We start from the raw sequence: 57,671 nt of genomic DNA, 5'->3' as shown, positions 1-57,671 counted from the left end.
GTTTTTATATTAACGTTACATCGAAACATTAACTGTAACGTTTGTAACATTAATGTAACATAACTGTTTTATTTAAGCAATAGCTCTATGAATTTATTACAAATTTTTTTAGGAATCTTTAATACTATTATTACTTTCTAATATATGTGTAATAGTTTCGACATATAAGTCGCTACTATGCAGAATACTACATGATTGCTACTCGCTTTCTCCTTTTGTTTTAAACATTGCACAAGCATTGATCGTTTCTATGCGCGGCCAAATGCTCTCGTCCCCACCCTCTTAAAAAGAAAGAAGGTTTTTATGTCGGTGTTTTAACTTGTATATATATAGTATGATGGAAACAAAGAGGTGATCATTTTGAAATTAATCGCACTTGATATGGATGGCACACTATTATCATCCAATCTAGAAATTTCCAATGAAAATTTAAAAGCAATCCGAGATGCTGAAGAAGCAGGACACATCGTTATGATTTGTTCCGGCAGAGCTAAAGAAGATATTTTAAAACTACTTGAGCAATATCAATTATCCCTTCCACTAGGAGCTAGTAACGGGGCAATAGTATACGCTGATGGAAAGGTCATTCACTCACGTACTTTGAAAAAAGAAAAAGTATATGAAATTGCCAAGCAGCTCGAAGCGGAGGAGTTTCCGTATAAACTCTATACAAACAAAGGTGTGTATGCACCATATAATTGGAAAGAGCAAGTTACGAAATCTTTTCAACTAAACAAAGAGTCTCTTGACATTACAATTGAAGAAATTGAACGAATTACCGAAAAACAACTAAAGGCTAACTTAATTACAACATTCCAAAGTATCGAAGATGTAATATCCGATTCAACTATTGAAATTTCAAAATTCTTCATCCTTACATTCAATAAAACGAATCGTACACAATTGCTACAATTATTAAAAAAAGATAAAGCAGTAATGGTGACTGCATCTGCTCCAACAAACTTAGAAATCATGGACGAACATGGGCATAAAGGCAACGGATTGCAGGAAATGGCAAAATACTTTCATATCCCTTTACAAGATACAATTGCCATTGGAGATAATTTTAATGATGTACCAATGTTAGAAGTAGCAGGTTTGTCGATTGCAATGGGAAATGCAGAGGATGATGTCAAACAACTATGTGATATCGTAACAGCGACAAATGATAAGAATGGTGTAGCTTATGCCATCGAACAACATATTTTACCTAAAACAATACAAGGTTGATAAAAATAGAAAAGAAGATAACCACCGACTATGTATAGTGTGGTTATCTTCTTTTTCATTTTCTGTACATCGATGAAATTTCGGGTACTTCTTCCTTACAAGTATATAAGTTTTATTTTTCAACATATAACTCGCTTCTATGCACAGCTAGATGCTCTGGTCTCTCCTCTTAAAAGGTAATTTTAAAATATTAGAAAATCTATTCTACTTTTTGTAAACCGAGCATACGATAATAGCAGAGATTCCTAATAAAGGGGAAAAAACATGGACAAGTTATTCCTATATGTCTTGAACTATATTTGTTTAATGCTCGTCATATTAGGAGCATTACTCTTATTCCCATTCTTCCCGACGTTCGTCCTCTTTTCAGTGTGCATCTTCATGTTCGGGATTGCAATTATCATTTCACTTAGGCCAACAGAAGTACAAGAAAAAGAAAGCAGAATTCAGCGTGCAAAGCTGTAAATTCTGCTTTCTTTTTTTCAATCATAACGTATTCTTGTTAAACCGATGGCAAAGAAGATACCGGCAAATAGAAGTAACACTCCAATATATCCTGTTATATCTGCCAGTCCTCCTCCTCCCGCAATCAATTCTGTAAAACCACGCATTGCCCACGTTTGCGGGACAAAGTTTGCAATCTTTTGCATAAACTCCGGTTCTATTTCAATTGGCCAATACAGTCCGCTAATCATACAGGTCGAAATAATGATGATATTTCCTAATGCCGATTGTTGCTCTGTCGTTTTCACAACACTCGCTAACAATAAAGCTAGCCCAATAACAGCAAGTAATAGCACCGAAACAAGTACAATAATTCCTAACGCATTTCCCCACTGTACATCAAATAATAGATTCGTTAATATCATAAGTGCTCCAAATTGAAACCAACCAATTAAAAAGAATGAGAGAATATAACCAGCTAATACTTGCGCTCTTGTAACAGGTGTTTCCAACAAACGATGCCATACTCCCATTTGCTTTGCTTTTAAAATCGTTCCTGTGCTACTGAGCATAACAATCATTACAAATAAAATTGAAAATCCTGCCGCTCTAGCTGATACACCATTAATCGTTTTCTTTCCTGTTACGATAGATTCTTTTTGAATTTGAACAGGCTCTGCTTTCGTATGAATGGTTTCGTACATTGTCTCCCAAGACTTTCCGCTATTTTGACTCCATACATTTGCTCCTTTTACTTCTACTTCCATTTTTTTTAGTGTATTTTGTAGCACGTGTTCTACAGAAGCACCGCCTGTAAAATCAGCACTAGATTGAAATAGAACTTTATCACTTTTTCCATCTAACATTTGCTTTTGAAAGTCTTTCCCAATTGTTACAATACCAGAGGCTTTTTTATTTTTAATTTTCTTCTTTGCTTCTTCATATGATCCTTTTTCCACACTCACAAGATCGCTATGCGTTAATGATTCATAATAAGAAGCTGACAATTTTGATTGATCTTCATCAACCAAAATAATTTTCACCTTATCATTACTACTTCCACCTAGAAGTCCGCCAAAAATTAACGTAAAAATAATTGGCATACCTAACATCAGAAGATAATTTTGCGGCTTCATCAATATTTGCTTTAGCTCTAGTGAACAAATCGCCCAAATTTTTTTCACTGCTCTCTCCTCCTATCTAGTACGTAACTGTAATGTTCCAATGATAACGGAAAGTATGCCAGCACTAGATAAACTTAAAATAATTGGTAGTAACGTATTCCAAGACGTCCCTGACATAATATCTAGGAAACTCGTAAGCGCCCATTTATTTGGTGCAATATTAGCAACCTTTTGCAGCGCATCTGGAAATGCATAAATTGGTAACATAGAACCGCCTAATATCGCTAACAGTTGAATACCAATCCCGCCTATAACATCAGCCGTTTTTTCATCTCGAATAAATGCAGCAATCAGCATTGATAATCCCGACACACAAATTGCATAGGAAACTCCCACTGCAATAAGCTGTGCAATGTCATCCCCCCAATTCACACCGAATACATAATGGGTTGCAATGACAAATACGCCAAATTGAATACATGCGAATAGTAATGTTCCGAAGAATTTACCTAACAAAACAGAATAAGAACTTGTCGGTGTCGTTAACAACCTTGCCAACGTTTCTGTTCTTTGTTCCCCTACAATTGATTTTGCACCAACAGTTACGTTATATAGAAGAAACATAACTAACATCGCTGCAGCATAATACTGCATAGCTACAACTGTTTTCTTACCAATTGTGCCTGTTTTAATTCCATTTTCACTTGAAGTTGCAATGGCTGGTAGATCGGTTCCCATATTCTTTGCTACTTCTTGCACATTTCCTTGTTGAGATTGCGCCAGGTCCGTTACTACGCTCTTTGTAGCAAAAGCTACCGTTTGCGCTCGTTCAGCAAAAGACTGAATGAATGAATCGGCAATTTTTGCTTGTATGTCTTTGGCAGGATCAGTAAGCAGTTCAACTTCTTTTAGTTTTCCTTCTTGTATATGTTCACTCCACTGCTTCGGCAGTATAATCCCTACATCAACCTTCTTCTCTTTCAACATCTTTTCTAAGTCGGCTCGCGACGAAACTTTCTCGACCTTCACATCATCTTTTATTTCTTTTGCCTCTAATACATTTGTTCGAAACATAGTAGCAACCGTATCTTCATCTTCTTGATAGTATCCAATTACCGTTTTCGGTAATCCACCTTCATCTAGGGCCGCACTTAAAGCTGACCCTAAAATAGCTGTTAATAAAAGCGGCATAAGTAACATCATTATGAAACCACGCCGATCTGTAAAACGTATCTTAAAATCTTTCCATGCGATAACAAAACTTTTCATATTCTTTCCTCCTTAATCACGAAGTGAACGACCAGTTAGTTGTAAAAAAAGTGCTTCTAAATTCGGTTCTTGTACTTCAAGCTTTGCAATTTGCACACGATTTCCAACAATCTCTGAAACGACCATACCAACTGCATCACTATGTGTTAGAGCAATATCAATCGTATTCGAATCCTCATCCGTTACAATACGCTCTACAACAGGAAGTGCTTGTAATTTCTGCAATAATTCTTGATCGTAACGATTAACCTGTAGCTTCACCATGAAACCATCTGCAAGACGAGTACATAGTTCGCTTTTCGTTCCAAGCGCAATCACTTTTCCATGATCTACAATCGCAATGCGCTCACATAAATATTCGACTTCCTCCATGTAATGACTCGTATAAATAACTGTCATTCCCTTTTCATTTAACTTTTTCACTGTTTCTAAAATATGATTCCGTGATTGCGGGTCAATTCCAACTGTCGGTTCATCCATAATTAATAGTTCAGGTTCATGCATAAGTGCTGCACCAATATTTACACGGCGCTTCATACCGCCTGAAAATGTTTCAATCTTATCTTTCGCACGGTCTTCTAAACCAACATATGCTAGCACTTCATCCGCACGTTTCTTTGCTGCCGCTCCGCTAAGTCCGTACATTTTCCCCCAGAAAATTAAATTCTCTTTCGCCGAAAGTGTCGGATATAAAGCAATATCTTGCGGAACAACACCAATTTTTTGTTTCGTCTCCAACGGATGCTCTTTCACAGACTTTCCATCAACGCGTATATCCCCGCTATCATATGGAAAGAGCCCACAAATCATTGAAATTGTTGTTGATTTCCCTGCACCATTTGGACCAAGTAATCCAAATGTTTCTCCTTTTTCAATCGAAAATGACACACCTTTTACAACTTCTTTTTTTCCAAAGGATTTTGTAATATGATCTACGACTAACATGTCGATTCAACCCCTTTAATGTAATCTCATTCTGATTGTAAAAGAATCCCCTCATCCTTCCATCGCTCTTTAGATAGAAAATACATAATAAAAAAGCAGCATCATCTGCTGCTTTTTCATACTTATCTATGCCAAAAGTCATATGTAAGCTGTCACACCGTACCTCACAGCAAAAATAGCTGCTTGCGTTCGGTCGCGAAGCTCCAATTTACTAATAATATTGGAGACATGATTTTTTACCGTTCCTTCTGTAATAAATAATTTCTCCGCGATTTCTTTATTATTTAATCCATATCCTAATTCCCGCAACACTTCCACTTCCCGTTCTGTTAACTGCTCTATTTGTTTTGGAGCATGTTGCTCGGCAATACTATCTACTTTCGCTCTCTTCAATTCTTTCACAATTTCAGCAGTCATATCTTGAGGGAGTACAACTCCTCCTGCATGTACAGTCAAGATTGCTTGCACAATTGTATCTGTCGCCATGTCTTTTAATAAATAACCGCTTGCCCCTTGTTCAAGTGCTTCAAAAATAAGTTCACTATCATTAAACGTCGTCAACATCAGTACTTTTATATGAGGAAATCGCTCCCTTATTAAACGTGTTCCTTCTACACCGTTTGCACGCGGCATACGGATATCCATTAAAATGATTTCAGGCTGAAACTGTTCGGCATTTTGTACAGCTTCTTCTCCATCACTTGCAGTTCCAACCACTTCAAGTTCTGGGCGTAAATTTAATAACATCGCTAATCCATCGCGAACTAACGACTGATCATCAACAATCATAATTCGAATCATACCGTTCCCCCTATCACCCACGTCTTTTCTCTTAGTGGGAACTCTACGTTTAATTGAAATCCCTTCTCTTTTTCACTTTCAAACAGAATCATTCCTCCGCGTTCTTCTACACGTTCTTTCATATTAATAAGTCCAAAGCCGGGATGCACCTCATTTACGCCTGCTCCATCATCAGAAATAGAGATGTGTACTTTTCCATCCAAGCATGAAAGCACGATCTCACATGTAGTTGCCTTACCATGACGCTTTGCATTTGTTAATGACTCCTGCATAATACGCAATATTGTTGGATGTAGTGACAATGGAATGATGACTGGATCACCTTGCAATTTAAATGTCGTTCTCACATTTGTTGCATTCGAAAATTCACCTAGCATCCGTCTAATATTACCGACTAAATCCCCCATATTCTCTTCTTCTTTCAAAGTTCGAACAGATGCTCTTACCTCTTGTAACGATTTCCTTGCTAACTGGTGACATGTTTGCAGAACTGCCTCAGTCTGATTTGATTTTTGTTTCCATAACTCCTCAGCAAGTTGCAGTTGAACAAGCAATGCCGTCATATTATGACCAACCGTATCATGAATTTCACGCGCAATATCATTGCGTTCTTTCACTGCCGTTAATTCTTCCACCTCTTTTGCATATAGCTGTAATTGCTCATGTGCTTCTTGAAGCGCTTCATGCGATGAAGTCAACTTTTCATACTGTTCATCTACCGTTTGGCGAGCTAGCGTTAATTTTTTAATTAGTCCTCCAGTAAGAGCACTAAATACAACGAACATAAAAGAAATAATATTGCCCCAAATTTCAAACGCTCCAAAATATTGATATGAATATATTAAAATAGCAAACCAACAGATAAAGAAAAATCCTATAAAAAAACGGGCTATCACTTTCGATTGAATGTTAATAAATAAAGTTACCGCATCTACACCGAACAAAATTAAATATAAATCTACTTTTGGAAATAAGAATCCAAATATAGCTGTTACAATCCCGTTCGATAACAATATAAAAAATATTCGCCGTTCTCCGCTATATGACGTCATAAGTAAACAATGATTTCCCAAATAAATCAAACAGGCAGCACCAACAAATAATTGCAAGGCTAGTTCTCCATGTGGAATATGCAGTGCATATACAACACAAATGAGCACAATCGTAAGTAGCCGGGCATATCCTAGCATAAAGTTTCCTCCCGTATTCAAACAAAATATACAGACTCCATATTCTTTCCCTCTTTATATCCCTCCTTTTCAGAAACGCAAAAATCCGAATTATCAAACTATCTTTTCAAAAATGGGAATGCCACACTAAAATTCCAATATACAGAAACTATAAGTATTTTATGGTAAAGTGGAGTTGTGGCTAATATGTAAAGGAGAATGATACCTTATGAGTCTAAAACTTAAAAGACCTTTAATTTTATTAATTCCCCTCTATATTATTTTTGTTTTATTTGATTATTATAATTATAATCAATTTAAATGGATCGAGAATATTATACAATCAGTATTTTTTGTAGTATTTTATGAATTTTTCATGTGGTTATTTTCTACAAAAAAAGAATCAACATCTAAAAATTAAACGGGTCACGTGTAATACAACAACAAAGCGATGACTTAAATGAATTTATATATAAGATACATACACAATTTAAAAAGCTGGTATCCACCAGCTTTTTAGTTCTACATATCTATATCATTCTCTAAATCCTCATATAATTTTGTTCTTAACAATTCTTTTTCCTCTTTTTCATGATGCAACTTCTCTAATTCTGCAACATTTTTCATTTTAGCCATTTTGCAGTCTATCTCATATATACTTTGCTCCACATTCATAAGTTGCTCTTCCAGATCGATAATCTCCTTATTTATAGGCTTCGGCACAGCTGCTACTCGTTCCTTTTTCACAAAGCTTCGTTGTTCTGTTTCTCTTTTTTCTTGCCACTTTTCACGTGCCCAAGCGTAATTTCCAACAAATCCATACGCTGTTTGATTATCAATCCAATACGTTTTAGGGAACAATTTATTTAAGAAGTAACGGTCATGAGAAACCGCTAAAATCGTTCCATTATACTGTTCAAGTGCTTCTTCTAATACTTCTCTCGATTCAATATCAAGGTGATTTGTCGGTTCATCGAGTACAAAAAAGTTAATATCTTGATGCATGAGCTGGGCCAATCGTAAACGCATTCGTTCACCCCCGCTTAATTGATTCACCTTTTTAAATACAGCTGGTCCGTAGAATAGAAAGCGAGCCAGTATATGACGGGCTTCTCCTTCAGTTACCGCTACCTGCTCCCTAAACATTTCTAATACCGTTTGTTTACTGTTCACATTCATATGTTGAGACAAATAGCCGAGCTTTACTCCGCTACCAATACGAACTTCACCTATATCTGGATTCATTTCTTGTAATAATAATTTCAATAACGTTGTCTTTCCTGTACCGTTCCGTCCCACAATCGCAACACGCTCTTGAAAACGAACATGTAATTCTACATTTTGAAATAAAACACGTTCATCAAAATTCTTTCCCACTTCTTTCATAATCACAACGTCTTTCCCGCTTCGTTCTTGTCCTTCAAATTGAAGGCCCATTTGCTTATGCTCTAAAATTGGTTTCTTCAGTTTTTCCATTCTCTCTAGAGCGCGTTCCATATTGCGGGCACGTTTATGCAATCCCTCGTTTGGCGGATTCGCTTGATTGGCCCATTCCCTAAGCCTTTTAATAGCTTCCTTCATTTTCTTTATTTTCTTTTGCTGCTCTTGATATGCTTGAAACTCTTGTAATAATCTTTCTTCTTTCTCCTTTACAAACTGTGAATAGTTTGTATGGTATACATGTACTTCCCCATCTTCTAAATCAAAAATCTTTGTTACGACTTCATCCAAGAAGTAACGATCATGTGAAATTACAACTACTGTCCCATCATATTCCTTTAAAAATTGCTCAAGCCATTCTACTGCGAATAAATCTAAATGGTTTGTCGGTTCATCTAGAAGCAATAAGTCCGGCTTTTTAAGGAGCATATATGCAAGACACACTTTCGTCTGTTCACCGCCGCTTAGCCCCCTAAAATCGCGTGAAAATAATTCCGTCACTTGCAGTCCATTGGCTACTTTCATCATATTCGCTTCCATTTCATAACCACCTAGAAACGAAAACTGCTCCTGTATTTCTCCGTACTCCGCCATCATTTTTTCCGTAACGCTTATGGCCATCTTCTGTTCAAGTTCTCTCATTTTTCTTTCTAATGCTTGCTCTTTCGCAAATGCAGAACGTAATACATCATATACAGTCATTTCTTCCGCAAACCTCGGAATTTGGGCAACATGACCAATCTGCGTACCTTTCTTCATATGAATCGCACCGCAATCCACATGTTCAATTCCCGTTAACAGTTGAAAAATTGTTGTTTTCCCGCTGCCGTTTCGGCCAACTAAACCAACGCGTTCGCCTTTCTTTATTTCAAATGATATATTCTCAAATATTCTATTTCCACCAAACGTCTTCGCTATATTGTTTACACTACAAATCATCATCTTTTCCGTACTCCTTTCAACGTAAAAAAGCCATGAGTAAAGAACCTTACCCACAGCTTTTATTTCAAAATAGAAAAGAGAACCACCATAGTTCCCTTTTCACACGTTTCTATAAAATGGGTGAAGAGACTTCTATCGTTCAATAGTTATTATGAAATTGCTAAAAAAGGGCATACGTATCCCGTTAGCAACTACACGATGAAAAATTACACGACAAATGTAGATAAAATCTAAAAATTGCGTGCGCATAACTATAGAACGATTCATCTCTTTCACCTCTTTCGTACGGAATTTTATACTTACCTTTTCATTATACTCCCCCAAAACACGTTTGGATAGTCATTTTTCTGAAAATAATGTAAATGACATATTCATACATAAAAGGCAGCTATGGTCCAAAATTAAAAGGAGGAATATCAGATGATCGATATTGTAAAAACCGTTATTCACATTTTAGTTGATGCAAAGCCAATCGTTGATGAAATTAATAATGTATGAAAAGGTGACGAAAACAATAAAGACGAGATATCCTAAATTAGGCAGGGTATCTTGTCTTTATTTTGCCCCATGGTAAATTGCTGTTGGACAATTTTTTTGTAATATGTATGGTTGTCCATCAGTTCTTCATGTGTACCTACACCTGTAACATACCCATCCTCTAATACAAGAATTTGATCTGCTTGTAAGATTGTCGATAAGCGATGTGCAACGACAAACGTTGTCTTATGTAACAATACATTCACCAAAGCTTTTTGTATTTTTTCTCCTGATTCCGAATCTAAACTAGCTGTCGATCCTTCTAATTTTTTCCTAATTCCAATATAAAGGATTTAAAATGACTTTTCACGAATATGTACTAGTTGGAATATGACAAATAGGGGGATAAATATGTTTTTAGCAATGGTAAATTATACCCAACCACTTGAAGTTGTAGAGCATTATCTAGGGGAGCACATTCAATTTTTAGATAAATACTACGACCTAAATAAATTTATATTTTCAGGCCGCCGCAATCCTCGCGTTGGTGGAATCATTTTAATAAATACCGTATCGAAACAAGAGGCAGACGCAATTATAGCGGAAGATCCATTTTATATACATAACGTCGCTCGTTACGAAATAATTGAATTTACACCAACAAAATATGCAGAACCTTTTCAAGTATTTCTTAACAACACTCCGAATACAAGATAATTTCTCATATACATACAGCTACAGGGGGGGAAAAAATGGAGACACAACAACAGCTTTACTTTGTAAATCAGATTAGTCAACAAAAACCAAACAGCATGCAAAATAAAGAATCAGCTTGCCCATTTTGCGATCACACACAACTAAGCAATATTTTAGAAACAGATGAAACAATCATTTGGCTAAAAAATAAATATCCAACATTACAAAATACTTTACAAACAGTCATTATCGAAACCGATAATTGTCATGATCATATTGCAACCTATACAAAAGAGCATATGCGAAAGCTTATCCGATTTTCAGTTGGGCACTGGTTATCGTTAGAGCAAAGCGGAAAGTTCCAATCTGTTATTTTATATAAAAACCATGGGCCTCTATCAGGAGGAACAATCCACCATGCACATATGCAAATTATCGGTATGGAACAAGTTGACTATCGACAAAACGTAAGAACCGAACACTTCAAAGGAATTGTTGTAAGCAAAGAACACGGCATTGAACTAAATATTTCTACTCATCCCATTATCGGTTTTACTGAGTTTAACATTCTAATAGAAAATACAGCTCAAATTGACCTAATGGCTGATTATATTCAAAGAACAGTATGCTACGTATTACACGATTTTCATAAACAATGTAATAGTTATAACATGTTCTTTTATAGTTTAGATGGAAACATTATGTGTAAGATTGTTCCGCGGTTTGTCGTTTCACCGCTATACGTTGGCTATAACATCCCTCAAGTTTCTACACAATTACAAGCAGTAAAAGAACAGCTAGAAACATATTTTACAGAAAAATAGAGTAGGTTATCACGTAACCTACTCTTTCATAATGCCTTTATTTTGATAATATACATTCTCTAATCCAATATTATATTTCATATTTTTATCCGTCCACTCTGTTCCGAGATTACCAGGCCAACCAGATGTGTTCGCCACATATTTAAGTAACTCAAATTCTGTTAATCCCTTTTCCATACCTCTTTTATACCCTTTTGCCAAATGAGGCATAGCAATTTCAGCATTTTTGCGCGGATCTTTCAGCTCCTCATCTGTTACATTCTCAGGAGCAAGTCCACCACCCCGGTGCAATTGAAACAACCCAAACGATGTTCCACGATCTCCAACAGCCCTTGGATTGAAACGACTCTCATGCTCGGCAATTGTAAGAGGTATCCATTCTGGGAGATTATATTTCTTAGCCTCTTCACTAATAATTTGTTTCGCCTGTTTTGCTTCTTCTGAATTAACATAACTCGTTTGGCTTACAGGTTTTCCTGCACCTTCTGATTCGCCTCGAAAAAACATATATACTCCAAAAACAACTAAGAATCCTATAAAGAATTTCTTCATGTATATTACCTCTACTTCCGCTGAAATTTGTCCCCTTTCAGCATTACGTATATACAACTGCTTCATTATCTATCATACCAAGAATATACAGCTTCAACATCCTTCTTAAGCCTGATTTTGTGATACAGAAGATACGAAACAAATATAAAAATGTAATATTTCTCTATCAATCATTGAAACTAGTTTAAACAATCTTCTATATAAGTCCGTTTTAATGTTTCGACATATAACTCGCTACTATGTAGAATACATCATAACCGCTACTGGCTTTCTCCCTTTGTTTGAAAACCTTGCATGTGGCAAGAAAAGGCCCTGGCCGCTCCTATGCACGTCCAGACGCTCTCGTCTTCCCATAAAAAAGAAAGGGGTTTTATGTCGTTTTTTAATTTATATGCATATACTTATAAATTATAAAATTGAACTGTATTTTTATAGATAACTTCCGTTGTATCTTCCAGCGATAGCCCTTTTATTTCACTCACACTTTTTAACACTTGCAAAATCATACTGGGATGCGTCATTTCATCAATAAATTTCCACGGTCCATCCGTTTCGACCATAAGATGTGATAACGGATAAAAAGCAGCAATATCTTTAATTTTTTCTTTATATACAATGTCAGGAGTGACCGAAATATAATACCCATTCTCGATCATTCTCTCCATCGTTTGTTGACTTCCCTTAAACCAATGAAAATGAGCGCGCTGTATTCGATAAGATTCAAGTACATCACAAACAACCTCCGCATCATCGTATACAGCATGTAATATAATTGGTAAATTATACTTTTGAGCCATATGTACAAATCTTTCTAGCATTTCAAGATATGGCTCTAGCAACAGCGCCTGATTTTCTTGACGTAAATAATAAGGCAAACCAACTTCTCCAATCGCCGCGATACGATGTGCTTCTTTATCAATTAATTTACAAATTTTTTCGCATTGCTTAAAATCAACCTTTTGTTCGGGATGATACCCCAGAGCAGGATATATAAATGGATAATTCTTTGATAACTCTAATGTTTGCTGACAAGAATGATAATTCATTGACACCGCAATCAGTCCTGCTATTTCCTTCGTCTTTTGTACATCTTCAATTAACTGGAATTGCTCTTCTTTTTTATATTGATCCAAATGTATATGACTATCAATCCATTTCATTTTTATCACCTTTTCTTGGCAGTGTATATAGATTCATTTTTCAACATATAAGCCTTTTCTATGCACAGCCAGTTGCTCTCGTCCACCTCAAAAGAAAAGGTTTTTATATCATCAACTTGTATTTATATAGTACAACTTTCTAAAAAATATATATAATAAAAAAACAAGAAGGCTCGCCTTCTTGTTCATCTATTTATTAAACAATTAAATTTGTAATTATATCAAAAATCCCAATACATACAATCGCAACGCCAAAGTAGCTAAAACACTCTACTAACGGAAACTTAACTACTTCTTCTTTTTGCATCTCACCTGTCTCCCTTCTATAATCTCCCTAACTTTTATATCTATTTTCATTATGAGAGAAATATGACAAAAGAGCCATTGAATTTGCTTACGTAAATCTTACATTTTTGTAAGGTAGAAAAATAGTCTCACCTCCTTTGAGATGAGACCCACATTTAGTTGGTTGTTAATCCTTTTCATCACATTATTGATTCAGACAGAAAGATGTATTTCGTTCTTTCTGCTTTTATTATAGGTCATACTCGCGACCGCAACTATCGAATTACATTACACGTACCTTACAATATTGTCATACGTCTTTCTATTGTATTGTTAAAAGCTTTCCTCTCACATTGAATGGAATATCTTCTTTATCTATTTCAACTAATCTCTCAGCATAACGGCCTTTTGCAATGATTTCTAACGGTTCATTTTGTTTTAACATTTTCTGAATCGTTTTTGTAATCTTCTGTTCCCGTCCATCTTCATCATATCCAATAAACTCATATTCATACCAGCCATCTCCAATATGTTGACCAATACCTTTTACAACTGTATAATACGCTTTCGTTTGATAAAACGGATTATATCTATCAATTACTGGACCGAGCTTTGTTGGTAATAGTAAGACAACGATAGCAATACTAGCAAGTCCCCCCCAAAATACACGTTTCCGTATTCTTTCCATTTTGGTTTCCTCCCTTGCATTTTATACGTAACCCTTCTTTCAGTTTAAAAAAGAAAGGTTACACATGCCATTGAACTGCCTTACACTTCTCTTACAAAAATGTAAGCTTTCTGTAAGCTAACTCGATGGTTCAAACGGCCCTGATTTCGTACAATGAAATCAGAAACAGGACAGCAACAAATAAAAAAACCTGTTTCTACTACATGAAACAGGTAAGGAGAGATTATAGTGGAGAACCAAATTACTTTTAACAAATTTGATTATGCTCAACTTGCCAGTAGTGCGGCTCTTCTTACAGCATTCATTTACGTTGCCACAGTAATTCTTATATAATTTTGTGTCCCCTTTACCCTTATATAGATAAATTTGAAAAGACGACCTTCTATGCCAGGTCGTCTTTTCCTGTTACCATTATGCTCTTCTATCCCGTTATTCGCGGGCAGTAATACTTCCACCTCAAAGCTAAGCGAAAGCATTGTCCAGCTCTAGCGGCTAGAGTTTCGCCCCCTCATACGAAGCAAAAAGCGCCTCTCTGTCGGGTGCGTGGGCGTCCTGCGATTCTGAGCGAGCCGCTTCCGCTTTTCTTAAGAAGTTAGGCGGGAGATAAACTGCTGGCATGCGCCCGATTGGTGAGGGCTAGTAATCAGCGGGTGATGAAGCCCCCCACTGATTAAAGTTTCACTTTATCTTCTTGCAACGTTTCCTTTAACTGTGTAAACGTCTCATTTAATTTTTCTGTCATCAATCGCATCACTTCTTTACGATCCATTTGCGCTGACTGCTCCACTTGAATCGGATCACCAAAAATTAATTGCGCCTTTTTTCCACGAAACAATTCTTTTAAACTGCTAGGTCCAACGTATGCAGCCGGAACTAACGGAACATTAGAACGAAAGGCAATTGTAACAGCACCAGCTTTCAGGGAAGTCGCTTCTGCCGATCTCGTTCCGCTCGGAAAAATCCCCACAACTTTTCCTTCTTTTAATAACCTAGATGGAATTTTCAGCGTACTCGGTCCTGGATTTGCACGATCAACCGGAAACGCATTTACCCCATTAAAAAACCAATTCCCAAATTTACTTTCAAACAATTCCTTTTTAGCCATATAGTAAATTTTCGTTGGTAACATTCCCGTCGCTAACATGACAACATCCATCCAACTTCTATGAGTACAAGCTACTACATATGCTCCGCTTTGCGGTAATTTTTCTTTTCCATATACTTCTACTTTTCCAAATGTTTTAAATATATATTTCAACACCCTTACAATGAATGTATACATTCGATCTGTTCCCCTCTACAATTTAATTTTTTATAACTGTATTATTTATCATTAATTATAACACTAAGTATTAATAGTTGGTAATAAAATTAAGTGACAATTTTCAAAATCTTTTCTTACAAAACTGTAATCCTACTGTAAGCTAATTCGATAGTTACTCCCTTTCACCTGCCATATACTAAAAACAGAAACAGGACAACAAAAACACAGCGAAAAGGCACTCACATACTAAACAAGGGTCGCAACTACGATGCGACTCGTGTTATCCCCCTTATCGATAAAAAAGTTGTTGTACTGCATTACATAAGTAAGGAGAGATTATAATGGAAAACCAAATTAGTTTTAACAAATTTGATTACATGGGACTTGTAAGCGGTGCAGCTCTTCTTACAGTAGTTATTTATGCACTTGCACATGTCCTTGTATGAAAATCCACTCCCCCCTTTATATTAAAAGTGCTGCTTGTAATTCTACAAGCAGCACTTTTTAATTTGTTTCATATATAATTTGACCCGTTTTACTTATCTCATAACCACCAATAGCACGCAGTTCATTTTGAAATTCAGGAGACAGTAATACCTCTTTTACTGTTTTAATCAACTCAATGTTTTCTTCTGTTTTTAAAATTACTAAATCATAACGTTCTTGTATAAGCGGAACAAAATCTATATTTACAATTTGCGCTACTTTTTCCGTCCCTACTCCTACATCTGCTTTTCCATTTGCAACTTGAGAAGCAACACCAATATGATTTGATTCTTCCCACTCATAGCCACAAATGTCCATTTTCGATATTCCATTTATACGCAATTGTTCATCGACAAGAACACGAATACCTGATCCTCTTTCCCTATTTACAAATTGAATGGATGTATTACATAAATCATTCCATGTCTGCACTTGTTTCGGATTTCCCTTTTGTACATAAAAACCTGATGTTCTTGATAATAAATTCATAACAACACAAGGCTGTCCGACTAAAATTCGTTTTACATACGGAATGTTGTATTCTCCCGTATCCCCATCGAACAAATGAAGACTAACAATGTCTCCTTTTCCTTGATACATCTGAACCAAACTTGTCAAACTCCCTTGATATGCCCGCAATATATTAGAAGCTTTCAAACGACTCTCTAAATGTTTCGTTAACATATCCAAAGATAAATCTTGTCCACTAATAATACAAGAATCAGATTTGCTAGGCGGCTTCATTACTTGCATAGATAAAGAAACTGCCTGTACTTTTCCTGTTTTCATCTCTGTAATATATTGCTCTAAATCACTTGCATCAACACGCATTTGCCTACCAACTCGATAAGAGGGTAATTCACCTTTTTTAATCAAATCATAAACCGTTAATTTTGATACTTTTAAACGCTTCGCTACTTCTTCTGTTGTGTAGGAATGATGATCCATAAACCGATTCCTCGCTTTCTGCCTTCATTGTAACAAAAATAGCAGTTTTGCTTCTATTTATTTTCACTATCGTGAGAAAAATCACAACATAACTAAATATAACTATTTATAATTGATTATATTTAGTTATAATTAAACTCGGGATAAAAGAAGGGAGAAATGAAGATGAACAAGTACATATTTCGTTTTATTTGCAGTATTTTATTCACACTCCTTCTCGTAATCAGTACGGGATGTACAGGCACAAATAAACAAGAAAAAACCACTGCTAAAGAAGAAAAAGTTGAACTTACCATTTCTGCAGCAGCTAGTTTACAAGATGCATTAAAAGAGATTCAAACACAATATGAAAAGAAAGAACCAAATATAAAGCTCTCATTTAACTTCGACGGTTCTGGCAAGCTTCAACAGCAAATTGAACAAGGAGCTCCCGTTGATTTATTCTTCTCTGCCGCAGAAGATAAATTTCAAACGCTCGTAACGAAAGGACTTATTGATCAGAAAGAAGGGAAAAATCTACTCGGCAATGAGCTAGTATTAGTTGTTCCTAAAGATAGTAATCTAAAAGGTTTTAAATCGTTAAAAGATGAGCAAGTAACAAAAATCGCATTAGGTACACCTGAATCTGTTCCAGCTGGAAAATACGCAAAAGAGGCGCTTACTCATTTAAATCTTTGGAACGACCTTCAAAATAAAATCGTATACACAAAAGATGTGCGCCAAGTACTAACATACGTAGAAACAGGAAACGTTAATGCAGGGATTGTTTATAAAACAGACGCCCTTATTTCAAAGAAAGTAAAAATTGCTACTACAGCACAGGCAAATTCACACGAACCAATCCGTTATCCATTAGGTATTGTAAAAGCAACGAAACATAAAAAAGAGGCAACTGCTTTTTATGAATATTTACAGTCTAAAGACGCTATAGCCACCTTTAAAAAATATGGTTTTACAGTGCTGTAATTGTAGCTATGATATTTGATATATTTTGGTCACCTATCATTCTTTCACTAAAAGTTGCTGCACTTTCTACGATCATTGTGATGGTGTTCGGAACGATAATTGGGCGTATTTTAGCTCGATCCTCGAAGCGCTATAAAATTTTATTAGAAACCATTTTTCTACTGCCGATGGTACTTCCGCCTACAGTAATTGGATTTTTCCTCATTATTATTTTTGGAAAAAACAGTCCCATCGGTCAGTGGATCGAAACCTTGTTTCAACAATCGATTATGTTTACATCTTGGGCTGCTGTGATTGCTGCAACTGTAGTTGCATTTCCGCTTATGTACCAGTCAGCAAAAACAGGGTTTATCATTGCCAATGAACAAATTGAAGACGGAGCTAGAGATCTTGGAGCAAATGAAATGCAAGTGTTCTTACACGTAACATTACCACTCGCGTTCCCTTCTCTATTAGGCGGAATGATTTTAAGTTTCGTCCGCGCTCTAGGAGAATTTGGTGCAACGCTTATGTTCGCTGGTAATATTCCCGGTAAAACACAAACGATTCCAACCGCAATTTATATGGCAATTGATGCAAGTAACATGCCGCTTGCCTGGGCACTCGTTCTTACAACTGTCGGTATGTCAATTGTCTTTTTATTACTCATTCAATTTATCAATAAAAAGGTAATTTCTTTCTAACAGTAGCTTTCGACAAAGCTACTGTTTTTTATATTATTTCCCGCGAAATGAAATGGAAATTAGACGTTTATGTAGAATTATAGAAAATAAGGGGGAATTATATGTATAACCAAACACTTTGTTTTATCCGAAACGGCGATGAAATACTAATGCTAAATCGGGAAAAAGCACCGCTACAAGGCTTGTGGAATGGTGTTGGTGGAAAAATGATAGAAACGGAAACGCCAATGGCATGCATTCTACGTGAGATTGAGGAAGAGACAGGACTACATTTAACGGAGAAAGAAGTCATGTATAAAGGAACATTATCATGGACAACTGACAATACAAATTCCAGTGGATTGTACCTTTTTACCGCTACCTTCCCAGCTCATATTTCTTATCACACTCCGAAAAAAGTAGCTGAAGGAATTTTAGACTGGAAACACATTTCTTGGATTTTATCTAAAGAAAATAGAGGAACAAACACTTTAACAAAGCACTTTTTACCCACGGTTTTACAAGAAGAAGGCGTATATGACCATACTTCTATTTTCCACAATAATCAGATTGTGCACTACGAACAAAAGGAACATGCAAATGTAAAATAGCCTCTTTAGCAGAGGCTATTTTGCTATATATTTCGGCAATACCGGTAAGCTACAGACGGTTCTTCTTCTGTACTTCCCTGACTCGGGCGTTCAGATTGTTTTACAAATCCTTTTGCTTCATAAAAGGGAATTCCTTTTTCATTCCCCTCGGCAACCGACACCCACTGCTCTACAATCCCCTTTTCTTTTTGAATTTCTGTAAAATAATCTACCAACAATGTCCCGATTCCTTCTCTTCTTCGATTCGGATCTAAATATAGGACAAAGATTTCTCCACACTTTTCACCTGTTGTGCCTCCCCCAATTGCTCCAACAACTTTCTCGTTTTCCAATGCGACGAACCATCCATACCAATTTTCCTTATTCGTCAGTACTTCTTTATGAATACGCTCATGATTATAGTATTCTTCAATGACACGATCAATATATTCCTGACTATGCAAACCTTCATATGTTGCTAGCCATCCATCTGTACAAACCTTGGCAATCCCTTCGACATGACTTATATCTGCTCTTACCACTTGAATCTTATTTGTTTTCTGTTCTTGCAATACATAACCTTCCACAGCTTACATCCCCTTTATATTCTATTTTCCCCCTACTACATCAATTTAAATGGATAAAAAATCCAAATTATTATAATGTATTATATCTTCAAATTTCCACATAAACTATTACAATTTTCATATTCATAGAAATATACATTCTATTTGAATTTACTTTCTAAAAAAGACTCTTTCCTGTTATTATATGAAGGTGCCAAAAAAGGAGATATGAAAACGCGTTTATATAATGACTGCGTTCTCCTTATAAACATCACTACTTCATCGTTTTAACGATCACTTCTTAAGTGGAAAATTACCAATCATTAGAACTACATATATTTTATTGCTATAACAAGAAGGGAGTCTTGTAATGGACATTTTATTAGCACTTCTTCCTGCATTAGCATGGGGAAACGTTTTATTAGTAAGTGTAAAAATGGGTGGCGGTGCATATAGCCAAACGGTCGGTATGACAATTGGTGCTCTATTCTTCGCAACAATTATGTATGCATTTACAACACCGGCACTATCTTTAACTATATTAATTGTTGGCTTTATTTCTGGTTTATTTTGGGCTTTAGGACAAGTCAATCAATTAAAAACTGTTCAATCAATAGGCGTCTCAACAACTGTTACCATTTCAACAGGTATGCAGCTTGTAGCTACTTCTATCTTTGGGGTTATTGCATTTCACGAGTGGACAACTACTACTACAATTATTATGGGAACGATTGCAATTCTTTTCATCGTAATCGGTGTTGTATTTACTTCTTTAGATGATAAAGAAAATGCACAACCACCAGGACAATTGAAAAAAGGGTTACTCACTTTAATTGTTTCAACTTTCGGTTATTTTGGGTATGTAATTATTATTCGTTGGTACAACATTGATGGCTGGGCGGCTATTTTACCGCAAGCAGTTGGTATGTTTGTTGGAGCAGTTATACTGACATTTAAGCATAAGCCATTTAACAAATATGCAATTCGTAATATCGTATCTGGTCTACTTTGGGGAACAGGAAACTTATTCTTACTTCTTTCCTTACCACGAGTTGGTGTTGCAACAAGCTTCTCATTATCTCAAACAGGGATTGTCATCTCAACGTTTGGTGCAATTGTCTTCTTAGGTGAAAAGAAAACAAAACGTCAAATGGTATTTATCGCGCTTGGTAGTGCTTTAATTATTGGCGGGGCTGTTCTACTTGGTTTGGCAAAAGCTTAATGATATATCCTAGTTTCGGAAATACTACTTTCTGAAACTAGGATTTTTTTGTATACAAGCCTTTTCTTTTTACAATTCTCTTTTATCAATGTTATCGTTTTAGCAATACATTTCCTACAGGAAGGATCAAAAAATATGCAAAAGAAACAAAAAGTGCTGTTTATTGGTGCAGGTCGTATGGCTGAAGCCCTTTTTGCTGGGCTTCTTCATACAAGTAAAGAGCACATTGCTGAGATTGTCGTATCCAATCAACGAAATCAAGAAAGGCTTACAGAGTTGCGTGAAAAGTATGCTGTTTCTACAACAACAGATTGGAAACAATATGCGGCAGATGTTGATGTTATCGTATTAGCAATGCCTCCAGAAGCACATGAACAACTGTTAACTGAACTCTCTCCACTTGTCAGCAATCAGTTTATTGTAACAGTTGCAGCTGGTATTGGACCTTCTTATTTAGAACCAAAGCTTCCTAAAGGTGCTGCCGTTGCTTGGATTATGCCAAATACAGCTGCTACAATCGGGAAATCCATTTCTTTATACACAGCAGGCTCTTTTGTAAGCAAAGAACATCTTGAAATTTTGCAAATGCTCGTAAAAGGTATTGGAGACGCACAATTATGTACAGAAGAAGAAATTCATCAACTAACAGCTGTCACAGGAAGTGCTCCTGCCTTTCTCTACTATTTTGCCGAGAGCTTAATTGAAGCAACAAAACGGTATGGTATCGATGAGATAACTGCAAAGCATCTCGTAATTAAAATGATTACGGGGTCTGCTTCTATGCTAGAAAGTGAAAATAATCCTGCTATGCTTCGTGAACAAGTGACAACACCCGGCGGCGCAACTGCAGCAGGTTTGAAAGTATTATATGAAAATAATTTTATGAACATGATACAAGAGGCAATTGAAGCAACAAATAAAAAAGCTAGTGGAAAAGCAATTTAATTTTAGGAATTTAAGGTCATTAAGCAGATGTTTGATGACTTTGCTTTTTATTAAACTGAAAATTTGAAATATTAATAACCTAATTGACAATGTTTTTATCTCAGTGGTAGTATTTTGAATAATCGAAGCAACACAAAATTTAAAACTTGTTTATTATGTTTACTCATTGTATCCAGAGAGGTGGAGGGACTGGCCCTGTGAAACCTCGGCAACAGGTTCGCTTGCGAATACTGTGCCACTTCCTGCAAGCAATTTGCTTGAAAGATAGAATGAGGGACTTTGTTTATAAATGTGCGCACATTTATAAACACTCAATTCCCTCTTTTTATATACGAAAAGAGGGAATTTTTATTTCCCTCATAATTGTTGGCCAACAAAAAAACAAACAATTTAGGGAGGAACAAAACATGAAAAAGAAATTTTTACCTGCTGTCGTATCTGTTTTAGGAGCAAGCTTATTATTAACAGGATGCGGTAGCTATAATAAAGATAACGCGAACGATGCAAAAGCAAAAGATAAAGCACCTGATAAACAAGTACTTAACTTAGCATCTCCTACTGAAATTCGTACGATGGATACGGCGCGTGCAACAGATACCGATTCTGGGCAAGTGATGAGAAACGTATTTGAAGGCTTATATAACCTTGGAGAAGGAAACAAACCTGTTCCTGGTGTCGCGAAATCTCATGATGTTAATGCAAATAAAACAAAATATACGTTTCATTTACGAGCTTCAAAATGGTCCAATGGAACACCTGTTACAGCGAAAGACTTCGTATTCGCTTGGCAACGTGCTGTTGATCCTGCAACAGCTTCTGAATATGCTTTCTTATTCTTTGACATAAAAAATGCGCAAAAGATTAACAATAAGGAGCTTTCGCTTGATCAACTAGGTGTAAAAGCAATTGATGATAAAACATTGGAAGTAGAGTTAGACCGCCCTGTGCCTTACTTTATTAGCTTAACAGCGTTCCCAACATTCCTGCCTGTTAACGAAGAATTCTTTAAATCACAAGGCAAGAAGTACGCTTTAGAGTCTAACGCATTAATTTATAATGGGGCCTTTACATTAGAGAATTGGAAACATGAACAAAGCTACCAATTTAAGAAAAACCAAAACTATTGGGAGAAAGATGCTGTAAAGTTGGGAGAAATTAACTTTAATATCGTGAAAGAGAAATCAACAGAGGTAAACCTATACGAATCTAAACAACTTGACCGTGTTGTTTTAACATCTGATTTAGTTGATAAATACCGTAAAGATTCTAATTTTAAAGAACGACCAGCTGTCGGTGTACAATTTTTACGCATGAACCAACAAAATAAAGTACTACAAAACATTAATGCTCGCCAAGCTATTGATAAAACAATCGATAAAAAAGCTTTTGTAAATGTTCTATTGAATGATGGCTCTCTTCCAGCCTACTCGCTTATTCCAAAAAACTTTGCAAAAGGACCGAACGGAAAAGACTTCCGCGCTGAAAATGGTGACTTAACAAAAGAAAGTCCAAAAGAGGCTCAAAAATTATGGAAACAAGCAAAACAAGAACTTGGACCAGATAAAATTACACTAGAACTTTTAACAAGCGATACGGATTTATCAAAGAAAACAGGAGCGTATTTAAAAGAGCAACTTGAGAAAAACTTAGAAGGATTAACAGTTACATTAAAACCACAGCCTCGTAAGCAACAAGTAACTTTATTATTACAAGGCAATTATGAAATTGGTATCGATGGCTGGAGTCCAGACTTTGCTGATCCAATTACATTCTTAGAATTGTTCACAACCGGTAATCCATACAACTTAGATCATTATTCTAATAAGGAATTTGATGATTTAATCAAAAAAGTAAAAACAGATCTCGCTGGTAATGAAAAAGCACGCTGGGAAGCTTTAAAACAAGCAGAAAAAATCTTATTTAAAGATGCGGTAATCTCACCTCTATATCAAAACGGAAAATCTTATTTACAGCGCTCTTATGTAAAAGGTATCGTTGAGGTTGATTTTGCAGGTCCATTAAACTTTAAATGGGCAAGAATTGAAAAGTAATATACAAAAGGTATCCCATTTAAGGATACCTTTTTCTTCTACTAACTCGATTGCCACTTGAATAATTTTCTCCGTCCTCTTTCAACGCACCATATAAGCTTTGTCTTCTAAATGAAAGGGATCACTTACATTTATTTAGAAATATTCAAGACCGGTACTCGTATAAACAACCAAGAAACTGGAATACAGTTAATATAAAGCTAAATATAAACATGACTAGCATACTCATATGTAAAGATGGCTGAAAAATAGTAATCGCTCCCCAAACACTTATACTAAACAAGAAAAATTGAACAATGACTCCCGCTGGTTTCAACCATATCCTTGTTTTTTGTTTTGTAATCTTCACTAAAAATCCGATAACTGAAAATAAGGTTAATGCAATAAATGCTAGCCACCTACCATAGCCAACATCATAAGGTTCAATTTGACCCGGGAATATGAAATGAATAATACGAAATAATAGAATACCAATACCGATACAAATAATTAATCCAAGTAAACATTCTATACTAGCCTTAAATAGAGATTTTAAAATTGGCTTATTTTCCCCTATTACTCCTAATATTTCACTTAACATGCCAACTGTAAATAGTACAAAAAACCATATAAAGAAGTAAAAAGGGGTTTCTAATTTCAATAATTCCGATATTGAGTAGAATAACATTTTCCACATGTGTTCTTTCTCACCCTTTCTTATTCTTCTATATCTTCAAACTGTAAATTCGTAGGTTCTTCAGAAAGAGTCTCATAAAAATTTTCTGCTAAGTCTGTAGAAAGTACCTTTTTATCAACTTCATCTAATCGAAAGTTATCAGCCCATATACAACCTTTTCCTGATAATAAAATACCAAATGCAATACCAAGCGCTTCTTCTTTTATATCTAAAACAACTGAATATGGTTGCCAATTTGTTGTATTTTTAATGGGGCGATTTTGCATATTATCCATTGCTAATGGCTCTGTATCTTTTCCATCCACACGCATCCACAGCCCTGCCCAATCTTTTACATTCTCACTTTTAATAAAAGCCGTTAGACGCAAACGCTTCCCCCTATATTTGTCCGCTTTAAATATCTGCATCAACGTTGTAAACCCGCCATGTGTAACACCTTCTCTCGCTTGTATATAAGCTGATGCCCTTCCTTGATGAACAGTCTCATAATCTAATCCCATTTCGTATTCTGTAGGATGACTTCCGCTTAATACCCAGCCTTTCGGTAATCCTTTTTGCATTGAAACACCCTCCCTTTCTATATAAAAAGATTGAAAATATGTCCGATACCTTTTCGGTGGTAAATGAAACATACCTTTAAACGCTCTAGTAAATGCTTCTTGTGAAGAGAACCCATACTGCACCGCAATGTCTAATATAGATTGATTTGTCATCACTAATGCCTGCGCCGCATATGTTAATCGTTTCTTCCGAATATATGCGTTGACGCTCATTCCAATATTATCTTGAAAAACCCGATGAAAATGATACATAGACATAGCACAATAAGAGGCTACTTCTTCTAAAGTCAGTTCTTTCTCAATATGCTTTTCCATATAATCAATTGCACGTTTTAATAGTTCATCATACCCTCTACACACTTACCATCCCTCCTTACATTTCCAATTTAACATAAATCTTCTATCTGATTTTTGATTTAAATTGCGATATTTGGAAAAATAATTCCTCTACCTTACATAAAAAGATAAATATTGGAAAAACTTTATTTGAAAACAACTAAGGAGGCTTTACAAAATGAGAATTTTATTTTCAATCCTTTTGGCATTCATGCTATTACCTGCAATGACAGGCTGTACACCTAAGAAACAGGATACAACTACTGATAAGAAAACGACAGAAGGTGGAAAACAAGCAGCTAACCAAGATTTAAAATTAAGCTTTAATGAATTTGATTTAAAAGCAAACTACAAAGATACAAAGAAAGACTACGAAGCTGACTATAAACATAAAACAGCAAGTGACAAGCCCGAGGTAAAATTAGACGATAGTAAAACAAATGAAAAGCTAGCTGGAGATGAAGCATTAACAAAGCTCACTCCACTATTACAACAACTAAAATTTGATAAAGACACAAAAGATGAAGATGTCATTAATCAAGTAGTAGATGTATTCCAACTGGACAAAGACTATGAAAAATTCGACTTAGAAGTTGTCTTTACAGATGGAACGAAAAAAGAATATAAAATGCCAAAGTAAAAGGTGCACTCTAAAAGTACACCTATATATATCATGAAAATTCGAACAGATAGAAATAAAGTAGCCCTTTTAACTTTCGTCTAAAGGGCTACTTTATAATTTTTTTATTTTCGTTAAAACATTTCTTATGAAATCTTTTCCCATCCATTTTGTTATAATATACTTCATACTTCTCTCGCGTAGTTGGATCAAAGTATATTTCTCCTGTAAATACATACCCATTGGGCACTTCTGTACCATGATTATCTTGTAATCTTTTATCTTTTCTCTTAGCCATTAGTAAAATAAGAAGGAAAATAATGATCTGTACACAAAAATAGATTACAATACCTTTCCACATACTATTCAACCTTTTCTACAATAACAGCTGTACCATACGCTACAATCTCACTCATATTATGACTCAAGCTTCCTGAATCAAAACGAACCATAATAATTGCATTTGCCCCCATTGCTGCGGCATTTTCAACCATGCGGTCTAACGCATATTTTCTTGCGTCCTCAAGCATCTCTGTATACTGTAAAATCTCTCCTCCAAATAACCCTTTGAATGCAGCCATAATATCTTTCCCTAATCCTCTTGCTCGCACTGTTAATCCAAATACCGTTCCTAACGTCTGTTTCACTTCATAACCTGGTAAACTCTCCGTTGTTACAACAATCATTTCATTCAACCCCTCTCATCATTATCATTATCGATAATGATAATAATATATGTGAAAAATGTCAACATTCCTCCATTCCAATTAAATATTTATAGTCCAACAAAATATCTCTCATAAAATAAAAATAACTTTGTTTAAAAACAAAGTTATTTCGCTTCCTTCTCTTCTTTTTTAAAGCGGCCATAATAATTAACTGCTGTAGATAGGTGCACCTCAATATCGCGAATTAATGAAGTGTCGCCTTCTTTCACTAATTGGTCTAATTTTTTCACCGCTTGTTCTGTTTCATTTAAAAAGCCTGTGTATAATTCATTTTCTTTTTCTTTTGATTTTGGAACCCGAATTTCTTTACGCACATTCTCAATATCTGCTAACGTATTATCCTTTAACTTTTGGACATCTTCTTTAAACTTCGGAAGTTTCATTGCCTTTCCAGACTCCTCTTCCGCTTTTTTCCAAAGCTTCATAGCTTCATTTACTTCATTGTTAATTTTGTCTTCATATTGATTATGTACAGATTGGTACACCTTCAAATCTTCAGGATTGTCTTCTTTATGGTTTGTTTGCTCTACTTTTTCTTTCGTTTCTTGTTTTGCTTCCTTATTACTAGTACATCCTGCTAATAGTAATGCACTACTAAGCAGAATCACACCCCAAGCTTTTTGCTTCATTTCAAACTGCTCCTTTTGTTCACATGTCTTCTCTCATTATTATAGCGATAACAAGTAAAAATTTACACGTATCTGCTCTCATTTATAACTACAGCAATATTCTGTTCACAATATCGTCACTTTATCCACATTGCTTATATGACAATCCCCTTTTGTAGGTAAGAAGAATAAAACCGGCAAAGCAATACAAACTAACAATAGAACATTTATGTAAATCAAAAAGGAGAGGATGTCCATGAAAAAGCTACTCTTGAAATTCACACTATTACTTATGTCTTGTACTTTCATCTTGTCGCCAGTAAAAGTAGGCGCAGAAGAAAACATACGTATAGAAAATCCTTGTCCTAGCCAATCAGCAATACAATTAAAAGATGATTTAAGAAGGCTTTGGATTGACCATACAATATGGACAAGAAACTATATTATAAGCGCCTTAGCTGGGCTGAAAGATCAAGATAAGGTACTAGCAAGGCTGTTAAAAACCAAGATGATATTGGGAATGCAATAAAGCCATATTACAGGGAAGCAGCTGGTAATAAGCTTACCAAACTATTAAGAGAACATATCCTCCTTGCTGGAAAAGTAGTAGTTGCTGCAAAAAGTGGCAATCAAGCAAATTTAAAAAAATTTAACACAGAGTGGTATAAAAATGCCGATGACATCGCTCAGTTTCTTAGCAGTGCCAATCCAAATTGGTCAAATGATGCATTAAAGGAACTCTTATATACACATTTAAAATTTGTTACAGATGAGGCTGTAGCGAGAATTAAAAAAGATTGGGACGCAGATATTCTCGCTTACGACCAAGGGGAAGACCATATTATTAAAATGGCTGACACACTTACAGAAGGTATTATAAAAAAATTTCCAAATAAATTTTAATAGTGTAAAGCTCCTTACTAAATCGGAAGGAGCTTTTCTTTTCGTCCACTACTGTAACAGTTCAATACTTAAATTTCGGTTCTGTTTGCAAGTAATAACCATTTCTAACATGTCCTACCCAGTTCGCAAAGAATTCTCTCCATGAAACACTGTTAAAAAATGCGTCTATAGATTGTGTTTCAGAATTCCAGTCTAATATTAAAAATGGAGCATTTCCTAACTGCCAAATCCCTCTATTAACATCCGTTCCAGTTTCTCGAATTAATAATAATGGTAACCCATATTGATAGCCCATCGATGGTTCAATTTGTGAAAACGGAGTCCCTTCCCAAAATGGTGTTTGCGGTTCAAATGGCCCAACATTTGTTCTTAAACCTTGAACAAAAAATCTTTGAAAATTGACCGCTACTAATCCATAACTAGATAATATCATTCTCCGTATACTTGTTAATGGCGCTTCAGGATATTGATCACTTCGAGGGATTGTACGAGGAAACAGAAGAGCTTGTTCAATTTCTAAAATAAGTCGATCTAAAAATTGTTGTTGCAGTTGATTTAAAGTATTTACTGTACTTAAAAATACAGGAATTCGAAAAGCTTGATCAATTGCCTGCTGCAGCTTTACAGAATGATAGACACCTTGTTCAGTATTTATATAAGGACTACCAGTTATGTTTTCTTCCATTAGTATCTCTCCTTCCTTTTTGTTAATTAGTATATGTAATTAACAAAAGAAAGCTTGGACACCCTCAAGTCACAAAAGTAAGGGGAATCTATTCCTTTTGATCAAAAAATTGGTTTATCACCGTAACATGGGGTTGATTTTTTGAAAGTGAATCATTTTCAATACACGGAACGGAGAGTGGCGACTCCTGCGGGAATAGCGAGGAAAGTGAGACCCCGCAGGCTTGCCGAGGAGGCTCGCTCTCGCCCGCGGAAAGCGTCCACTCGGAGTAGAGTGTACATCTATCTAAATGTCATCCCCGTCTTTTGGTGATGAACCAAAAATTGTAAAATCATACAATGAAGTATTTTCTACAATTGGGGGTATAACATTTTGTTCTTTTCAAAAGTAATCGACTTATATGCCTTATATAGTTTTCACAAGAACCGCAGCAAAGAATTGTAATTTTCTTCTCTTCCTAACAAAATGTTAGAAACAATAGACATCCAAGAATTTTATAAAACCAATTCAATCGATATTGAATTTCAAATGAAAGATGTTAATAACCCAAATTATGCTACCGGGAAATATGTTAAAGCCGACTTACAAGAACATGGAATGACTTACAATGATTTAATAAAATATTGGAGAATCACAGAACCCAACCAAACTGTTCCGGTAATGACCAAAAACAATATTCTATTAATCTCTGCCAAAAACGATCAATATGTCCATCTCGAAGATACTGATTACTTATGGAAATCATGGGGAGAACCTATGCGATATGTATATAACGGGAGACATGCTGGAATTGTCCTAAATCGCAAAAGAATTGCAACAAATACCATCAACTTTATTCAAAGAAGGATAGCTACGGAAATACACTAACAAAAAAACTATCCACCTAATGTAGTGGATAGTTCCTTCTATTTATGCATTATACAGCTTCCTTCGCCCCTGTTAACACTTTTGTACCAGCAATGGCTTCTGCATGCCTTTCTTCATCAAATTCGTTTTCACTCTTTGCGACAACGATTGTCGCAATCCCGTTTCCAATTAAGTTTACAATCGCTCTTCCTTCACTCATAAAGCGATCCACCCCAAGAAGTAACGCTAATCCTTCTAAAGGAATAACCTTTAACGCAGCTAACGTAGATGCTAATACAATAAATCCACTTCCTGTCACACCCGCAGCACCTTTAGACGTTAACATAAGTACTAAAATAATGGTAACTTGCTGTCCAATCGTTAGATCGATACCAAATACTTGTGCTAAAAAGACAACCGCCATCGATAAATAAATAGATGTACCATCAAGATTAAAGGAATAACCTGTTGGAATCACAAGACCAACAACAGATTTTGAACAGCCATATCGCTCCATCTTATTCATCATTCTTGGCAATACAGATTCAGAAGAACTTGTTCCTAATACAATTAAGATTTCATCTCGAATAAACTTTAAATAATTCCATAAACTAAATCCATAAATCTTACAAATAATATTTAAAACAACAAAAACGAATAAGAACATCGTTATATATACTGACATCATTAATTTCCCAAGTGGTACAAGCGAAGCAAGGCCAAAGTGACCGATTGTATATGCCATAGCACCAAATGCCCCGATCGGTGCAGCTTTCATTACATAGCCAATAATTTTAAAGAATACGTGTGAAAGTTTGTCTAAGAAATCAATTACTGAGTTTCCTTTCTCTCCAAGAGCCGCTAATCCTACACCAAATAAAATCGAAAAGAATAATACTTGTAAAATATCACCTTTCGCAAACGCATCAACCATATTAGACGGAACGATATGGGTTACAAACTCAATCCAGTTAAGGCCATGTCCTCCGTTTTGCGTATACTTTGATACATCTCCTTTTGCAAGCTCATTAAAGTTAAGGCCTTCTCCTGGCTTCATAACATTTACAACAATTAAACCAACAATAAGGGCAAATGTCGTTACTACCTCAAAATAAATAAGAGCTTTTCCGCCGACTTTACCAACTTTTTTCATATCTCCCATTTTGGCAATACCGAGTACAATTGTTAAGAAAATAATCGGTGCAATTACCATTTTTACTGCATTGATAAATGTGTCGCCTAACGGCTTCATTTCTTTACCAACACTTGGCCAAAGTAATCCAACTAACACCCCAAGTGCAATAGCCGCTAATACTTGAAAGGTTAAGTTTTTAAAGAGACGTTTCACCTTTCTTCTCACTCCTCTGATTTTTCTAAATTTTCTATCTGTTTATTTCTAACATAATGATAGCGTTTACACGAAAAAGTGAGAAGTTTATGGTCATAACGAATATTTTGTTCATTTTGGTCTTAACTTTTCGTTTCTCGAAACACATAACGATTAATTGGCCTTCCAACTCCGCCATACTGAACTGCCAAATGAATGACACCTCTTTTTTCTAAATAGTCTAAGTAACGACGAGCGGTTACCCTAGCTATCCCAATGGCACGTGCCACATCTTCAGCAGAACGAGGTTCTTCTTGCCGCTTTACATACGTTACAATTTCATTTAATGTAAACTCGTTCAAACCTTTTGGTAAATTACTCACCGTTCTCTCAGAGCACCCAGAATATAATAATAAATCTAGCTGCTCCTGCGAAATAGCTCCAGAATCTCTCAAACTTATTCTATATTGGCGATACTTCTCTAACGCTTGCTGGATGCGATGCAACTTAAAAGGTTTAATAATATAATCTATTGCTCCATTTTGCAGCATGAGTTTAATTGTTTCCCTATCTTTCGCAGCAGAAACAACAATTACATCTGTTTCTAATTGTTGTTTTCGAAATTCCTGTAATACTTGAATACCATCCTTTTTAGGCATAAAAATATCCAAAATAACAAGATCTGGATTCATTGTTTTTACAAAGCTAATCCCCTCCTCGCCATTGCTGGCGATAGCAATTACTTGAAACCCTTTTACACTTTTTATAAACTCTTTATTTACTTCCTGAACCATTGGATCATCTTCTATTAGCACTACTTTAAATTCCTCTTTATACGCCATACAATTCCGCCTCCATCCCCATTGGAAAAGTAATGATAAAGCTAGTTCCTTCACCTTCAAAAGATGAAATTCTAATTTCTCCTCTTCCTTTTTCAACAATTTGTTTTACTAGAAAAAGACCATAACCTGTCCCGTCACGTTTATTCACAGTAAACCCTTTTTCATATAACCTTGGTAAATGTTCTTCTTGTATCCCGCATCCATTATCTTCAATTAAGATTGCACACACGTCCTCTGACTGCTCGATACTAATATCGATTCTCTTATTCGCGGCCTCAATTTGTTCAAATGATCCAAATGCGTTTTCTATTAAATTTCCTAATAAAACAACAAAATCATGTTGATCTACTTGGTATGGAAAAGCCTCCAGATAACTATTTTGATCAATGCTCACTTGAATTCCAAGCTCTTTCCCTCTACTTACTTTACTTAAAAGAAGCCCTGCAACGGCATCATTTTTAATGGTCTCATTTAGAAAATTGCTTACGCTCTCCTGCTCCTCTGAAGTGTTATAGGCAAGTTGCAGGGCTTTATCAGCTTTACCAAGCTGAATTAAACCTGCTATTGTATGAAGTTTATTCATATGCTCATGACTTTGTACACGCAGTGCCTCAACAAAGTTCTTCACCCCAGTTAATTCTTCCGCAAGTTTTGTTACCTCCGTACGATCTTGGAAAATTGCCACAGCTCCAATTAATTCATTACCCTTCTTAATAGGTATACGATTACTTAAAATGACCTTGCCACTTACTTTTATCTCTTCATTGTATACTGCTTGATTTTTCTCCACGATTTCTGGAAGCCTTGTATCTTGTAATATTTTACGAATAGGTTGTCCAACAACATCACCATTTACATGAAAAACTCGCTTCGCTTTCTCATTAAAAACCGTAATTATTTCTTGATTATCAATGGCAATCACCCCTTCATTCATGGAATGAAAGGTTGCTGTTCTTTCTTCAAGTATTCTTTTAATCTCATATGGCTCCAACTGAAACATCTGTTTTTTGATATGATTAGCAAGCATTAATGAACCTATCAATCCAAGTATTAAAGTTAAGACGACGATAAAAAGAATCTCTCCCTTTAATTCATTCATAATCTCAAAGAAGTTTGGTATCTTATTTCCTACAACAACAACGCCAATTTGGTTTAAATTTTGATCTTTAATAGGCATAAAAGCACGAATGACAGTCCCTATTTCTCCCTTTGCTTTTGAAAAATAAATATGTTCTGCAAACGCCGCCTCTTCATCTGCTCCTTTTGAACGTTTTCCAATCATTTCTTTCACGGGATGCGAATATCGGACTCGTTCCATATTCATGACGACAATATAATCTGTTTCATTAATGACTCTAATATTTTCAATCACAGAATTTAATGTCATCCATCCATTTGTTTCTTGAAGAGACTTCTTTACATCTGACATTTCTACTACCGTTCGTGCCGTATTCATCGATCTAATTCTTAATTCTGTCTCTTCCTTTTGCTGAATATTTGCGACGATAATCCCGCCACCAATCATGAGTGAAACGATAACAACTGCATAAGAAAGAATCGTAATCTTCCAACGGATTGGTAAATCCCTCACACTTGGCACTCCTTTCCCCTAAAAGCATCTTTACGAATAGAAATCTTCTCGGTATGCTTACAATAAAGTGAAACTTCCATCAGTGACGCATTTCTCACTGATGGTTAGTTGAACCAATCGGGCTTTTACGGACAGTTTTCCCCCACCTAACTTCCTTGCTTCTCTCTGAATCTTGAGGTGGGGGCTTACTGCCCGTTAATAGCGGGATAACTACTTCAAAAGGAGAACGACGATGAAAAAAGCAGCCACCTTTATACTCCTTTTCACCATTTTCGTTGCAAGCGCTTTATTTTTTTATTATCAGAGTCACCCTCCTCACAATGAACTCTCATATGACGATGACCAAGAAGGACTAAAAGACCAACTCGTCTTTAAGTTTAGTCATGTTGTTGCAGAAAACACACCAAAGGGACTTGCTGCCAACAAATTTGCGGAACTCGTGAATGAAAAATCAAATGGTAAAATAAAAATAGAGGTCTTCCCTAACGGCAGCTTATATTCTGATATAGAAGAATTTCGCGCTTTAAAATCCGGACAAGTACAATTTATTGCTCCTTCCACATCAAAACTTGGAACGTTCTCCCCTGAATGGGGTGTACTTGATTTACCATTTGCTTTTTCAAATTATGAAGCCTTGCAAGAAGGCTTAAACGGAAAAATTGGGGAACAGTTACTTCAATCCTTACAAAAAGATGGAATAAAAGGGCTTGCCCACTGGTCCAACGGCTTTAAGCAGCTCACTTCAAACAAAGGACCTATTTATACACCAAAAGATATACAAGGACAATCTTTTCGCATTATGCAAAGTAATGTCATCCAATCTCAATTCGATTTACTAAAGGTTAAGTCGCATCAAGATTCATTCAATTCTACATATCAATTAATTGAATCAGGAAAAGTTGACGGTGAAGAAAATACCATTTCAAATATCTACTCAAAAAAATTCTATAACGTTCAAAACTATTTGACAATTAGTAACCACGGATATTTAGGATACGTTGTCATGATGGATCAAAAAACTTGGAACGAGCAAACTCCCAAAACGAAGCAAATATTAACGGAAGCAATGGAAGAAACTACCGCTTGGAATAATCAACAAGCCGCTCAAATAAATAAAGAACAACTTGAACTTATTAAACAAAACTCATCGATTCAAATTTATGAACTAAACAATGAACAACGAAAAGATTGGGAAATAACACTATTACCTATATATAATAAACTTGCTCCTACGATTGGAGAAGATTTGGTAGAAGAGTTGAAGAAATTACAAAGGAAGTATCGAGCACAAGAACTACAATCACAAAAGCCATAAAATAAAAAAATCCGTCCATTCTTAATGATTATAAGACAAAAATTTTACTTACTCTTTTGGAAGGAAAAGAAACGTACCGTCATACAGATTTCCATTAATCTTTTCCCCACTGACTAGCTGATACCGCTTGAAGTGGGGATTCTTATTTGATTAACAAGTAAAACAATCAAGTGGAGTTTATGTACTATTAAGACACCACGAATGATTGACGTAAATCAAAGGTGTTGTTAAAATTATTACTGGAATTAATGTGAAAGTAATCACAAAGTTTAATTATCAATGTGAATAAATTCACAAAGTGTATTTTTAAATGTGAAATCATTCACAAATATTAACCTTATTTCTTAAAAAGGAGTTATACGTCATGAAAAGAATCGTAACACTTAGCACTCGTAAACTGACAGATACGGTAAAACACGGTGGATGTGGTGCATGCCAAACATCTTGCCAATCCGCTTGCAAAACGTCTTGCGGAGTTGCAAATCAAAAGTGTGAAAACACAATGAACAGATAGGAAACAAGACATGTACCGCCCAGCTGCTTCCCAGATGGGCGGCCATTTTTATCCCGTATTAACAGGTATAACGGAAGTTTCACTTTATAAATAAAAGGAGCTTGATTATCAAGTATGATTCATCAATATAAACTAAACGGCTACAACATCGTGCTCGATACCTATAGTGGATCGGTACATGTTGTCGACGATCTCGCCTATGAAATTATTGCGCTTTATGAAACTACTCCTGCGGAAGCAATCGTAACGATGATACTGGAAAAATACGCACATGATGCAGGCATCTCTGAGCAAGACATTCGAGAAACAATCGCAGATATTGAAGAGTTGAAAAATGATGGACAACTCTTTACTGAGGATGAATATAAGAATCTCTCAGTTGATTTAAGAAATCGCCAAACTTATGTAAAGGCCCTCTGTCTCAACGTCGCACATACATGCAACCTATCATGCGAATACTGCTTTGCCAGCCAAGGAAAATACAACGGAAACAGAGCAATCATGAGCTATGAGGTTGGCAAAGGAGCTATCGATTATCTATTGGAAAACTCCGGTCACCATCGAAACCTCGACGTCGACTTCTTCGGCGGAGAACCGCTTATGGCCTGGAAAGTTGTTAAACAAATTGTGACTTACGCAAGAAGCAAGGAAAAAGAGTACAAAAAGACTTTTCGCTTCACCTTCACAACAAATGGTATGCTCTTAAACGATGAGGTCACTGATTTCCTAAATAAGGAAATGTACAATGTCGTATTAAGTCTTGATGGCAGAAAAGAAGTCCACGATCACCTGCGTAAAACAGTAACTGGAAAGGGAAGCTACGATTATATCGTTCCGAAGTTCCAGGAATTCGTCGAAAAGCGTGGAGATCAAGAATACTATGTGCGTGGAACCTACACCCACAACAACGTTGACTTCACCAATGACATTTTTCATATCGCAGATCTTGGGTTCGACAAGCTCTCCATGGAACCGGTTATCTGTGATCCGCGGGAACCATATGCGCTCACCGAAAAGGACCTCCCAGAGATTTACAACCAGTACGAAATTCTAGCCAAGGAAATGCTAAAGCGTGAAGAAGAAGGTAATGGCTTCACCTTCTACCATTACATGCTCGATCTCTCTGAAGGCCCTTGCATCCAAAAGAGAATTTCAGGATGTGGCTCAGGAACTGAATATCTCGCTGTCACGCCATGGGGTGAGCTCTTCCCTTGTCATCAATTCGTTGGAGATCAAGAATACAGTATGGGAAACATCTGGGATGGAATCACAAAACAAGAGACGCAGTGCCAATTTAAAGAAAGCAACTGTTATTCTAAGCCGGAATGTCAGAACTGCTGGGCGAAGCTTTACTGCAGCGGCGGCTGCCCTGCCAATGCGCTGCACGCAACTGGCTCTATCAATGGAATCTACGATTTCAGTTGTGACATCTTCCGTAAGAGAGTCGAATGTTCCATGATGGTTAAAGTAGCTGAATCCATGAGAGCTATGGAAAAAGCTGAATAAGTACAAGGATATAATAAGAGGCTAAGAAATAAGTCAACGTTTGACTTATGCTCAGCCTCTTTAAAGATTTTTATACTTGTATACTCAAAAACCCTTTGATTTGTTTTTGGATGGTAAAACATGTTGCTCTATTTTTTCATATAGAGTAAGCAATTGTGTAATAAAAGAAAATCTCGGTACGAACCAATACGAAAATAACGCTGAAATACATCCTATTAAAGCTCCTATTACAACATCAAAAGGATAATGAACACCTACCCAAATACGAGAGATCGCTACACAACATGCAAGTATAAGCCATAACCAGCCCGTCTTTTTACGAACAAGCCATAACGAGGAACAAATTGAAAAAAAGAGAATCGTATGGTCACTAGGGAATGAATTATCTACAGCATGGTCGACAAGTTTATTAACATCCGGCAACACCGCAAACGGTTGATAATTGAAATAAAATTTCCCTGCTATTTTTCCAATCACCTCCGCAATTACAAAAGCAATCATCGCCTGAATAACCATCATCCTACCTTTTCTGGACCCGGTAAACCAATAAACGATAATAATTAAGCCTAAAATATATACCATATATTCCGCCAAAAATACCATGGCTGAGTTTAAGAACGAATATTGTTTACCTAAATCATTAATTGCTCGAAAAACATCAATATTGAATTGAGAAAAAGACATTTTCAAACCCCTCCTTTATCGTAAGGCGATAGACTGATTGCCATATACCTTCTTGTATGCCTCTCATTTTATTATCGGAAAAAAGGTTTAAATGGGACTTAACTACTTCTTAACTATTTCTTAACTAAGAAATAGAAAATGTAATTGCAAAAGCCCATTTCTTCACAGGAAATGAAAAAACACGAGGAAAATTACTTCTCCCTCGTGCGAAAACACCATTAAAATAACAACCAGAACATTATGCATTGTTTGAACTGCCCCTTATATTTTGATAGGAGGTGTGATCCAGAACTTGTGGTAAAATAAAAAAACTTGATACGGTTACATTCCATAAAGAAGGAGGGTTAATCTTGAACCCAATTCATGATCATGTTAAAGAAGATTTAAACATTTTATTCGTCGGCTTTAATCCAAGTATTCGCTCAAGTGAGGCAGGACATCACTTCGCCAATCCCAATAACCGCTTTTGGAAAATTCTCTATGAAGCAGGATTAACTCCCAAAAAATATGATGCTTCGGAAGATTATAAACTGTTGGATCTAGATATGGGTCTTACAAACATAGTAGCAAGACCAACTAAGGCAGCGGATGAAATTACAAAAGAAGAGTATAAAGAAGGAAAAGAGATTTTAAAACAAAAAATTATACGGTTAAAACCAAAAGTAGTCTGTTTTGTTGGGAAAGGTGTTTATCAGGAATATAGTGGACAAAAAGTAGCCCCCTGGGGACAGCAGTCTGAACCAGTCATATCTGGAACAATTGACTTTGTTGCGCCATCCTCAAGCGGATTAGTAAGAATGAAACTTGAAGAAATTGTAGGGATTTATAAGCAGCTTGCTAAATTAGTATATAAATAAAACATCGACGGGTAGGCAAGCCCATCCGATTTTTATTTAATCCTCCTACATTTTTATTGCACCTTCGTTCCGATGACCACGTTGGCATCCAACTCTTCAAAACTAGCCAACTGCGTTATCAACCCATTACGAGTGAATATCTCGACAGTATGCGGCGCCTGCCGCTCACTCGTCTCAACAAGCAGATACCCGCCAGGTGCCAGCCAAAGTGAGGCCTCAGCCGCCACACGCCTCTGTTCCGTTCTCCCGTCGAGCGCCACACGCGCCTCGTGTATGCGAGCCTCTGAGGGAAGCAGCCTGATTGCCTCGGTGGGTACATAAGGTGCGTTCGCAACTAGGACATCGACGCGGCCGCGCAGTGTGGCGGGCAATGGTTCATAGAGGTCACCTTCGTACACACGACCACCGGTTGCAGTGACGTTGCGCTTCGCGCAACGCACCGCAGCAGGGTCAATGTCGGAGGCGTATAACTCAATCCGTTCCTGCATTGCAGCTAGTACAGTGCCAAGCGCCCCTGAACCACAGCACAGGTCAACCACGACAGCTCCTGGCCGAGTGAGCGCGGCAGCCTGGCGGACGAGAAACTCTGTACGATAGCGAGGTACGAAGACTCCCGGGTCCATCGCTATCCGCAGACCACAAAACTCCGCCCATCCGGTGATGTGTTCGAGGGGCAAACCAGCTACTCGCCGGTTCACCATGGCGGCGAGCTCAGCCGGCGTCATGGCCGCAGAAATAAGCAACCGGGCCTCATTTTCGGCGAAAACACACCCAGCGGCCTGAAGCCTGTTAACGATCATTGTATAAATGGTGTCCCCATAAAAACCACCACATTCGGCTTTCTCAAGGTTCAAAGATGCTTTCCTTGAATCCATAACATTCCCCTCCTGCCCATCTTCACATTCTACTCGTTAGATTAGTGGCTTACATTGCCGTTCAGTTTAACCCTCTTTCCAGTCTAAAACTTTAGTTTCTATCTGAAAGTTGGAGCTAGAATTTTTCTTATTACGCTTTACAAAAAAACACACCAAAAGAGATGTCATCATAATCTCTCTTGGTGTGTTTTTAAATGACTTTATTATCACAAACATGAAAACACCTAAAATTCGTTTTGGTGTTTGTTTTACCTATAATTTGGGAATTTACTTTTTTTCCATTACTGCAAAATAATTATTTTCATGATCAGCAAAGTTAAATATTCTACCAGAAGGCATATTTACAATTTCTCCGACTGTAACATTTTTGTGTGATAAGTCACTATATAAATTATCGAAATTTTCCGAGAAGAACATTAAAGAAGGTGTTCCAAGATTTAATTCAGGCGACATTTTCGCAATAAATTCCTTATTATGGAGAATAATACTTGTTTCAGTTTCTTTAGTTGGAGCAATTTCAATCCATCTAAACCCTTGGCCGTTATCTTCCTCAGAAACTACACCGAACCCTACTTTTTCTGTCCAAAATTGCACTGCCTCATCTTGGTTATTTACATATAACATAATTTGACCGACTTTATTAATCATTTACTTTCCCCACTTTCTTCTATTTCAGTTAATATTGATTTTTTCATTTAACATTTCATTATACTTTGAGATTCATCATATAATCGCTTAATGATTATAACAAATATAAAGCCTAAACAATTTTTTCATCGTTCCCTTAATTACAATACTGATCCACTAACTTATTTAGACGTTCTATATTTTCTGAAGATACATTTTCTGATAATCTTGCCGCAGTAATAATAGGAGCCCATCCAAAAACTTCATCCCTAGATAAACCCGTATTTTTACAATATATACGTAAATACATTTCAGCTAATTCTACTGAAGACTGTGAATACAATAGATACGTTTGATATATATCTGCCCGAATGTCTCCCGAGCTAGAATCAACCCAATCAATAATATTCACGTTATCATTACTCATGATCAAATTAAATGGATGAAAATCTCCATGACATAGCCTAGGTTCAAATACCATTGAATCCAATTTTCTTAATAATTTATCCTTTTGTTTTTCATCTAAATGATGTACGGATTCAATCTGGCGATGTAGTTTTTTCACCATCGGTTCAAGTAAATTTGAATCAACAACAACAGCATGCATCTTTTGTTGCACATTGACGCAAACACTTATGTAATGCTCAGCTAGCTTCATATCACTCATTAAGAGATCACCTACTGTTTTCCCTTTCACATATTCCATTACAATTGCCTGTCTACCCTCTATTTTTGTAACTTCTAATACCTTTGGAACATGAAGCCCACATGAATAAGCGTATTCTTGTTTCTTTGTCTCGTATAAAGATTCTGTACTTGGAAAGTGTTTTTTAAACACTTTCACAATTTTATTATCACAAAGATATATCTTTGCGGTATTTCCTGTAGCTATTGGATCACCCAGGTTCAATTATTTTCTCCCCTTGAAATAATTTATAATACTGTCAAATTCGGTGTAATGATAGTGAAATCCTTCTGCCGCTAGATTGTACTTTTAGTTAATAAAAAAGAATCCATTTGATTAATCAAAATGGATTCTTTTTCAGCAAATTTAAGTTTCGATTTTATAAAAAGGTTTAATCATTTTCTTTTTACCATAAAAACACCCCTTTAGATAATCGTATCTAAAGGGGTAAGACATCGTGACTTTATTTCAAGTCCACAGCTTCTGTTACAAATATCTTTAAGAATTAACAACAGACCGTTCTTTTTCACTTAAACCAAGCGTCTGCGCTGTTGAAGTAGAAATTTTTTGGAAAAGCTCTGGGTTTTCCACTAGTGACACGCCATAAGAAGGAATCATTTCTTTTATTTTCGGTTCCCACTCTTTCATACGTTGTGGGAAGCATTTTTCTAATACCTCAAGCATAACATGAACGGCAGTAGAAGCACCCGGAGAAGCACCGAGTAATGCAGCTACCGAGCCATCAGCGGCACTAACAACTTCCGTACCAAATTGAAGTGTTCCTTTACCACTTGCAGTATCTTTGATCACTTGCACACGTTGGCCTGCTACCACTATACCCCAATCTTCGCTTTTTGCGTTTGGGATAAACTCGCGTAATTCTTCCATGCGTTTTTCATTCGATAACATAACTTGTTGGATCAAATATTTTGTCAATCCCATTTCTTTTACGCCTGCTGCCAACATTGTGAAGAGGTTATTCGGTTTTACAGAACTTATCAAATCAAAATTTGAACCAGTTTTTAAGAACTTTGGTGAGAAGCCGGCAAACGGTCCAAACAACAATGTTTTCTTGTTGTCGATATATCTTGTATCAAGATGCGGAACAGACATTGGTGGAGCACCAACCTTAGCTTTACCGTATACTTTTGCATGGTGCTGCGCTATAACTTCCGGATTGTTACATACCATAAATAACCCGCTTACCGGGAATCCTCCAATATGTTTTGACTCAGGAATACCAGTTTTTTGTAGTAAAGGCAGACTTCCGCCCCCACCGCCGATGAAAACAAATTTCGCAGTATGATATTCGATTTTACCGCTATCGATATCATGTACCTTCACTTCCCATGAACCATCGCTAGTACGTTTAATATCCTGAACACTATGCTTGTAGTTTATCTCGACGTTTTTACTCTGTAAGTGATTAAACAACATGCGTGTTAACGCACCAAAGTTAACATCCGTTCCAGAGTCGATTTTCGTTGCCGCCATCGGTTCATTCGATGTACGACCTTCCATAATAAGCGGAATCCATTCCTTCAGCTTTTCAGGATCATCAGAAAATTCCATCCCTTGAAACAGGGAATTATTTGAAAGCGCTTCAAAACGTCTTTTCAAAAATGTTACATTTTTTTCCCCTTGTACTAAACTCATATGAGGTATTGGCATGATAAAGTCCTGTGGATTACGAATCAGCTTGCTGTTTACAAGATAAGACCAAAACTGTCTTGAAAGCTGAAACTGTTCATTAATTTTTATAGCTTTGCTAATATCTACAGATCCGTCAGATTTTTCGGATGTATAGTTAAGCTCACACAGCGCAGCATGGCCCGTACCCGCATTATTCCATTCGTTAGAGCTTTCTTCTCCCGCGCTTGCGAGTTTCTCAAACACTTTGATTTCCCATTCAGGTACTAATTCTTTCAGTAATGAGCCTAAAGTCGCACTCATAACTCCGGCACCAATTAAGATAACGTCTGTTTTCTTCTGCATTTTGCTCATGATAACCTTCCTCATCCCCTATATTTACAAAAAAGGGTTGGCGCTCCTGCTTAGATGTCACAAAAAGCAATGCGCCACCTAGACCCCACCTAGGAACACACCTTTTCTGTCTCAATTATAACCGTTCATATTCTATTATAATTATTTACAAGGTAAAATATCTACTGTTATCTGATAATTATAAACTATTTAAAGCTGTTTAAAAAGAAAGAATTTCATCTAAAAGGCCCTAACTCAGCTTCTTGCAAGGGTTAAGACTTTAGTTTACCGTTACTTGCGGTATGGTTCTCAGCAGTTAATAGTTTGGAGTAAAGTCTGATTCTTCTCTGCCTATGTTATGTGACGTATAATTTTATGAAAAGTCCTAGGACAGATAAACGTGCCCTAGAGATTTTGATTGATAGGACGTTTTTTACTATAACGGAAATATCGGTTTCAATATAAATTTTGCTAGAAAGCCTCTCTTCTACTTTTCCATTTGTAGCACTTTTGGCAGTTCAGCATTCATTAATAATTCGGGGAATTTCCCTTCGATTATCGCCATCCTTTTAATGAACAATTAGACACCTTAATTTTACTATATTCCTTTATACTCAAATTGAACATACAATTTGATGAAATTAGGACAAACTTTATACTGTCTCATAAAGTGTGCTTTTTAACATCCACTTGGATGGTGCAAGATACTAGAAAAAAGGGCTGGATAGGTTAAGAATAGTTTTTGAAGAGCGAAACTATCGTTCTATTTATTCGTGTTCGCAGATATGAATGAATAGAACGAACTTGGAGGAGGAGGATTAATGAAGGCAATTGTGTATACAAAATACGGTCCACCCGACGTTCTTCAGTTGAAAGAGATTAAAAAACCTACTCCTAAGGACAATGAAATACTGGTGAAAGTAAAAGCGACAACCGTAACAGTAGCAGATATTCGATTAAGGAGTTTTACAGTTCCTCTCTCTGTTTGGCTGCCTGCTCGAATAGCATTGGGTTTTAGACAACCCAAAAAAGAGATATTGGGGATGGAGTTAGCTGGAGAAGTTGAGTCAGCAGGGAAAGATGTCAAGCGATTTAAGGAAGGTGATCAAGTTTTTGCAGCTTCCCTAGTTGGTTTTGGTGCCTATGCCGAATATAAGTGTCTACCTGAAAATGGATCAGTATCTATTAAACCCAACAATTTATCCTTTGAGGAAGCCGCTGCCATTCCAATCGGGGCACGAACTGCATTATTTTATCTTAGAAAAGCTAATATTAGGAGTGGTCAAAAGGTTCTTGTTTATGGTGCTTCAGGAAGTGTAGGAAGTTATGCAGTACAGATTGCTAAGTATTTTGGGGCAGAAGTTACAGGGGTATGCAGTACCACAAATTTAGAATTGGTAAAATCCCTGGGGGCCGATCAAGTAATTGATTACACTAGAGAAGATTTTTCAAGCAAAGGCAAGACTTATGATGTTATCTTTGAAGCTGTAAACAAGAGTTCGTTTTCAGCTTGTATGAAATCGCTAAATAGGGATGGAACCTATATAAATGTCACCGTACCATTACCAAGTGTTCGAATGCTATGGACTAAATTGACAAGCAACAAGAAAATAATTTTGAGTCAAAATTCACCTAAAAATTCCGAAGCACTAAACTTCCTCAAAGAACTTGTTGAGGCTGGAAAATTAAAAGTGGTTATTGACAGATACTATGCGTTTGAAGAGATCGTTGAAGCTCATAGATATGTCGAGAAAGGACACAAGAAGGGAAATGTCGTCATAACTGTGGAACATGACAATAACCGCCAATAAATAAAGTACTATTAGATTAGAGCAGAGGGAATTCATTTATCCCGCATTAACGGGCAGTAAAAGCTTTCACTTTATAGGTTAGCAAACCACGGAAGCAAAATAAAGGTTTTGGTCAACCTTTTATAAAGCAGTCACAGTAGTAATTTTGTGACTGCCATTTTTAACTAAATGAAAATTGAAACACACTCTAACAATATTAATCTTTTAAAAAGAGTAAAAAATTGGTTATTTACTTTTTGTTTTTCTTAACATAAAAAGAGGCAATCCCTCAGCCAATTTCCCATGGTTTTTGGGACATCTCCTCTAATCTCTAATCCTTTAACTGATAGAAAACCTGTTCAATTTTGCCTCAGTACCAAGCATGACAGTGTTAAGCTCATCCCCCCGGCTATCTTGTCCCCTTCTGAAATAGAGACTGCGTAAAAAATTCTTGCTGTTCACGCGAGCAATCACCTGACTGCGACTTCTCGGCAAATTGCAGCATTGCGCTAAGCCGCTAATCCAATCAGCGATTTCTTGATGTGGAAGTAACTCTTTGTCAATCATCGTATCCACGATGTTGACTAACCGCTCATCATCCTCATCGCTAAAAATGTGTCTACCATTATGAAGCATGCCAGAAATAGCGACAAGAACCTCACGCAGCATTGCGACGCTGCTCTCCTCGCACTGCACCAGCTCGACAAAAACATCCGCACCGTGAGACACGCTGTGAGCCCAGCCCCCTACTGAAAGGTAACCTCGCAGATCCTTCTCCTCTTTATAATAACGGAGCATTGCATGCATTAATTGCTCGATTTCCGCTTGATTGAAAAATGGATTCTGTCTGTGACGTTGCACAATTAAAACGATAGGCAAGGCAGAGAACGTCCTTGTAAAAACTGACTGATCATCCTCGCTGCCAATATTATAGAACAAATGGTTCTCATCAGTCAGAACAGTTAAGAGGCTACGCAACTCCTCTTCACTGAACCTATCCTCTTCCTTAATCCACATATAAAACATCGGATAAATCAGGTTATCCCGTAATTCTGGCTGAGGATCGCCAATATATTGAAGTAACAAAGGTAAGAAATCTTGATGCTGCTCACCTTCACGTAACTGATACTCATCCTTCTCAATTCTTTGCAAATCCAGCATCAATTTGGTCCTTGTATCGCTCATTTTCCCATCCCTCTCATCATTCGTTCTATTTGGTCGATTGTTTTTTCTAATACTCTTAAACCTACGTTGTTATATTTTAAAATTTTTTGTAATCTTATTTTTACTCCCGATTCATGAGCTGTAATTAACTTTTGACTCTGCTTTAAGTCATCAATAAGAATAATTTCCAACAATATCCAAAGTGGAATCATATAAATTATCATAGTGTAATAGTTCAATTGCTTTATCTCTTTTCATTTCAAGCCTTACTGCATATGTAGTTTCTCTATTTTTTTGAAATCTGTTCTGCGGCCAGCAATGACATCATCGGAATACTCAGTTAAATAAAAATAATTGTGTTCTAAATCCGACAGAAATTCATGCTGTCTGTTTGTTTTTATTCCTTTTAAACGAGTCGAACAACCCTTTAGATAATCATAGAGCTACAATCACAGGCTAAATAAGAAAAAGGGTTTCCTTATTTATTCTGTTTCATCCTTATGTATCCTGTGAGGATATCCATTATAAAACCCTAAAATCTTTCATACTTTCTCCAAGAATATAGTGTGAAAACCACATCAAATTCTGCTTCATAATAGCTACATTAATTCCTGGCTGGTCAGAACTATATGCCATTCCTTTAAATATAATTAATTCTGTATCAACTGCCATATCCCTTAATCCTTGATATAGATCATATGCATTTGGAGTTGGAATTCTTGCATCCTTTTCGCCATGTTGGATTAAAGTGGGGGTACAGGCTGATTTAATATATGTCATTGGTGATGTTTTAGTATATATCTCTGGATCATTCCATGGATTATTTCCTAAATACATCCTAATAAAGTAAGGTATATCTGTATTTACATAATGGGTACTCCAATTCGTAATTCCACCTCCAACTGAAATAGCTTTAAATCTACTACTAAACGTAGAACAGAAAGCTGATATATATCCCCCGTTGCTCCATCCCATAAGCCCTACTCTATCTTTATCTGCTATCCCTTTGTCAACTAGTTTATCCACTCCAGATATAACATCATCGTAGTCAGCAATTCCCAGTTTTCTATAGTTTGCTTTTAAGAATTCATTACCATAACCAGAACTTCCCCTGTAGTTTGGTTCTAAAACTATAAAGCCTTTTTCGATAAACTGTTCAATAGGATATTTCTCATTAAAACAGTCTGAAAATATCGGAAAGGATGCCCAAGCCGGACCACTATGGATTACCACTAATAAGGGATATTGTTTATTTGTGTCAAACTCTACTGGGGTTGATAAAACACCCTCTATTTCAAGACCATCACTACTTTGCCATGAGATTATTTCCCTGTTACTTTTAAGCTTTCCTTTGAAAAAGCTATTTTCATTCGTTATTTTTTTATCATCTAAATAAATTTCAAAGGTTTCATTTGTTATAGCCTTATTATAGGATATATGATTTCCATCCCTTGTTATAGAAGCGTCCATTATAAAGCTATCTACTTTTTCGCTTAACATTTCCACAGTGCCATCCTCAGATAGCAACCCAATAAGATAATTAGTTTTATTCTGCCATCTAATTAAAATTCCTTTAGCTGTCCACTGTAATGGAATAACCGTACTATCAAAATCTGTTAAAGGTTGAATTAGCTCTCCATTATTAATATCATATATCTCTAATGTACTGTCTTGTATATGAGTCTTATAGTAATCCTTCTCCCTTATGCTTGCTGAGTAACATATTTTGTTGCCTTCAGGAGAAAAGCAAATGCTCCCTCCCAACAACCTATCTATATTCATCTTTTGTAGCTCTCTATTTTTAATATCTAGTATGTATAGATCTCCATTCATATAATCTCCCATATTTGAGCTTGGTGTAGCCATAAATACAACCTTTTTCCCATCATTTGAAATATCAAATTCATGGATATGAAAATCTTTCCCATCAGTTAGTTGATAAATAACGCTATTTTCGTTTTCATTTTTAAAATTATTACAATTATCGGAATTTTCTAGAGGGTCGTATTTATTATTTTGTATTACTTTTTCTAGTTCAGTGTAATATAAACAATGATTCTGGTATTCCTTACCTATATGGTGGAAATCCCCATATAGTTCCTTACGCTTCTTTATCACCTCAGATTCTTTTGAATGTGCAACATAATAAAAACCCTTGCCAGTAGGCTCCCATTTAAATTTACTGACCCCCTCTTTCTCATCAGTAATTTGAACCCCCCTATAACCATCTATTGACTTAACAAAGATCTGATTCTTCTTATTATCCCCGTCACCAACTGAACCAAGGTATGCGATATTCCTAGAATCTGGAGACCATAATGGGTATGTACTATCTATATTCCTAGTTGTTAATGGGTAACTCTGCCCCTTATCTTTTTCATATATCCATACATGATTCCTATATTTATTGTCTTTCCAGTTAGCTGTCTTCTTGACAAATGCTACGTTTTTGCCATCATCACTTATGTTTGTACCTGATAAGCTTGGTAATGAAATAATCTCTTCTATACTTAGATATGTTTTTTCATTCATTTTCATTAATCCCCCTCCTCGTAATGTCTAGGTTCAATAAAACCTCTGCCCTATGCTGAAACCCTTTAGAACTTTGTTTAGTTTTCACCACTGTAATACCTTGACCTTCAATGCTTTTCAATGACTTACTTGTCCAAGTTCCACTATCATTCACAAGATTTATAAGCAGTTGATCATAAATAGTTTTCCATTTACGAATTTCAAACGATGATAATATTAACATCGACAAAGAGCGTTTTTCCCGTTCAATTTCAAACTTCTCTAACATGCGTTCTTCTAATAGCTTATCTTTCATTTTGATAGTATGAATGACTTCAAATACACTTTGTCCTTTATAAACTATTAATAAAAAGTCCGTTATCATAACAATTGGATCGCCTGTTTTTGGATCAGCTGGGTGTTTAACCCCAAGCTCTTCAACAATGAAAATCGCCTCTTCTTGTGGTAATAAAAGAAATTGTTCATGAATATCTGAAATAACATCTGAAAATTCAGATAAATAAAAGTAGTTCCGTTCCTCTCCCCTCTTTAATTCACTTATCGATTTTAGATGTTCTTTTTCTTTTCAACACAAAAATCCCCCTTTAGATAATCATATCTAAAAGGGGGAAAACTGTGCAACTTTATTTCAAATCAACAATTTTATTCCAAATCTATAAACCTCTTACTCAACAGTCACCGACTTAGCCAAGTTACGTGGTTTATCAACGTCACACTCACGGTGAAGCGCTGCATAGTATGAGATCAACTGTAATGGAATGATTACCGCAAGCGGTGCTAGTGCTTCGTGTACAGCTGGTACGATGAAGCGGTCGCCTTCCATTTCTAAGCCTTTCATTGCGATGATGCAAGGATTTGCTCCGCGTGCCGCTACTTCTTTTACATTACCGCGAATACCAAGGTTTACGTGTTCTTGCGTAGCAAGCGCAATAACTGGTGTACCTTGTTCAATTAACGCAATTGTACCGTGTTTTAACTCTCCTCCAGCAAAGCCTTCCGCTTGGATGTAAGAGATTTCTTTTAGCTTTAATGCGCCTTCTAAACCAACGTAGAAGTCAACGCTGCGGCCAATGAAGAAACAGTTACGTGTTGTTGCTAAGTATTCTTTTGCAATTGCATCCATTTCATCTTTTTGGTCGCAAAGTACTTCCATTGCGTTTGCAACAAGACCTAGTTCTTTGATTAAATCAAAGCCAAGTGCTAAACCTTTTGCTTTTGCAATGTCAGCTGCTAAGATTGCAAGTACTGCAAGCTGTGCTGTATATGCTTTTGTAGAAGCTACAGCGATTTCCGGACCAGCATGTAATGGCAATGTATAATTCGTTTCACGAGACAATGTAGAACCCGGTACGTTTGTAATCGTTAATGCTTTATGCCCCATTTCATTTGTTTGCACAAGTACTGCGCGGCTATCTGCAGTTTCACCACTTTGTGAAATGTAAATGAAGAATGGTTTTTCTGTTAATAATGGCATATTGTAAGAGAATTCACTTGCTACATGTACTTCTACTGGTACTTTTGCAAAACGTTCCATGAATTGTTTTCCAACAAGGCCTGCATGATAACTTGTTCCACACGCAATGATATACACACGATCGCTTTCTAAAATTGCATTGCGAATTTCTGCATCAAGTTTGATTTCGCCGTCTTCATTTTGATACTTTTGAATAATATTACGAATGACAAGTGGTTGCTCATCAATTTCTTTTAGCATGAAATGAGGATATGTTCCTTTTTCAATGTCACTTGCATCTAATTCTGCTGTAAATGGTGCACGATCAATCGTTTCACCTTGTAAATTTTGGATTGTAATCTTTTCTTTTGTTACAAGAACCATTTCTTTATCCATTAGTTCGATAAATTGATCTGTAACTTGTAGCATTGCCATTGCATCACTTGCAACAACATTAAAGTTATCTCCAGTACCCACTAATAGCGGGCTTTTATTTTTAGCAACATAAATCATGTCTGGGTTTTCTGCATCAAGTAATGCTAATGCATATGAACCGTGTAATAGTGTTAATGTTTTACGGAATGCTTCTTCTACCGTCAAACCTGTTTTCACTTGTTTTTCTACAAGCTGAACGATTACTTCTGTATCTGTTTCACTTACAAAGTTTACATCTTGAAGATATTCATTCTTTAATAACTCGTAGTTTTCAATTACACCGTTATGCACAAGGGTAAAGCGCTCTGTAGTGCTTCTGTGCGGATGTGCGTTCACCTGACTTGGAACACCATGAGTTGCCCAACGTGTATGACCGATTCCCACATTAGCTGCTACATTTTCATCTACGATTTCGCGAAGTTTTGCAATGCGGCCCTTTTCTTTAAATACAACAACACCGTTCGCTGCTTGCACTGCAATACCAGCTGAATCATATCCGCGGTATTCTAGCTTCTCTAACCCTTTTAATAAAATTTCCTTTGCATCTTGTTCCCCAATAAATCCTACGATTCCACACATAATTAGTCGCCGTTACAATATGCTTATGATCTTTCATAAACACATAACGACATAGCCCGATCTTATCTTTGCATACAAAAAAACGGATTTACATATCGCTAGCTTTGTAAGCTTGTAACGGCTTTCACCTTCCTCTCATTTTGGTTTCAGCCTGTATACTTCATACAGCTAGTGCATCCATTCTTTTTCTCTCATCACACTTTTACCTTTGTCTATTGAGTCACCTCAATGCTTTAAGTAAAAACTTTCGGTTGTGATGAACAACCGGGAGCCATCCGCCGAAATCTCGATAAACTCCTCCTCGTCAACTACATCACAGGTAGTTCTGGCGCTTCTTACTTCAATCTATTTTGCTGAGAAAAAGAACAAAATTATCTTATAACAAATGGAATAAATCGTCAATGAAATTTTTCCATTGTAGATAACAAGTATATGTAAAAGGAGCACAAAATGTGCTCCTTTTTTGTAACAACATTCGGCTATTATTCAGCTCCAACTTCTGCTTTTACAACCTCTACAATACGACTTACGTATTGATCACAAAGATCTTGTGTTGGTGCCTCTGCCATAACACGAATTAATGGCTCTGTACCAGAAGGACGAACGAGAATACGACCATCTCCGTCCATCTCTTCTTCTACAACACGAATGATTTCTTTAATTTTTTCATTTTCTAATGCTTGTTTTTTATCTGTTACGCGAACATTCACAAGTAATTGAGGGAACTTTTTCATTTCATTTGCAAGCTCAGATAATGATTTTTTCGTCATTTTCATAATGTTTACAAGTTGAAGTGCACTTAACATACCATCCCCAGTTGTAATGTAATCCAAGAAAATAATATGACCAGATTGTTCTCCACCAAGGTTATAGCCGCCACGCTTCATTTCTTCCATTACGTAACGGTCACCAACAGCTGTTTGATTACTTGTAATACCATTAGCTTCTACCGCTTTATAAAAACCTAAATTACTCATAACTGTTGAAACAACTGTATTATGTTTTAATTTCCCTGATTCGCTCATATATTTCGCACAAATATACATAATTTGATCGCCATCTACAACATTTCCTTTTTCATCAACAGCAATTAAACGGTCACCATCTCCGTCAAACGCTAGACCAATATCAGCACCTTTTTCTTTCACAAACGCTGCTAATACCTCTGGATGTGTAGAACCTACCCCATCGTTAATATTCATGCCGTTTGGCGATGTTCCCATTGTTGAAATGTCAGCTTCTAAATCAGCAAACAAATACGGCGCTAGAGAGGATGTTGCACCGTGCGCACAATCTAACGCAATATGTAAGCCAGAGAAATCTTCATCTACAGTTTGTTTAATGTATTGTAAGTATTTTTGCCCGCCTTCAAAATAGTCATTTACTTGTCCTAAAGCTGTACCGACAGGACGTGGAAGTTCATCTACTTCTTTATCTAATAGCGCTTCAATTTCTTCCTCTTGCTCGTCTGTTAATTTAAAACCGTCTGGACCAAAAAACTTAATTCCATTATCTTGTACAGGGTTATGAGATGCAGAAATCATCACACCAGCTTGTGCATCTAATACTTTCGTTAAATAAGCAACCCCAGGAGTAGAAATAACACCAAGGCGCATTACTTCTGCCCCAATTGATAATAGTCCAGCTACTAAAGCACCTTCTAACATATGTCCAGACACACGTGTATCACGGCCAATAATAACTTTTGGACGCTCTGTATCTTTAGTTAATACATAGCCACCAAATCGACCAATCTTAAATGCTAATTCAGGCGTTAATTCCTCATTCGCAACGCCTCGTACGCCGTCAGTACCAAAATATTTTCCCATTGCTATTCGCTCCTTTTTTCTTGCTCATTTCCTTTATTCGTTGGCTGCTCTGGCTGCCCTTGTACTTCATGCCCGGTATCTTGCTTCTTTGCAAGCTCTACTTTCGCATTTTTTTGTTTTAATTCTAATGTGACATTATTGGGACCACTAATTTGAATTGGAACGTCATGTGTTCCTGCACTCATATTTCCTACATTAATCGATGCTTTAATCTGATCCGCGCTTATCTTCTCTATAATACTTGCATCCCCAGAAACATCAACACTAATTTTTCCATTTTGTGGATCAGAAAATTTCATTGTTAATAAATCTGATAACCCATTCACCTGCAAAGGAATGTCAGTTATTGTTTTTCGCTGTTGCTTTCGTACTTCAACTGTCACTTTTACTTGGCTAGGGTCCGCCTTTGTGACACCTTTAGGCAAAGAAACAGAGGCATCGAAGGTAGTTGACTCTGTAATTTTACTTAAGTCGACTTCGATGCCCTCAAGAGATGTAATATTATCAAGTACGTCTTTCGAACCATATATCTCTATTTCACTCGGTTCAACTTTTATACTCGTTACAGTTATACCTTCTTGTAAACTTCCCTTTTTCGTGACGTCTAGGGAAACCGTTTTTTCAGGTGATGAAACTGGTACAGTGACATTGACAGTAGAAGAATCTGTTTTCAAATCTAACTGATTCCCATCTTTATCATACAATACAATTTGTGCTTCTTTTGTCACTGTTTTGTTAATACCTTTCAAATCAACATATGCCCGCACAAGAGCAATTTGTGAAAGTTGCTCTGTTGTACCGGCTACTTCTACAGTGCCCGGTTTAACAATCGGTTTATCTATAACTGTTCCTTTTTGCACTTGATTCTCATTTAAATATTTCACTTCTACAGGAAAAGATTTTACTTCTTTCTTTTTAATAGTAACTTGTATTTTCGCTGGCTGAACTTTTAAATGTAAATTATTTGGAACTCCGCTATATTTTAAAGGGACCTCATATGTTCCCGGTGTATAACCACGCAAATTAACAAATACCTCAAACTGCCTTTTCACTTTAGCAGCAGCCACAACGTTATTTTGCCCTTCAAGCGTGACGCTTACTTTTTCAGGAATTCCGCTTACAATATACTTATCCTCATCATAATATGCAGATACCGGGACTCCAGATATTGTTTCTGTTGTATCTCCTACAGGAAAAGGCGATGGATTAAAATTATCTGATACATTTTTATCTATGTTCGTTGACATATAGAGCATAATTGCTAATAATAATGCAATCCCTCTTAAAAACCAATGATTATCCATTAATTTATCCATGACGTTTTCTCCTCCAATTCCATAAAGACGAAGAAGACTGTTTTACGTTTCCGCCTAACTCTTTCATAAGCAGCTCTTTTAATTGTTCACTTTTCAAATCACGATGTAACTCACCGTTTTTTGTTAAAGAAATGTGTCCCGTTTCTTCTGATACAACAACTGTTAAGCTATCTGTTACTTCACTTACACCCATTGCCGCACGATGACGTGTTCCCAATTCTTTAGAAATGAACGGGCTTTCTGATAATGGTAAATAACAAGCAGCTGCTCTAATAATATTTCCTTGCATAATTACTGCCCCGTCATGCAGCGGGGTATTTGGTATAAAAATATTAATTAATAACTCTGATGAAATATTTGCATTTAGTGGGATTCCTGTTTCAACATAATCCCCCATCCCAGTTTCTCTCGCCATTGTAATAAGTGCACCAATACGACGTTTTCCCATATATTCTGTTGCCTTTACAACAGCATTTACAACCGACTCATGTTCATTTTCCTCTTGATTGCCTCCTCGTGAAAATAAACTTCCCCGTCCAAGCTGCTCAAGAGCACGTCTTAACTCTGGTTGGAAAATGATAATAATCGCTAAAAATCCCCAAGTTAACGCCTGATCCATAAGCCATTGCAGCGTATGCAACTCAAAGAAATTACTTAAAATACGAACAATAATGATTACTGTAATTCCTTTTAAAAGCTGGACAGCTTTTGTACCACGTATTACAAGAATCAATTTATATATAACAAACCATACAAGGGTGATATCTATTATAGTGCTGAGATATTTAAAAATAACATTTATATCTCCAAAAGGCATTCTGACCCTTCCTCCATCTATATGTAATTTACAACAACAAATTAATTATAACATACATTATACGAACCACAATTTCAAACCACATTTCTAAACCTGACATGCTATTATTAGATGTCAGACTTTAAGAAATGATTATAAAATATAATGTACCGCTGTATCTTTATTTCAAAGTAAAAAAAAGCAGCTTTTCAGCTACTCTCTTCTCTTTTTTAAAATTATTTTAACTTTTCACCAAATAAAGAGCCCATTAACGCTACAGCTGCAATTGCAGTTTTATTTTTTTCATCTAAAATTGGATTCACTTCCACAAATTCGGCAGATGTAATCATACCAGACTCCGCTAACATTTCCATTGCTAAATGACTTTCACGATATGATAAACCACCAGCAACCGGTGTACCTACGCCAGGTGCATCATGTGGATCAAGACCATCTAAATCTAAAGATAAATGTACACCATCTGTATGTGATAAGTATGCCATTGTTTCTTCCATAACCGCTGTCATTCCCATGCGATCAATTTCATGCATAGTGAAAACTTTAATACCTTCTTTTCGAATAAACTCTTTCTCTCCATCGTCTAAAGAACGAGCACCGATAATAACTACATTTTCTTTTTTCACTTTCGGATACTCACCGTATAAATTAACAAGTGATGAATGACCATGTCCTAAACTTGCAGCTAATGACATACCATGAATGTTCCCAGATGGAGATGTTTCCTCTGTATTTAAGTCTCCATGTGCATCGTACCAAATAACACCAAGATTTTTATAATGCTTTGCAATACCAGCAAGCGTTCCAATCGCAATGCTATGATCGCCACCTAATACAAGTGGGAAGCTTTTCTTTTCAATAATGCTATCAACTTTACTTGCTAGCTCATGACATACTTTTACAACTTGCTCAAGGTTTCGTAATTTTTCATTTTCATTTATTTGAACTTCTCTTTCAATACATATATCCCCTAAGTCTTCTACGTTATATCCTATATTTTCAATTCTTTCAACAACTCCAGCATAACGAATCGCGCTCGCCCCCATATCAACACCGCGGCGCATTTGTCCTAAGTCCATCGGTACTCCCACAATTGAAATTTCTTTCTTCATAGATGATTCCCCCTTTTATGCTTTCACTAAATATTTTAAATCTTTTATATTATCTGACTCAACTCGACATTTTTTTGTATTTATATACACTTAATACAATATAAAGAAGCCATAAAGTGAGAATTTCCCGCTAAAATATGCATAAAAAAATCGTCCCTTACGAGTAGGGACGATTTTTTAATCCTAGTTTCCATATAGCCGCAATATTTCGTGCTGTAGTATAAATATTTTCTTTTCCCATTTCATACGCTTCTTCTAATGTCATTGCTCCTGAAACGATACTAAATACAGCATCAATGCCCTCTTCATAAATCGGAGTATGATTTGGGTGAACAGCTCCGGCAATTGCAATAACAGGAAGATTATGTTCTTTAGCTCGTTTTGCTACTCCTATAGGCGCTTTTCCATAGACTGTCTGTTCATCAATTCTTCCTTCTCCTGTAATCACTAAATCTGCATTTTGCAAATGAACATTAAAATTCGTGTAATCAAGTACAATATCAATACCTTTTCTAAGTGTACCATGGAAAAAGGCAACAATAGCTGCTCCAAGTCCGCCTGCAGCACCTGCTCCTGGGACAAATTCGATATCAACATGAAGAGTTTGTTTAATTAACCTAGCATAATACTTTAAATTGCAATCTAACCGCTCTATCATCTCGTCTGTGGCTCCTTTTTGTCTTCCAAATATAAAAGATGCCCCTGTCACCCCTGTTAAAGGATTCGTGACGTCACAAGCTGCTTCAATTTCAACCTGCGCTAAACGAGGGTCTAACTGTGATATATCAAAATAAGTAATACAATCTAAGTTTCCTCCATTTGGCTCTATAACGCAATTACTGCTATCAAAAAAACGTACACCTAACGCGGATAACATTCCTGCTCCTCCATCGTTTGTAGCACTTCCTCCAAGTCCTAAAATGATACGATGGACGCCTTGTTCTAATGCGTGTAAAATGAGTTCTCCCGTCCCTCTTGTTGTCGTTAAAAACGGATTCCTCTTCTCAAGTGGAACATGATGTAAACCAGACGCAGCTGCCATTTCAATAAAAGCCGTCTGTTGATCTGCAGAAAGGCCGTAAAACCCTTCTACTACGTTTCCTAATGGACCTGTCACAGGAAGATTCACGATTTTCCCTTGCGTTGCATCAACAAGTGCTTGTACTGTTCCTTCTCCACCATCTGCAATAGGAATTTTTATATACTCTGCTTTTGGGTATATAGAGCGAAATCCTTTTTCTACTGCTTCACATACTTCTAAAGCTGTTAAACTTTCTTTATATGAATCGGATGCAATAATAATCTTCACATGAAACAACTCCCTCCAACTTTAATATTAAAGTTGGAGTCATCAAAAATATATAAATTAAAACTAAAAAACTTTTCTTTTTTAGGGAGGCGAGAGCATCTGGCCATGCCTAGAAGCGGTCAGGACCCTTTTCTACCCCACACAAGGTTTAAAACAAAAGGAGAAAGCAAGTAGCTGTTATATTGTATTCTGCATCGAAGCATCAAAATTGAATTTATATAAACAAAAAAGCTTGAAGTCTATTATTCGACTTCAAGCTTTTTTAACTGTATGGAGCCTAGCGGGATCGAACCGCTGACCTCCTGCGTGCAAGGCAGGCGCTCTCCCAGCTGAGCTAAGGCCCCAGGTTGGAGCGGAAGACGGGATTCGAACCCGCGACCCCAACCTTGGCAAGGTTGTATTCTACCACTGAACTACTTCCGCAAAAATGGTGAGCCATGAAGGACTCGAACCTTCGACCCTCTGATTAAAAGTCAGATGCTCTACCAACTGAGCTAATGGCTCTTACTTAAATGGCTGGGCTAGCTGGATTCGAACCAGCGCATGACGGAGTCAAAGTCCGTTGCCTTACCGCTTGGCTATAGCCCATTAATACTTACTAGTATAATCGTCTCACCAAAAAAATAAACCTTTATAAGGTTGTTTTTTTAAAATGGTGGAGGGGGGCAGATTCGAACTGCCGAACCCGAAGGAGCGGATTTACAGTCCGCCGCGTTTAGCCACTTCGCTACCCCTCCGACATGAAAACTTATATGGTGGAGGATGACGGGATCGAACCGCCGACCCCCTGCTTGTAAGGCAGGTGCTCTCCCAGCTGAGCTAATC

At 36.5% G+C, this 57,671-nt stretch carries 56 protein-coding genes, 5 tRNA genes, 3 pseudogenes and 1 riboswitch; of the genes and pseudogenes, 20 read left to right on the top strand and 44 right to left on the bottom strand.

Annotated features, from left to right (window positions below):
- The first annotated feature begins 360 nt into the window (after positions 1 to 360).
- Entirely contained in the window at positions 361 to 1,230 is an 870-nt protein-coding gene (locus PLX19_RS21585; protein WP_442869079.1) for a Cof-type HAD-IIB family hydrolase, read from the top strand.
- Positions 1,231 to 1,494: 264 nt separating this feature from the next.
- Positions 1,495 to 1,695 (top strand): hypothetical protein, encoded by a 201-nt coding sequence (locus PLX19_RS21580; protein WP_272190933.1) that lies wholly within the window; start codon positions 1,495 to 1,497, stop codon positions 1,693 to 1,695.
- Between the two features lie 17 nt (positions 1,696 to 1,712).
- Here PLX19_RS21580 and PLX19_RS21575 read toward each other — a convergent pair whose 3' ends face one another.
- The 8 genes from PLX19_RS21575 to PLX19_RS21545 form a co-directional block, all read right to left on the bottom strand.
- A complete protein-coding gene (locus PLX19_RS21575) occupies positions 1,713 to 2,858 on the bottom strand; it encodes an ABC transporter permease (RefSeq protein WP_272190931.1) in 1,146 nt (381 codons plus the stop codon).
- Positions 2,859 to 2,870: 12 nt separating this feature from the next.
- Entirely contained in the window at positions 2,871 to 4,067 is a 1,197-nt protein-coding gene (locus PLX19_RS21570; RefSeq protein WP_272190930.1) for an ABC transporter permease, read from the bottom strand.
- Between the two features lie 12 nt (positions 4,068 to 4,079).
- The gene (locus PLX19_RS21565) at positions 4,080 to 5,012 is read right to left on the bottom strand and encodes an ABC transporter ATP-binding protein (RefSeq protein WP_272190929.1); all 933 of its coding nucleotides are present in this window, start codon (positions 5,010 to 5,012) and stop codon (positions 4,080 to 4,082) included.
- Between the two features lie 138 nt (positions 5,013 to 5,150).
- Positions 5,151 to 5,813 carry a response regulator gene (locus PLX19_RS21560; RefSeq protein ID WP_272190928.1) on the bottom strand — a complete coding sequence of 221 codons (663 nt, stop codon included), beginning with the start codon at positions 5,811 to 5,813 and terminating at the stop codon, positions 5,151 to 5,153.
- Positions 5,810 to 7,003: a sensor histidine kinase gene (locus PLX19_RS21555; RefSeq protein WP_272190927.1), complete on the bottom strand. Its 1,194-nt coding sequence runs from the start codon at positions 7,001 to 7,003 to the stop codon at positions 5,810 to 5,812. The genes PLX19_RS21560 and PLX19_RS21555 overlap by 4 nt, the downstream gene beginning before the upstream one ends.
- Positions 7,004 to 7,504: 501 nt before the next feature.
- Positions 7,505 to 9,364, bottom strand: coding sequence for a ribosomal protection-like ABC-F family protein (abc-f, locus tag PLX19_RS21550; protein WP_442869078.1), 1,860 nt, complete (start codon positions 9,362 to 9,364; stop codon positions 7,505 to 7,507).
- Positions 9,365 to 9,496: 132 nt separating this feature from the next.
- Positions 9,497 to 9,613: an RAxF-45 family protein gene (locus PLX19_RS26075; RefSeq protein WP_442869082.1), complete on the bottom strand. Its 117-nt coding sequence runs from the start codon at positions 9,611 to 9,613 to the stop codon at positions 9,497 to 9,499.
- A gap of 281 nt (positions 9,614 to 9,894) precedes the next feature.
- Positions 9,895 to 10,107 (bottom strand): hypothetical protein, encoded by a 213-nt coding sequence (locus PLX19_RS21545; RefSeq protein ID WP_272190925.1) that lies wholly within the window; start codon positions 10,105 to 10,107, stop codon positions 9,895 to 9,897.
- A 145-nt stretch (positions 10,108 to 10,252) separates the two neighbouring features.
- On the opposite strand from PLX19_RS21545, the gene PLX19_RS21540 reads away from it, so the two are divergent.
- Together PLX19_RS21540 and PLX19_RS21535 are read left to right on the top strand one after the other, a co-directional pair.
- Positions 10,253 to 10,558, top strand: coding sequence for a YciI family protein (locus PLX19_RS21540; protein WP_272190924.1), 306 nt, complete (start codon positions 10,253 to 10,255; stop codon positions 10,556 to 10,558).
- 35 nt (positions 10,559 to 10,593) lie between these two features.
- Positions 10,594 to 11,361, top strand: coding sequence for a DUF4931 domain-containing protein (locus PLX19_RS21535; RefSeq protein WP_272190923.1), 768 nt, complete (start codon positions 10,594 to 10,596; stop codon positions 11,359 to 11,361).
- An 18-nt stretch (positions 11,362 to 11,379) separates the two neighbouring features.
- Here the strand turns inward: PLX19_RS21535 and PLX19_RS21530 are convergent, their stop codons facing one another.
- The 3 genes from PLX19_RS21530 to PLX19_RS21520 form a co-directional block, all read right to left on the bottom strand.
- Entirely contained in the window at positions 11,380 to 11,913 is a 534-nt protein-coding gene (locus PLX19_RS21530) for a transglycosylase SLT domain-containing protein (protein ID WP_272190922.1), read from the bottom strand.
- Positions 11,914 to 12,314: 401 nt separating this feature from the next.
- Positions 12,315 to 13,073, bottom strand: a complete 759-nt coding sequence (locus PLX19_RS21525; protein WP_272190921.1) for a TatD family hydrolase — start codon at positions 13,071 to 13,073, stop codon at positions 12,315 to 12,317.
- A 607-nt stretch (positions 13,074 to 13,680) separates the two neighbouring features.
- Complete coding sequence (locus PLX19_RS21520; RefSeq protein ID WP_272190957.1) at positions 13,681 to 14,037, bottom strand: YxeA family protein; 357 nt, start codon at positions 14,035 to 14,037, stop codon at positions 13,681 to 13,683.
- Positions 14,038 to 14,274: 237 nt separating this feature from the next.
- On the opposite strand from PLX19_RS21520, the gene PLX19_RS21515 reads away from it, so the two are divergent.
- Positions 14,275 to 14,379, top strand: a complete 105-nt coding sequence (locus PLX19_RS21515; RefSeq protein ID WP_272190920.1) for a DUF3948 family protein — start codon at positions 14,275 to 14,277, stop codon at positions 14,377 to 14,379.
- Between the two features lie 337 nt (positions 14,380 to 14,716).
- On the opposite strand, the gene PLX19_RS21510 is transcribed toward PLX19_RS21515, so the two are convergent.
- Complete coding sequence (locus PLX19_RS21510; RefSeq protein ID WP_272190919.1) at positions 14,717 to 15,328, bottom strand: lysophospholipid acyltransferase family protein; 612 nt, start codon at positions 15,326 to 15,328, stop codon at positions 14,717 to 14,719.
- Between the two features lie 323 nt (positions 15,329 to 15,651).
- Here PLX19_RS21510 and PLX19_RS21505 point away from each other — a divergent pair, with 323 nt between their 5' ends.
- Entirely contained in the window at positions 15,652 to 15,756 is a 105-nt protein-coding gene (locus PLX19_RS21505) for a DUF3948 family protein (protein WP_272190918.1), read from the top strand.
- 58 nt (positions 15,757 to 15,814) lie between these two features.
- Here the strand turns inward: PLX19_RS21505 and PLX19_RS21500 are convergent, their stop codons facing one another.
- Positions 15,815 to 16,744, bottom strand: coding sequence for a helix-turn-helix transcriptional regulator (locus tag PLX19_RS21500; protein ID WP_272190917.1), 930 nt, complete (start codon positions 16,742 to 16,744; stop codon positions 15,815 to 15,817).
- Positions 16,745 to 16,909: 165 nt separating this feature from the next.
- Here PLX19_RS21500 and modA point away from each other — a divergent pair, with 165 nt between their 5' ends.
- From modA to PLX19_RS21485, 3 genes are all read left to right on the top strand, one after another.
- Positions 16,910 to 17,710, top strand: a complete 801-nt coding sequence (gene modA, locus PLX19_RS21495; RefSeq protein ID WP_272190916.1) for a molybdate ABC transporter substrate-binding protein — start codon at positions 16,910 to 16,912, stop codon at positions 17,708 to 17,710.
- An 8-nt stretch (positions 17,711 to 17,718) separates the two neighbouring features.
- Positions 17,719 to 18,393 (top strand): molybdate ABC transporter permease subunit, encoded by a 675-nt coding sequence (modB, locus tag PLX19_RS21490; protein WP_272190915.1) that lies wholly within the window; start codon positions 17,719 to 17,721, stop codon positions 18,391 to 18,393.
- Positions 18,394 to 18,494: 101 nt separating this feature from the next.
- Positions 18,495 to 18,983: an NUDIX hydrolase gene (locus tag PLX19_RS21485; RefSeq protein ID WP_272190914.1), complete on the top strand. Its 489-nt coding sequence runs from the start codon at positions 18,495 to 18,497 to the stop codon at positions 18,981 to 18,983.
- A gap of 23 nt (positions 18,984 to 19,006) precedes the next feature.
- Here PLX19_RS21485 and PLX19_RS21480 read toward each other — a convergent pair whose 3' ends face one another.
- Positions 19,007 to 19,549, bottom strand: a complete 543-nt coding sequence (locus PLX19_RS21480; RefSeq protein WP_272190912.1) for a GNAT family N-acetyltransferase — start codon at positions 19,547 to 19,549, stop codon at positions 19,007 to 19,009.
- Positions 19,550 to 19,898: 349 nt separating this feature from the next.
- Here PLX19_RS21480 and PLX19_RS21475 point away from each other — a divergent pair, with 349 nt between their 5' ends.
- From PLX19_RS21475 to PLX19_RS21465, 3 genes are all read left to right on the top strand, one after another.
- The gene (locus tag PLX19_RS21475) at positions 19,899 to 20,750 is read left to right on the top strand and encodes a GRP family sugar transporter (protein WP_272190911.1); all 852 of its coding nucleotides are present in this window, start codon (positions 19,899 to 19,901) and stop codon (positions 20,748 to 20,750) included.
- A 135-nt stretch (positions 20,751 to 20,885) separates the two neighbouring features.
- The gene (proC, locus tag PLX19_RS21470; protein WP_272190910.1) at positions 20,886 to 21,695 is read left to right on the top strand and encodes a pyrroline-5-carboxylate reductase; all 810 of its coding nucleotides are present in this window, start codon (positions 20,886 to 20,888) and stop codon (positions 21,693 to 21,695) included.
- Between the two features lie 165 nt (positions 21,696 to 21,860).
- A riboswitch (SAM riboswitch) is annotated at positions 21,861 to 21,966 on the top strand.
- Between the two features lie 136 nt (positions 21,967 to 22,102).
- Entirely contained in the window at positions 22,103 to 23,746 is a 1,644-nt protein-coding gene (locus PLX19_RS21465; protein WP_272190909.1) for a peptide ABC transporter substrate-binding protein, read from the top strand.
- Between the two features lie 145 nt (positions 23,747 to 23,891).
- Here PLX19_RS21465 and PLX19_RS21460 read toward each other — a convergent pair whose 3' ends face one another.
- Positions 23,892 to 24,422 carry a DUF5823 family protein gene (locus PLX19_RS21460; protein ID WP_272190908.1) on the bottom strand — a complete coding sequence of 177 codons (531 nt, stop codon included), beginning with the start codon at positions 24,420 to 24,422 and terminating at the stop codon, positions 23,892 to 23,894.
- Positions 24,423 to 24,442: 20 nt separating this feature from the next.
- Positions 24,443 to 25,297, bottom strand: a complete 855-nt coding sequence (locus PLX19_RS21455; protein WP_442869081.1) for a helix-turn-helix transcriptional regulator — start codon at positions 25,295 to 25,297, stop codon at positions 24,443 to 24,445.
- Between the two features lie 199 nt (positions 25,298 to 25,496).
- Here PLX19_RS21455 and PLX19_RS21450 point away from each other — a divergent pair, with 199 nt between their 5' ends.
- Complete coding sequence (locus PLX19_RS21450; RefSeq protein ID WP_272190906.1) at positions 25,497 to 25,958, top strand: YusW family protein; 462 nt, start codon at positions 25,497 to 25,499, stop codon at positions 25,956 to 25,958.
- A gap of 88 nt (positions 25,959 to 26,046) precedes the next feature.
- Here the strand turns inward: PLX19_RS21450 and PLX19_RS21445 are convergent, their stop codons facing one another.
- From PLX19_RS21445 to PLX19_RS21435, 3 genes are all read right to left on the bottom strand, one after another.
- Complete coding sequence (locus PLX19_RS21445; protein WP_272190905.1) at positions 26,047 to 26,235, bottom strand: hypothetical protein; 189 nt, start codon at positions 26,233 to 26,235, stop codon at positions 26,047 to 26,049.
- Positions 26,236 to 26,299: 64 nt separating this feature from the next.
- On the bottom strand, positions 26,300 to 26,623 hold the full coding sequence (locus tag PLX19_RS21440) for a YbjQ family protein (protein WP_272190904.1): 324 nt from the start codon (positions 26,621 to 26,623) through the stop codon (positions 26,300 to 26,302).
- Between the two features lie 146 nt (positions 26,624 to 26,769).
- On the bottom strand, positions 26,770 to 27,294 hold the full coding sequence (locus PLX19_RS21435) for a hypothetical protein (protein ID WP_272190903.1): 525 nt from the start codon (positions 27,292 to 27,294) through the stop codon (positions 26,770 to 26,772).
- A 235-nt stretch (positions 27,295 to 27,529) separates the two neighbouring features.
- Here PLX19_RS21435 and PLX19_RS21430 point away from each other — a divergent pair.
- Positions 27,530 to 28,176 (top strand): annotated as a pseudogene (locus tag PLX19_RS21430) (glycosyltransferase).
- 61 nt (positions 28,177 to 28,237) lie between these two features.
- Here the strand turns inward: PLX19_RS21430 and PLX19_RS21425 are convergent.
- Positions 28,238 to 28,861: a hypothetical protein gene (locus PLX19_RS21425; protein ID WP_272190902.1), complete on the bottom strand. Its 624-nt coding sequence runs from the start codon at positions 28,859 to 28,861 to the stop codon at positions 28,238 to 28,240.
- 561 nt (positions 28,862 to 29,422) lie between these two features.
- Between PLX19_RS21425 and PLX19_RS21420 the strand changes: the two are divergent.
- Positions 29,423 to 29,728, top strand: a pseudogene (locus PLX19_RS21420) (alpha/beta hydrolase); the annotation flags it as partial.
- 49 nt (positions 29,729 to 29,777) lie between these two features.
- Here the strand turns inward: PLX19_RS21420 and dctP are convergent.
- From dctP to PLX19_RS21405, 3 genes are all read right to left on the bottom strand, one after another.
- Positions 29,778 to 31,055, bottom strand: coding sequence for a C4-dicarboxylate transporter DctP (gene dctP, locus PLX19_RS21415; RefSeq protein WP_272190901.1), 1,278 nt, complete (start codon positions 31,053 to 31,055; stop codon positions 29,778 to 29,780).
- Positions 31,056 to 31,177: 122 nt separating this feature from the next.
- Entirely contained in the window at positions 31,178 to 31,876 is a 699-nt protein-coding gene (locus PLX19_RS21410) for a response regulator (RefSeq protein ID WP_272190900.1), read from the bottom strand.
- Positions 31,866 to 33,467, bottom strand: coding sequence for an ATP-binding protein (locus PLX19_RS21405; RefSeq protein WP_272190899.1), 1,602 nt, complete (start codon positions 33,465 to 33,467; stop codon positions 31,866 to 31,868). The genes PLX19_RS21410 and PLX19_RS21405 overlap by 11 nt, the downstream gene beginning before the upstream one ends.
- Positions 33,468 to 33,699: 232 nt before the next feature.
- Between PLX19_RS21405 and PLX19_RS21400 the strand changes: the two genes are divergently transcribed.
- The 3 genes from PLX19_RS21400 to scfB all read left to right on the top strand — a co-directional run bounded on the left by PLX19_RS21400 (position 33,700) and on the right by scfB (position 36,802).
- Positions 33,700 to 34,782, top strand: a complete 1,083-nt coding sequence (locus PLX19_RS21400; protein WP_272190898.1) for a TRAP transporter substrate-binding protein — start codon at positions 33,700 to 33,702, stop codon at positions 34,780 to 34,782.
- A gap of 364 nt (positions 34,783 to 35,146) precedes the next feature.
- Positions 35,147 to 35,296: a six-cysteine ranthipeptide SCIFF gene (scfA, locus tag PLX19_RS21395; RefSeq protein ID WP_079999468.1), complete on the top strand. Its 150-nt coding sequence runs from the start codon at positions 35,147 to 35,149 to the stop codon at positions 35,294 to 35,296.
- A 114-nt stretch (positions 35,297 to 35,410) separates the two neighbouring features.
- Positions 35,411 to 36,802 (top strand): thioether cross-link-forming SCIFF peptide maturase, encoded by a 1,392-nt coding sequence (scfB, locus tag PLX19_RS21390; RefSeq protein WP_272190894.1) that lies wholly within the window; start codon positions 35,411 to 35,413, stop codon positions 36,800 to 36,802.
- A gap of 84 nt (positions 36,803 to 36,886) precedes the next feature.
- Here the strand turns inward: scfB and PLX19_RS21385 are convergent, their stop codons facing one another.
- Entirely contained in the window at positions 36,887 to 37,486 is a 600-nt protein-coding gene (locus tag PLX19_RS21385; protein ID WP_272190892.1) for an undecaprenyl-diphosphatase, read from the bottom strand.
- A 350-nt stretch (positions 37,487 to 37,836) separates the two neighbouring features.
- On the opposite strand from PLX19_RS21385, the gene PLX19_RS21380 reads away from it, so the two are divergent.
- Positions 37,837 to 38,343, top strand: coding sequence for a mismatch-specific DNA-glycosylase (locus tag PLX19_RS21380; protein WP_272190890.1), 507 nt, complete (start codon positions 37,837 to 37,839; stop codon positions 38,341 to 38,343).
- 53 nt (positions 38,344 to 38,396) lie between these two features.
- Here the strand turns inward: PLX19_RS21380 and PLX19_RS21375 are convergent, their stop codons facing one another.
- The 4 genes from PLX19_RS21375 to PLX19_RS21360 all read right to left on the bottom strand — a co-directional run bounded on the left by PLX19_RS21375 (position 38,397) and on the right by PLX19_RS21360 (position 42,534).
- Positions 38,397 to 39,143, bottom strand: coding sequence for a putative protein N(5)-glutamine methyltransferase (locus PLX19_RS21375; protein ID WP_272190956.1), 747 nt, complete (start codon positions 39,141 to 39,143; stop codon positions 38,397 to 38,399).
- Positions 39,144 to 39,485: 342 nt separating this feature from the next.
- Positions 39,486 to 39,866 carry a VOC family protein gene (locus PLX19_RS21370; protein ID WP_272190888.1) on the bottom strand — a complete coding sequence of 127 codons (381 nt, stop codon included), beginning with the start codon at positions 39,864 to 39,866 and terminating at the stop codon, positions 39,486 to 39,488.
- A gap of 136 nt (positions 39,867 to 40,002) precedes the next feature.
- The gene (locus tag PLX19_RS21365; protein ID WP_272190886.1) at positions 40,003 to 40,755 is read right to left on the bottom strand and encodes a phosphotransferase family protein; all 753 of its coding nucleotides are present in this window, start codon (positions 40,753 to 40,755) and stop codon (positions 40,003 to 40,005) included.
- Between the two features lie 273 nt (positions 40,756 to 41,028).
- A complete protein-coding gene (locus PLX19_RS21360) occupies positions 41,029 to 42,534 on the bottom strand; it encodes a malate:quinone oxidoreductase (RefSeq protein WP_272190884.1) in 1,506 nt (501 codons plus the stop codon).
- Between the two features lie 800 nt (positions 42,535 to 43,334).
- On the opposite strand from PLX19_RS21360, the gene PLX19_RS21355 reads away from it, so the two are divergent.
- The gene (locus PLX19_RS21355; protein ID WP_272190882.1) at positions 43,335 to 44,324 is read left to right on the top strand and encodes an NAD(P)-dependent alcohol dehydrogenase; all 990 of its coding nucleotides are present in this window, start codon (positions 43,335 to 43,337) and stop codon (positions 44,322 to 44,324) included.
- A gap of 318 nt (positions 44,325 to 44,642) precedes the next feature.
- Here PLX19_RS21355 and PLX19_RS21350 read toward each other — a convergent pair whose 3' ends face one another.
- From PLX19_RS21350 to PLX19_RS21280, 16 genes and pseudogenes are all read right to left on the bottom strand, one after another.
- Positions 44,643 to 45,488 (bottom strand): DUF2785 domain-containing protein, encoded by an 846-nt coding sequence (locus tag PLX19_RS21350; RefSeq protein ID WP_272190880.1) that lies wholly within the window; start codon positions 45,486 to 45,488, stop codon positions 44,643 to 44,645.
- The gene (locus PLX19_RS21345) at positions 45,485 to 45,691 is read right to left on the bottom strand and encodes a hypothetical protein (RefSeq protein ID WP_272190878.1); all 207 of its coding nucleotides are present in this window, start codon (positions 45,689 to 45,691) and stop codon (positions 45,485 to 45,487) included. Before PLX19_RS21345 ends, PLX19_RS21350 begins: the two co-directional genes overlap by 4 nt.
- Positions 45,692 to 45,784: 93 nt before the next feature.
- Positions 45,785 to 45,892, bottom strand: a pseudogene (locus PLX19_RS26070) (heteromeric transposase endonuclease subunit TnsA); the annotation flags it as partial.
- A 97-nt stretch (positions 45,893 to 45,989) separates the two neighbouring features.
- Positions 45,990 to 48,005: a S9 family peptidase gene (locus PLX19_RS21340; RefSeq protein ID WP_272190877.1), complete on the bottom strand. Its 2,016-nt coding sequence runs from the start codon at positions 48,003 to 48,005 to the stop codon at positions 45,990 to 45,992.
- Positions 47,992 to 48,468: a Tn7-like element transposition protein TnsE gene (locus PLX19_RS26285; protein ID WP_442869080.1), complete on the bottom strand. Its 477-nt coding sequence runs from the start codon at positions 48,466 to 48,468 to the stop codon at positions 47,992 to 47,994. Before PLX19_RS26285 ends, PLX19_RS21340 begins: the two co-directional genes overlap by 14 nt.
- Positions 48,469 to 48,663: 195 nt before the next feature.
- The gene (gene glmS, locus PLX19_RS21330) at positions 48,664 to 50,466 is read right to left on the bottom strand and encodes a glutamine--fructose-6-phosphate transaminase (isomerizing) (RefSeq protein WP_272190875.1); all 1,803 of its coding nucleotides are present in this window, start codon (positions 50,464 to 50,466) and stop codon (positions 48,664 to 48,666) included.
- 482 nt (positions 50,467 to 50,948) lie between these two features.
- On the bottom strand, positions 50,949 to 52,295 hold the full coding sequence (gene glmM / locus PLX19_RS21325; protein ID WP_272190873.1) for a phosphoglucosamine mutase: 1,347 nt from the start codon (positions 52,293 to 52,295) through the stop codon (positions 50,949 to 50,951).
- A 2-nt stretch (positions 52,296 to 52,297) separates the two neighbouring features.
- Complete coding sequence (locus tag PLX19_RS21320; protein ID WP_272190872.1) at positions 52,298 to 53,611, bottom strand: CdaR family protein; 1,314 nt, start codon at positions 53,609 to 53,611, stop codon at positions 52,298 to 52,300.
- Positions 53,604 to 54,428, bottom strand: a complete 825-nt coding sequence (cdaA, locus tag PLX19_RS21315) for a diadenylate cyclase CdaA (RefSeq protein ID WP_272190870.1) — start codon at positions 54,426 to 54,428, stop codon at positions 53,604 to 53,606. The genes PLX19_RS21320 and cdaA overlap by 8 nt, the downstream gene beginning before the upstream one ends.
- Positions 54,429 to 54,643: 215 nt before the next feature.
- Positions 54,644 to 55,537 carry an arginase gene (gene rocF, locus PLX19_RS21310; protein WP_272190868.1) on the bottom strand — a complete coding sequence of 298 codons (894 nt, stop codon included), beginning with the start codon at positions 55,535 to 55,537 and terminating at the stop codon, positions 54,644 to 54,646.
- Positions 55,538 to 55,694: 157 nt separating this feature from the next.
- Entirely contained in the window at positions 55,695 to 56,846 is a 1,152-nt protein-coding gene (locus tag PLX19_RS21305) for a glycerate kinase (RefSeq protein WP_272190866.1), read from the bottom strand.
- 271 nt (positions 56,847 to 57,117) lie between these two features.
- Positions 57,118 to 57,190 (bottom strand) — tRNA-Ala (locus PLX19_RS21300).
- A gap of 4 nt (positions 57,191 to 57,194) precedes the next feature.
- A tRNA-Gly gene (locus PLX19_RS21295) sits at positions 57,195 to 57,269 on the bottom strand.
- A gap of 5 nt (positions 57,270 to 57,274) precedes the next feature.
- Positions 57,275 to 57,350, bottom strand: a tRNA-Lys gene (locus PLX19_RS21290).
- Between the two features lie 9 nt (positions 57,351 to 57,359).
- Positions 57,360 to 57,434, bottom strand: a tRNA-Gln gene (locus tag PLX19_RS21285).
- Positions 57,435 to 57,499: 65 nt separating this feature from the next.
- A tRNA-Tyr gene (locus PLX19_RS21280) sits at positions 57,500 to 57,583 on the bottom strand.
- Positions 57,584 to 57,671 lie beyond the last annotated feature (88 nt).

The organism is Bacillus sp. BP-3 (assembly GCF_028401955.1).
Taxonomy (GTDB): domain Bacteria; phylum Bacillota; class Bacilli; order Bacillales; family Bacillaceae_G; genus Bacillus_A.
The sequence above is the reverse complement of the archived record's forward strand: the minus strand, read 5'-3'. Positions and strand labels throughout refer to the sequence as shown.

Excerpts from the sequence above, each read along its gene's own strand:
- PLX19_RS21580 (WP_272190933.1), top strand. The coding sequence starts at position 1,495 with ATGGACAAGTTATTCCTATATGTCTTGAACTATATTTGTTTAATGCTC.
- PLX19_RS21570 (WP_272190930.1), bottom strand. The coding sequence starts at position 4,067 with ATGAAAAGTTTTGTTATCGCATGGAAAGATTTTAAGATACGTTTTACA.
- PLX19_RS21565 (WP_272190929.1), bottom strand. The coding sequence starts at position 5,012 with ATGTTAGTCGTAGATCATATTACAAAATCCTTTGGAAAAAAAGAAGTT.
- PLX19_RS21560 (WP_272190928.1), bottom strand. The coding sequence starts at position 5,813 with ATGATTCGAATTATGATTGTTGATGATCAGTCGTTAGTTCGCGATGGA.
- PLX19_RS21555 (WP_272190927.1), bottom strand. The coding sequence starts at position 7,003 with ATGCTAGGATATGCCCGGCTACTTACGATTGTGCTCATTTGTGTTGTA.
- abc-f (WP_442869078.1), bottom strand. The coding sequence starts at position 9,364 with ATGATGATTTGTAGTGTAAACAATATAGCGAAGACGTTTGGTGGAAAT.
- PLX19_RS26075 (WP_442869082.1), bottom strand. The coding sequence starts at position 9,613 with ATGCGCACGCAATTTTTAGATTTTATCTACATTTGTCGTGTAATTTTT.
- PLX19_RS21540 (WP_272190924.1), top strand. The coding sequence starts at position 10,253 with ATGTTTTTAGCAATGGTAAATTATACCCAACCACTTGAAGTTGTAGAG.
- PLX19_RS21535 (WP_272190923.1), top strand. The coding sequence starts at position 10,594 with ATGGAGACACAACAACAGCTTTACTTTGTAAATCAGATTAGTCAACAA.
- PLX19_RS21530 (WP_272190922.1), bottom strand. The coding sequence starts at position 11,913 with ATGAAGAAATTCTTTATAGGATTCTTAGTTGTTTTTGGAGTATATATG.
- PLX19_RS21525 (WP_272190921.1), bottom strand. The coding sequence starts at position 13,073 with ATGAAATGGATTGATAGTCATATACATTTGGATCAATATAAAAAAGAA.
- PLX19_RS21510 (WP_272190919.1), bottom strand. The coding sequence starts at position 15,328 with ATGTATACATTCATTGTAAGGGTGTTGAAATATATATTTAAAACATTT.
- PLX19_RS21505 (WP_272190918.1), top strand. The coding sequence starts at position 15,652 with ATGGAAAACCAAATTAGTTTTAACAAATTTGATTACATGGGACTTGTA.
- PLX19_RS21500 (WP_272190917.1), bottom strand. The coding sequence starts at position 16,744 with ATGGATCATCATTCCTACACAACAGAAGAAGTAGCGAAGCGTTTAAAA.
- modA (WP_272190916.1), top strand. The coding sequence starts at position 16,910 with ATGAACAAGTACATATTTCGTTTTATTTGCAGTATTTTATTCACACTC.
- modB (WP_272190915.1), top strand. The coding sequence starts at position 17,719 with ATGATATTTGATATATTTTGGTCACCTATCATTCTTTCACTAAAAGTT.
- PLX19_RS21485 (WP_272190914.1), top strand. The coding sequence starts at position 18,495 with ATGTATAACCAAACACTTTGTTTTATCCGAAACGGCGATGAAATACTA.
- PLX19_RS21475 (WP_272190911.1), top strand. The coding sequence starts at position 19,899 with ATGGACATTTTATTAGCACTTCTTCCTGCATTAGCATGGGGAAACGTT.
- proC (WP_272190910.1), top strand. The coding sequence starts at position 20,886 with ATGCAAAAGAAACAAAAAGTGCTGTTTATTGGTGCAGGTCGTATGGCT.
- PLX19_RS21465 (WP_272190909.1), top strand. The coding sequence starts at position 22,103 with ATGAAAAAGAAATTTTTACCTGCTGTCGTATCTGTTTTAGGAGCAAGC.
- PLX19_RS21460 (WP_272190908.1), bottom strand. The coding sequence starts at position 24,422 with ATGTGGAAAATGTTATTCTACTCAATATCGGAATTATTGAAATTAGAA.
- PLX19_RS21455 (WP_442869081.1), bottom strand. The coding sequence starts at position 25,297 with ATGGAAAAGCATATTGAGAAAGAACTGACTTTAGAAGAAGTAGCCTCT.
- PLX19_RS21450 (WP_272190906.1), top strand. The coding sequence starts at position 25,497 with ATGAGAATTTTATTTTCAATCCTTTTGGCATTCATGCTATTACCTGCA.
- PLX19_RS21445 (WP_272190905.1), bottom strand. The coding sequence starts at position 26,235 with ATGGCTAAGAGAAAAGATAAAAGATTACAAGATAATCATGGTACAGAA.
- PLX19_RS21440 (WP_272190904.1), bottom strand. The coding sequence starts at position 26,623 with ATGATTGTTGTAACAACGGAGAGTTTACCAGGTTATGAAGTGAAACAG.
- PLX19_RS21435 (WP_272190903.1), bottom strand. The coding sequence starts at position 27,294 with ATGAAGCAAAAAGCTTGGGGTGTGATTCTGCTTAGTAGTGCATTACTA.
- PLX19_RS21425 (WP_272190902.1), bottom strand. The coding sequence starts at position 28,861 with ATGGAAGAAAACATAACTGGTAGTCCTTATATAAATACTGAACAAGGT.
- PLX19_RS21410 (WP_272190900.1), bottom strand. The coding sequence starts at position 31,876 with ATGGCGTATAAAGAGGAATTTAAAGTAGTGCTAATAGAAGATGATCCA.
- PLX19_RS21400 (WP_272190898.1), top strand. The coding sequence starts at position 33,700 with ATGAAAAAAGCAGCCACCTTTATACTCCTTTTCACCATTTTCGTTGCA.
- scfA (WP_079999468.1), top strand. The coding sequence starts at position 35,147 with ATGAAAAGAATCGTAACACTTAGCACTCGTAAACTGACAGATACGGTA.
- scfB (WP_272190894.1), top strand. The coding sequence starts at position 35,411 with ATGATTCATCAATATAAACTAAACGGCTACAACATCGTGCTCGATACC.
- PLX19_RS21385 (WP_272190892.1), bottom strand. The coding sequence starts at position 37,486 with ATGTCTTTTTCTCAATTCAATATTGATGTTTTTCGAGCAATTAATGAT.
- PLX19_RS21375 (WP_272190956.1), bottom strand. The coding sequence starts at position 39,143 with ATGATCGTTAACAGGCTTCAGGCCGCTGGGTGTGTTTTCGCCGAAAAT.
- PLX19_RS21370 (WP_272190888.1), bottom strand. The coding sequence starts at position 39,866 with ATGATTAATAAAGTCGGTCAAATTATGTTATATGTAAATAACCAAGAT.
- PLX19_RS21360 (WP_272190884.1), bottom strand. The coding sequence starts at position 42,534 with ATGAGCAAAATGCAGAAGAAAACAGACGTTATCTTAATTGGTGCCGGA.
- PLX19_RS21355 (WP_272190882.1), top strand. The coding sequence starts at position 43,335 with ATGAAGGCAATTGTGTATACAAAATACGGTCCACCCGACGTTCTTCAG.
- PLX19_RS21350 (WP_272190880.1), bottom strand. The coding sequence starts at position 45,488 with ATGAGCGATACAAGGACCAAATTGATGCTGGATTTGCAAAGAATTGAG.
- PLX19_RS21345 (WP_272190878.1), bottom strand. The coding sequence starts at position 45,691 with ATGATAATTTATATGATTCCACTTTGGATATTGTTGGAAATTATTCTT.
- PLX19_RS21340 (WP_272190877.1), bottom strand. The coding sequence starts at position 48,005 with ATGAAAATGAATGAAAAAACATATCTAAGTATAGAAGAGATTATTTCA.
- glmS (WP_272190875.1), bottom strand. The coding sequence starts at position 50,466 with ATGTGTGGAATCGTAGGATTTATTGGGGAACAAGATGCAAAGGAAATT.
- glmM (WP_272190873.1), bottom strand. The coding sequence starts at position 52,295 with ATGGGAAAATATTTTGGTACTGACGGCGTACGAGGCGTTGCGAATGAG.
- PLX19_RS21320 (WP_272190872.1), bottom strand. The coding sequence starts at position 53,611 with ATGGATAAATTAATGGATAATCATTGGTTTTTAAGAGGGATTGCATTA.
- cdaA (WP_272190870.1), bottom strand. The coding sequence starts at position 54,428 with ATGCCTTTTGGAGATATAAATGTTATTTTTAAATATCTCAGCACTATA.
- rocF (WP_272190868.1), bottom strand. The coding sequence starts at position 55,537 with ATGAAGAAAGAAATTTCAATTGTGGGAGTACCGATGGACTTAGGACAA.